Source organism: Kitasatospora sp. NBC_00458, from assembly GCF_036013975.1.
GTDB lineage: Bacteria > Actinomycetota > Actinomycetes > Streptomycetales > Streptomycetaceae > Kitasatospora.
The window spans coordinates 7,411,414-7,468,625 of sequence record NZ_CP107904.1; the positions used below are offsets into that span (position 1 = coordinate 7,411,414).

Annotated in this window: 50 protein-coding genes and 1 pseudogene (2 of these 51 only partly in view); 28 read left to right on the top strand and 23 right to left on the bottom strand. The window is 76.0% G+C overall.

The features are described 5' to 3' along the window. The 3 genes from ggt to OG550_RS30260 all read left to right on the top strand — a co-directional run. A protein-coding gene (ggt, locus tag OG550_RS30250) for a gamma-glutamyltransferase (protein ID WP_327682885.1) crosses the window boundary here: on the top strand, positions 1-750 show its 3' end. Its footprint begins 1,056 nt before the window's first position; the window shows 750 of its 1,806 coding nt (coding positions 1,057-1,806); its start codon lies beyond the left edge, outside the window; the stop codon is at positions 748-750. 129 nt (positions 751-879) lie between these two features. Further along, positions 880-1,683: an exodeoxyribonuclease III gene (locus OG550_RS30255; RefSeq protein ID WP_327682887.1), complete on the top strand. Its 804-nt coding sequence runs from the start codon at positions 880-882 to the stop codon at positions 1,681-1,683. A gap of 153 nt (positions 1,684-1,836) precedes the next feature. Then, entirely contained in the window at positions 1,837-2,451 is a 615-nt protein-coding gene (locus OG550_RS30260; RefSeq protein ID WP_327682889.1) for a hypothetical protein, read from the top strand. A gap of 101 nt (positions 2,452-2,552) precedes the next feature. Here OG550_RS30260 and OG550_RS30265 read toward each other — a convergent pair whose 3' ends face one another. Continuing rightward, complete coding sequence (locus tag OG550_RS30265) at positions 2,553-3,332, bottom strand: lysoplasmalogenase (RefSeq protein ID WP_327682891.1); 780 nt, start codon at positions 3,330-3,332, stop codon at positions 2,553-2,555. Positions 3,333-3,627: 295 nt separating this feature from the next. Here OG550_RS30265 and OG550_RS30270 point away from each other — a divergent pair, with 295 nt between their 5' ends. Continuing rightward, positions 3,628-5,607 carry a DUF2398 family protein gene (locus tag OG550_RS30270; protein ID WP_327682893.1) on the top strand — a complete coding sequence of 660 codons (1,980 nt, stop codon included), beginning with the start codon at positions 3,628-3,630 and terminating at the stop codon, positions 5,605-5,607. A gap of 3 nt (positions 5,608-5,610) precedes the next feature. On the opposite strand, the gene OG550_RS30275 is transcribed toward OG550_RS30270, so the two are convergent. The 8 genes from OG550_RS30275 to OG550_RS30310 all read right to left on the bottom strand — a co-directional run bounded on the left by OG550_RS30275 (position 5,611) and on the right by OG550_RS30310 (position 11,696). Further along, entirely contained in the window at positions 5,611-6,003 is a 393-nt protein-coding gene (locus OG550_RS30275; protein ID WP_327682894.1) for a PIN domain-containing protein, read from the bottom strand. Next, on the bottom strand, positions 6,003-6,281 hold the full coding sequence (locus tag OG550_RS30280; protein ID WP_327682896.1) for a hypothetical protein: 279 nt from the start codon (positions 6,279-6,281) through the stop codon (positions 6,003-6,005). The genes OG550_RS30275 and OG550_RS30280 overlap by 1 nt, the downstream gene beginning before the upstream one ends. 40 nt (positions 6,282-6,321) lie before the next feature. Further along, positions 6,322-6,501, bottom strand: coding sequence for a hypothetical protein (locus tag OG550_RS30285; RefSeq protein ID WP_327682898.1), 180 nt, complete (start codon positions 6,499-6,501; stop codon positions 6,322-6,324). 139 nt (positions 6,502-6,640) lie between these two features. After that, a complete protein-coding gene (locus OG550_RS30290) occupies positions 6,641-8,284 on the bottom strand; it encodes a BCCT family transporter (RefSeq protein ID WP_327682900.1) in 1,644 nt (547 codons plus the stop codon). 143 nt (positions 8,285-8,427) lie between these two features. Then, entirely contained in the window at positions 8,428-8,802 is a 375-nt protein-coding gene (locus tag OG550_RS30295; RefSeq protein WP_327682902.1) for a MerR family transcriptional regulator, read from the bottom strand. A gap of 94 nt (positions 8,803-8,896) precedes the next feature. Continuing rightward, on the bottom strand, positions 8,897-9,745 hold the full coding sequence (locus OG550_RS30300; protein WP_327682904.1) for an alpha/beta fold hydrolase: 849 nt from the start codon (positions 9,743-9,745) through the stop codon (positions 8,897-8,899). Between the two features lie 243 nt (positions 9,746-9,988). Beyond that, complete coding sequence (locus OG550_RS30305) at positions 9,989-10,639, bottom strand: TetR/AcrR family transcriptional regulator (protein WP_327682906.1); 651 nt, start codon at positions 10,637-10,639, stop codon at positions 9,989-9,991. Between the two features lie 148 nt (positions 10,640-10,787). Next, on the bottom strand, positions 10,788-11,696 hold the full coding sequence (locus OG550_RS30310; RefSeq protein ID WP_327682908.1) for an acyl-CoA thioesterase: 909 nt from the start codon (positions 11,694-11,696) through the stop codon (positions 10,788-10,790). Positions 11,697-11,854: 158 nt separating this feature from the next. On the opposite strand from OG550_RS30310, the gene OG550_RS30315 reads away from it, so the two are divergent. The 5 genes from OG550_RS30315 (at position 11,855) to OG550_RS30335 (ending at position 18,315) form a co-directional block, all read left to right on the top strand. Beyond that, positions 11,855-13,333 (top strand): SWIM zinc finger family protein, encoded by a 1,479-nt coding sequence (locus tag OG550_RS30315; protein ID WP_327682910.1) that lies wholly within the window; start codon positions 11,855-11,857, stop codon positions 13,331-13,333. Between the two features lie 83 nt (positions 13,334-13,416). Next, positions 13,417-16,110, top strand: coding sequence for a DUF7824 domain-containing protein (locus tag OG550_RS30320; protein WP_327682912.1), 2,694 nt, complete (start codon positions 13,417-13,419; stop codon positions 16,108-16,110). Positions 16,111-16,238: 128 nt separating this feature from the next. Next, positions 16,239-16,802, top strand: coding sequence for a TetR/AcrR family transcriptional regulator (locus tag OG550_RS30325; RefSeq protein WP_327682913.1), 564 nt, complete (start codon positions 16,239-16,241; stop codon positions 16,800-16,802). 60 nt (positions 16,803-16,862) lie between these two features. Beyond that, positions 16,863-17,234: a hypothetical protein gene (locus OG550_RS30330; RefSeq protein ID WP_327682915.1), complete on the top strand. Its 372-nt coding sequence runs from the start codon at positions 16,863-16,865 to the stop codon at positions 17,232-17,234. A gap of 127 nt (positions 17,235-17,361) precedes the next feature. Further along, positions 17,362-18,315 (top strand): DUF389 domain-containing protein, encoded by a 954-nt coding sequence (locus OG550_RS30335; protein WP_327682916.1) that lies wholly within the window; start codon positions 17,362-17,364, stop codon positions 18,313-18,315. 138 nt (positions 18,316-18,453) lie between these two features. On the opposite strand, the gene OG550_RS30340 is transcribed toward OG550_RS30335, so the two are convergent. The 3 genes from OG550_RS30340 to OG550_RS30350 form a co-directional block, all read right to left on the bottom strand. Continuing rightward, positions 18,454-19,818 (bottom strand): MBL fold metallo-hydrolase, encoded by a 1,365-nt coding sequence (locus tag OG550_RS30340; protein WP_327684256.1) that lies wholly within the window; start codon positions 19,816-19,818, stop codon positions 18,454-18,456. A 435-nt stretch (positions 19,819-20,253) separates the two neighbouring features. After that, entirely contained in the window at positions 20,254-20,706 is a 453-nt protein-coding gene (locus tag OG550_RS30345) for a MaoC family dehydratase (RefSeq protein WP_327682918.1), read from the bottom strand. Between the two features lie 151 nt (positions 20,707-20,857). Beyond that, positions 20,858-21,289, bottom strand: coding sequence for a pyridoxamine 5'-phosphate oxidase family protein (locus OG550_RS30350; protein WP_327682920.1), 432 nt, complete (start codon positions 21,287-21,289; stop codon positions 20,858-20,860). A gap of 249 nt (positions 21,290-21,538) precedes the next feature. On the opposite strand from OG550_RS30350, the gene OG550_RS30355 reads away from it, so the two are divergent. From OG550_RS30355 to OG550_RS30430, 16 genes are all read left to right on the top strand, one after another. Further along, positions 21,539-22,513 (top strand): hypothetical protein, encoded by a 975-nt coding sequence (locus OG550_RS30355; RefSeq protein ID WP_327682922.1) that lies wholly within the window; start codon positions 21,539-21,541, stop codon positions 22,511-22,513. A gap of 138 nt (positions 22,514-22,651) precedes the next feature. Next, positions 22,652-23,275, top strand: a complete 624-nt coding sequence (locus tag OG550_RS30360) for a hypothetical protein (protein WP_327682924.1) — start codon at positions 22,652-22,654, stop codon at positions 23,273-23,275. Between the two features lie 44 nt (positions 23,276-23,319). Beyond that, entirely contained in the window at positions 23,320-24,210 is an 891-nt protein-coding gene (locus OG550_RS30365; protein ID WP_327682926.1) for a hypothetical protein, read from the top strand. Between the two features lie 58 nt (positions 24,211-24,268). Next, on the top strand, positions 24,269-25,204 hold the full coding sequence (locus OG550_RS30370) for an SAF domain-containing protein (RefSeq protein ID WP_327682928.1): 936 nt from the start codon (positions 24,269-24,271) through the stop codon (positions 25,202-25,204). 1 nt (position 25,205) lies between these two features. Further along, positions 25,206-26,621 carry a hypothetical protein gene (locus OG550_RS30375; protein WP_327682929.1) on the top strand — a complete coding sequence of 472 codons (1,416 nt, stop codon included), beginning with the start codon at positions 25,206-25,208 and terminating at the stop codon, positions 26,619-26,621. Next, a complete protein-coding gene (locus OG550_RS30380; protein WP_327682931.1) occupies positions 26,611-28,251 on the top strand; it encodes a CpaF family protein in 1,641 nt (546 codons plus the stop codon). The genes OG550_RS30375 and OG550_RS30380 overlap by 11 nt, the downstream gene beginning before the upstream one ends. After that, entirely contained in the window at positions 28,248-29,273 is a 1,026-nt protein-coding gene (locus OG550_RS30385; protein WP_327682933.1) for a type II secretion system F family protein, read from the top strand. Before OG550_RS30380 ends, OG550_RS30385 begins: the two co-directional genes overlap by 4 nt. Continuing rightward, entirely contained in the window at positions 29,270-30,148 is an 879-nt protein-coding gene (locus OG550_RS30390; RefSeq protein WP_327682935.1) for a type II secretion system F family protein, read from the top strand. The genes OG550_RS30385 and OG550_RS30390 overlap by 4 nt, the downstream gene beginning before the upstream one ends. Before the next feature lie 63 nt (positions 30,149-30,211). Beyond that, the gene (locus tag OG550_RS30395) at positions 30,212-30,493 is read left to right on the top strand and encodes a hypothetical protein (RefSeq protein WP_327682937.1); all 282 of its coding nucleotides are present in this window, start codon (positions 30,212-30,214) and stop codon (positions 30,491-30,493) included. A gap of 38 nt (positions 30,494-30,531) precedes the next feature. After that, positions 30,532-30,909 carry a TadE family protein gene (locus OG550_RS30400; protein WP_327682938.1) on the top strand — a complete coding sequence of 126 codons (378 nt, stop codon included), beginning with the start codon at positions 30,532-30,534 and terminating at the stop codon, positions 30,907-30,909. After that, positions 30,906-31,493 carry a TadE/TadG family type IV pilus assembly protein gene (locus OG550_RS30405; RefSeq protein WP_327682940.1) on the top strand — a complete coding sequence of 196 codons (588 nt, stop codon included), beginning with the start codon at positions 30,906-30,908 and terminating at the stop codon, positions 31,491-31,493. The genes OG550_RS30400 and OG550_RS30405 overlap by 4 nt, the downstream gene beginning before the upstream one ends. Positions 31,494-31,719: 226 nt before the next feature. Next, positions 31,720-32,169, top strand: coding sequence for a hypothetical protein (locus OG550_RS30410; RefSeq protein ID WP_327682942.1), 450 nt, complete (start codon positions 31,720-31,722; stop codon positions 32,167-32,169). Further along, positions 32,169-36,242 carry a BTAD domain-containing putative transcriptional regulator gene (locus OG550_RS30415; RefSeq protein WP_327682943.1) on the top strand — a complete coding sequence of 1,358 codons (4,074 nt, stop codon included), beginning with the start codon at positions 32,169-32,171 and terminating at the stop codon, positions 36,240-36,242. The genes OG550_RS30410 and OG550_RS30415 overlap by 1 nt, the downstream gene beginning before the upstream one ends. Positions 36,243-36,560: 318 nt before the next feature. Continuing rightward, positions 36,561-38,828, top strand: a complete 2,268-nt coding sequence (locus OG550_RS30420) for a hypothetical protein (protein ID WP_327682945.1) — start codon at positions 36,561-36,563, stop codon at positions 38,826-38,828. Beyond that, a complete protein-coding gene (locus OG550_RS30425; protein WP_327682947.1) occupies positions 38,828-39,901 on the top strand; it encodes a hypothetical protein in 1,074 nt (357 codons plus the stop codon). Before OG550_RS30420 ends, OG550_RS30425 begins: the two co-directional genes overlap by 1 nt. 59 nt (positions 39,902-39,960) lie before the next feature. Beyond that, positions 39,961-40,569, top strand: coding sequence for a hypothetical protein (locus OG550_RS30430; protein WP_327682949.1), 609 nt, complete (start codon positions 39,961-39,963; stop codon positions 40,567-40,569). Positions 40,570-40,709: 140 nt separating this feature from the next. Here the strand turns inward: OG550_RS30430 and OG550_RS30435 are convergent, their stop codons facing one another. From OG550_RS30435 to OG550_RS30450, 4 genes are all read right to left on the bottom strand, one after another. Continuing rightward, a complete protein-coding gene (locus tag OG550_RS30435; RefSeq protein WP_327682951.1) occupies positions 40,710-42,083 on the bottom strand; it encodes a S53 family peptidase in 1,374 nt (457 codons plus the stop codon). A 205-nt stretch (positions 42,084-42,288) separates the two neighbouring features. Then, positions 42,289-43,047 (bottom strand): 3-oxoacyl-ACP reductase FabG, encoded by a 759-nt coding sequence (fabG, locus tag OG550_RS30440; protein ID WP_327682953.1) that lies wholly within the window; start codon positions 43,045-43,047, stop codon positions 42,289-42,291. A 179-nt stretch (positions 43,048-43,226) separates the two neighbouring features. Further along, the gene (locus tag OG550_RS30445; protein ID WP_327682955.1) at positions 43,227-44,414 is read right to left on the bottom strand and encodes a thiolase family protein; all 1,188 of its coding nucleotides are present in this window, start codon (positions 44,412-44,414) and stop codon (positions 43,227-43,229) included. A gap of 77 nt (positions 44,415-44,491) precedes the next feature. Then, positions 44,492-45,655 (bottom strand): acyl-CoA dehydrogenase family protein, encoded by a 1,164-nt coding sequence (locus OG550_RS30450; protein ID WP_327684258.1) that lies wholly within the window; start codon positions 45,653-45,655, stop codon positions 44,492-44,494. 122 nt (positions 45,656-45,777) lie between these two features. On the opposite strand from OG550_RS30450, the pseudogene OG550_RS30455 reads away from it, so the two are divergent. Further along, positions 45,778-46,422 (top strand): annotated as a pseudogene (locus OG550_RS30455) (TetR/AcrR family transcriptional regulator); the annotation flags it as partial. 95 nt (positions 46,423-46,517) lie between these two features. Here the strand turns inward: OG550_RS30455 and OG550_RS30460 are convergent. The 7 genes from OG550_RS30460 to OG550_RS30490 all read right to left on the bottom strand — a co-directional run bounded on the left by OG550_RS30460 (position 46,518) and on the right by OG550_RS30490 (position 55,166). Next, positions 46,518-47,879, bottom strand: coding sequence for a nitric oxide synthase oxygenase (locus tag OG550_RS30460; protein ID WP_442906099.1), 1,362 nt, complete (start codon positions 47,877-47,879; stop codon positions 46,518-46,520). Between the two features lie 149 nt (positions 47,880-48,028). Next, on the bottom strand, positions 48,029-49,462 hold the full coding sequence (locus OG550_RS30465) for a sugar porter family MFS transporter (protein WP_327682956.1): 1,434 nt from the start codon (positions 49,460-49,462) through the stop codon (positions 48,029-48,031). A 253-nt stretch (positions 49,463-49,715) separates the two neighbouring features. Further along, positions 49,716-50,684, bottom strand: a complete 969-nt coding sequence (gene egtD / locus OG550_RS30470; protein WP_327682958.1) for an L-histidine N(alpha)-methyltransferase — start codon at positions 50,682-50,684, stop codon at positions 49,716-49,718. Positions 50,685-50,770: 86 nt separating this feature from the next. Further along, positions 50,771-51,508, bottom strand: coding sequence for an ergothioneine biosynthesis protein EgtC (gene egtC / locus OG550_RS30475; protein WP_327682960.1), 738 nt, complete (start codon positions 51,506-51,508; stop codon positions 50,771-50,773). Beyond that, complete coding sequence (gene egtB / locus OG550_RS30480) at positions 51,508-53,004, bottom strand: ergothioneine biosynthesis protein EgtB (protein ID WP_327682962.1); 1,497 nt, start codon at positions 53,002-53,004, stop codon at positions 51,508-51,510. The genes egtC and egtB overlap by 1 nt, the downstream gene beginning before the upstream one ends. Continuing rightward, positions 53,001-54,398, bottom strand: a complete 1,398-nt coding sequence (gene egtA, locus OG550_RS30485; RefSeq protein WP_327682964.1) for an ergothioneine biosynthesis glutamate--cysteine ligase EgtA — start codon at positions 54,396-54,398, stop codon at positions 53,001-53,003. Before egtA ends, egtB begins: the two co-directional genes overlap by 4 nt. A 285-nt stretch (positions 54,399-54,683) precedes the next feature. Further along, a complete protein-coding gene (locus tag OG550_RS30490; protein WP_327682966.1) occupies positions 54,684-55,166 on the bottom strand; it encodes an SRPBCC family protein in 483 nt (160 codons plus the stop codon). A gap of 479 nt (positions 55,167-55,645) precedes the next feature. On the opposite strand from OG550_RS30490, the gene OG550_RS30495 reads away from it, so the two are divergent. Beyond that, on the top strand, positions 55,646-56,452 hold the full coding sequence (locus OG550_RS30495) for an SAM-dependent methyltransferase (RefSeq protein ID WP_327682968.1): 807 nt from the start codon (positions 55,646-55,648) through the stop codon (positions 56,450-56,452). Next, positions 56,449-57,212: the beginning of a putative bifunctional diguanylate cyclase/phosphodiesterase gene (locus OG550_RS30500; protein WP_327682970.1), read on the top strand. 1,357 nt of this gene lie beyond the right edge of the window; 764 of the gene's 2,121 nt are visible here — the first part of the coding sequence; its start codon is at positions 56,449-56,451; its stop codon lies off the right edge, out of view. The genes OG550_RS30495 and OG550_RS30500 overlap by 4 nt, the downstream gene beginning before the upstream one ends.

Consider the following 57,212-nt stretch of genomic DNA (forward strand, 5'->3'; position numbering starts at 1 on the left):
TTCAACGACGTCCCGGTGCGGGAGCTGCTCTCGGCGCGCTACGCCGCCTCCCGCGCCTGCCTGATCAGCCCCGACCGGGCCCTCACCAGCCCGCTCCCGCCCGGCGACCCGCGCCACCCCGCCGACTGCGCGAGCGACGGCGTGGCACCCGCCGCCGAGCCGTACGAGGGCCTGAGCACCAGCCACCTCACCGTGGCCGACCGCTGGGGCAACGTGGTCTCCTACACCCTGACCCTGGAGCAGACCGGCGGCAGCGGCATCACCGTCCCCGGCCGCGGCTTCCTGCTGAACAACGAGCTGACCGACTTCAACTTCACCCCGCTCGTGCCCGGGGTTCCCGACCCCAACCTGCCCGGCCCCGGCAAGCGGCCGCGCTCCTCGCTCTCGCCCACGATCGTGCTGCGGGACGGCGAGCCCGTGCTGGCGGCCGGTTCGCCCGGCGGCGCGACCATCATCACCACCACCCTCCAGGTGCTGCTCGGCCGCCTCGACCGGGGGCTGAGCCTGGAGCAGGCGATCGCCGCGCCGCGCGCCAGCCAGCGCAACACGGCCGCCACCCAGGCGGAGCCGGCCTTCCTGTCGCTGCCCGAACGGGCCCGGCTGGAGGCGCTCGGCCACGTGTTCGCGAGCACGCCCGAGATCGGTGCCGCGACCGGCGTCGAGCGGCTGCCGGACGGCCGCTGGGTCGCGGCCGCGGAACCGGTGCGCCGCGGCGGCGGCTCGGCGGCGGTGGTCCGGCCCGCCCCCTGACGCCCCTGGCCGGGGCCGTGGCCGGTCCGTGGCCGGGCCGGTCTGTCGGTGCCGTTCGGTAGATTCGGGGTGGACGCCTGCCAGGGCGTCCACCCCTCGTCCGCACCGCCATCGGGAAGGCCGCCCGCCGTGACCGTCCGCATCGCCACCTGGAACATCAACTCCGTCACCGCGCGGCTGCCCAAGCTCCTCGAATGGCTGGAGAGCGCCAAGCCCGACGTGCTCTGCCTCCAGGAGCTCAAGTGCGCGGCCGACGCGTTCCCGTACGAGCAGGTCCGCGAGCTGGGCTACGAGACCGCCGCCCACGGCACCGGCCGGTGGAACGGCGTGGCGATCGTCTCCCGGCTCGGCCTGGAGGACGTCGTCCGCGACCTCCCCGGCCAGCCCGGCTACCTCGCCGACGACGCCCTGCTGCCCGACGTCGAGCCGCGCGCCATCGCCGCCACCTGCGGACCGGTCCGGGTCTGGTCCGTCTACGTGCCCAACGGCCGCGAGGTCGACCACGCCCACTACCGCTACAAGCTGGAGTGGCTGGAGGCGCTGCGGCTGGCCTCGCTGGAGGACGCGGCCGGCTCCCGCCCGTTCGCCGTCCTCGGCGACTTCAACATCGCCCCGAGCGACGAGGACGTCTTCGACGTCGCCGCCTTCGAGGGCCTGACCCACGTCACCCCCGCCGAGCGGGCCGCGCTGGCGGCCTTGGACGACGCCGGCCTGCACGACGTGGTGCCCCGCCCGCTCAAGTACGACCGCCCCTACACCTACTGGGACTACCGCCAGCTGGCCTTCCCGAAGAACCGGGGCATGCGGATCGACCTGACCTACGCCAACAAGCCCTTCGCCGACGCCGTCACCGACAGCTACGTCGACCGCGAGGCCCGGAAGGGCAAGGGCACCTCGGACCACGCCCCGGTCGTCGTCGACCTCGATCTCTGAGTCACGGTGGGTGACGGCCCCTCCCCCGAACGGCCCCGAGCGGTGGCCGGGCGGGGGAGGGGTGCCTACCGTCGGTGAGTAACCGGGTGTAGTTGTTCGATCACGAGGACATCCGAGTCCCCGGCTGCGCCCGAGAATCCCGGAGGTTCCGGCATGCGCCCCACGCGTACGGCCGCCGCCGCCCTGATCGGCGCAGCGGTGCTGACCGGCCTGACGGCTCCCACCGCGCTGGCCAAGGACGGTGCCGCCACGGTCAGCCCGTCCCAGGCCGCACCGGGCCAGACCGTGACGGTCACGGTCTCCTGCGAGAAGTCCGACAAGCCCGAGGCCAAGACCATCAAGGCCAACTCCCAGGCCTTCGAGGGCGGCCCGGCCACCCTCACCCTCGGCTCGGACGGCAAGCACACCGGTTCCGCCCGGCTGGCGGGCAAGTACGGCGGTGACAACAAGGTCGACGGCACCTGCCCGGACGGCGGCTCCTTCGCCACGACCGTCACCGTGACGACGGTGACGGTCTCGTCCTCCGGGGCCGGTTCCACGCCGTCCGGGCTGGGCGGGTGGAGCGAGGCGGCCGGTGAGTGGGCCGGGTCGCTCGGGCAGTCCGGCGCGGGCAGCCAGCAGGTCGCCCCGCACGGCGCGGTGAAGACCGGCCTCGGCGGCTCGGTGGCGGCCGACCCGATGGAGCTCGCGGGCGGCGTACTGCTGGTGGCCGGCGGTGTGGGCGGCTTCTGGCTGCTGCGCCGGCGGGCCGGCGACGGGTCCGCCTGAAGGGGAGCCGCACCGGAGCGGTTCGCTCGGGGGTGCCGCCGGACGGACCGTCCGGCGGCACCCCTGTCGGCCGTCCGCCCGGCGGTCGGGGCGCCGGGTCGTCAGGCCGTCGCCGGGCCTCCGGCGTAGCGCGTGACCGGCGCGCCCCAAGCACCCGGCGCACCCGCCGCGTCCTCGGCGCTCTCGGCGTCCGCGGCGTCGGCGGCGGCCCTGAGCGCGCCGGTGGCCAGCAGGTACTGCGCCAGGATGTACGTCGCCATGATCCAGAACTGGTGCCCCGGCAGCTCCCGCCACTTGGCCAGCTTGGTGGCGATCAGCGTGTCGGAGAGCAGGAACAGCGCCCCGCCCAGCCCGGTCCGCAGGCCAAGCCCGGCCGAGGCGACGGCCGTCGAGGCGAGCAGCAGGCTGTACCCGGCCACCGGCACCTGGAGGTCCCCGAGGTCCGGCCAGAGCCGGCCGACCATCGTCGCCCAGGCCGCCGCGTACGCCGCCGCCACCAGCAGCGCCCGGCGCCGCTCGGTGAGCGCCCCCTGGCCGACGAACATCGTCACGTAGCAGACGTGCGCCGCCGCGAACGAGCCCATGCCGGCCAGGAACGCGGTGTCGTCGCCGAGCTGGAGCAGCACGTCCCCGCCCGCGCTCAGCAGCAGTGCGGGCGCCAGCAGCTTCGGCGCCCGCCGGCCCGCCGCCTCGGCGTCGGCCACGCTGTGCGCGGCCAGCAGCGGCATCAGTGCCGGTTTGGTGGCGTGCCGGAGCGCCGGGGTGTCGCTCAGGATCGCGCCGAGATGGGCCGCCGAGGTGGCGGCGAAGCCGGTGAGCAGTCCGGTGGCCGAACGCAGGCGGCCGCCGAGAACGGCGCGGGTGGTCGTACGGATGCTCATGCGGTGGTGTCCTCCGGGTGGGCGGGGAGCGGGGAGCGGGGAGCGGGGAGCGGGTGGAGCGGGGGTCCGGCGGGGGCGGGTCGGCCCGTGCCGGGCACGATAGGCGACCGGCGCAGGGCATGGAAGAGATTGTTACCCGTGCGTAGGTTCCGGTCGCGAGGGGGGTGGGGCACCGGGCCGGACCGCCGCGCGGGCGGCGCACCGGCGCCGGGTGCGAGGTGACACACGGTTCGGCCGCCCGGGGACCCGGTAGCTGCCACGGCGGCAGCCCCCACCGTCTACTCTGGTCCACGACATGGAGCAGCAGGAGTACGCGACCGGCACCGCGCGGGTGACCGGTGGCACGGCGGACGGGCGCGCGGGCGGAGCGGGGCGAGGCGCCACCGACGCCGTCGTCGTCGTACGCGCCCCCGCCCCCGCCACCACGCCCCCGCCGCTGTCCGCGCCCGCGTCCGATGCCTTGGCGGCGAACGGAGCTGACGCCCCGCAAGGGGGCGCCGAGGCCGCTCCCGGCGGCTCCGCTCCGGTATCCGACCCGATGTCCGTTCCCCGGCTCGTGCTCTCGCCCGACCCGGGGCTGCTCCGGCTCGCCGAGTGGTTCGCCCGGGCCGACCGGGCCGCCGCCGACGACCTCTGCGCCGCCGCCTTCGGCCTCTACCCGGCCCGTCACTTCGGCGCGCCCGCGGCACCGGTACCCGCGGCGGGCGTCGCACCTGCCGCACCCGTCATACCCGCACCCGTCGCACCCGGGCCCGCCGGGCCGGTGCCGGCCGAACCCGCCCCCGCCGGGCCGGAGTCCACCCCCGCCGCGCTCGCCCCGGGCGCCCCCGCCGGGCCCGAGCCGGCGGCGGACGTCAGCTGGTGGCACGGCCCCACCGCCCACACCCCCGTGCCGCTGCGCACCCGCGAGGCCCGGCCGGCCCGCGGTCTGCGCCGCGCCCGCCGGGACGCCGGCGCGCTCCCCGTCGTCCTCTCGGGCGCCAAGCCGGGCAGGCCCGGCAAGCACCGCAAGCCCGAACGCACCCGGGGCGCGGCCGCCGCGACGCAGGACCGCTCCGCCGCCACCACGGCCGCCGAACGACGGATCGCCGCCCGGCTGTTGCTCGCCCACCCGCTGGTGACCGCCTCCGGGCCGCACGCCGACGGCTTCCCGCTGATCCGCCGTCACCGCGACTGGCTCACCGAGCGGTTCGACACCCTGCTCGGCTACCGCCTGGTCGTCGGCCCCTGGCACGCCCGTCTGCACAAGGCGGGCCTCGGCTCCGGGTGCACCCGCCGCCTCGAACACCCGGTCACCGGTGCGCCGTTCACCCCCGGCGGGTACGCCCAGCTGGCGCTCGCGCTGGCCCTGCTGGTCGACGCGCCCGAGCGGCTGCCGCTCGGGGTGCTGCTGGCCGCGATGCGCGCCGCGGGCCCGGACGCCGCGTCCGCGCCGGACGCCGCGCGCGCCGACCTCGGCATGGCGCTCGCCGCGCTGGCCGACTGGCAGGTGCTGGCCGACCTTCCGGCGGACCCGGGCCGCCCGGCCGGTCCGGCCGACGGCGAGGCCGTCCTGACGGTCGACCGGGAGCTCGCCCGCGCCGTCCCGGCCGGCCCGCCCGCGCTCGCCGCCGACGCCGCCGAGCTGGTCCGCCGCGCCGCCGAGGCCGAACCCGGCACCGCCGTCCGCCGCCGGCTCGCCGAGACCCCGGTCGTGCTCGCCACCGACCTGCCCGAGGACCAGCGCGCCTGGCTGTGCGACCACCGCCACTCCGGCCCGGCCGCGCTCGCCGAGTTCCTCGGCCTGGAGGCCGAGCACCGTGCCGAGGGCGTCGCCCTGCTCGACCCCGCCGAGGAGCTCACCGACCTCGCGCCGCCCGGCGCCGGCACCCTCGCCCAGGCGGCCCTGCTGCTGGTCGAACGCCTGGTGGAGGAGGTCCGGCCGCTCCCCGGGGAGGCCGCCGACACCGACGTGTCCGTCCCGGACGCGCTGATAGACGGGGTCCTCGGCGACATCGCCGACGAGTACGGGCTCCCGGCCGGCTGGCGCCGCGACTACCTGGCGGACCGCACGGCGCTGCGCCGCGACGCGCTGGACCTGCTCCACCGGATGGGCCTGATCACCCCCGCCCCCCGCGGCACCCGCCCCCCGGGCTGGCTCCTGCGGGCCCCCGCCGCCCGCTACGCCCCGGCCCCCGACCTCCTGCCGGCCCCCGGCACCGGCCGCCACTCCCGCCGCGACCCCGAGGTCACCATCCCCGCCCCGGCGTCCCCGAGGGCCGAACAGCACGCGTGAGGGTCAGACGCGGACGATCTCGATCCGGCTGCCGCAGAGCATGGTCATGTCGTCGGGGTCGGACGTGAAGATCGTCACCGCACCGTGTTGCCGCACCGCGATGGCGGCGAGGGCGGCGTCAATGGCGTACTTGTGGCCATGGAGGCCCGCATCGGCGAGCAGCGCGATCGCCTCGCCCGCGATCTCCTCGGTGACCGGTTCGACGGTGATGCGTGACAGCATCCACTGCCAGAGCGGGCGGTTGACCTTCTTGTGGTAGCTCTCCACCAGGGTCATCGAACTCGTGACGACCCGGATTCCCTGCTGACTCGCGGCCTTGATCCGGGCGCCCATGAGGGGATCGCCGTTCACCGCCCGGGAGAGCGCCTCGCAGTCGAGTACATGAGTGAAGTTCATCAGCTGGCCCGCTGCATCGGCTGGGGCGGGTTGGCGCGCTCGGCATGACGGCGGTGGAGCTCGCGAAGCTCCTCCTCGGCCCGGGTCAGGGCGTCGTCCGGTACCGGGCCGTACTCCGTCTCCCAGCGGTCGACGAACTCCGCGAGCCGGTCCTGTTCGTGCTTGAGCCTTATGGCCTGCGTGACGTAGCGACTGAACTCGCCGGGGCCGACGAGGGAGCGGATCTCCTCCGCGAGCTCCTCGGGCAGGGTCACGGTGTACTTCTTGGTGGTGGCCATACCGGTGACCATACCACGCCTCCGCGTGACCCCGGTCACATCACCGGCTGGCCGTGGCCGTCGCCACCGTGTCGTGCCGGACGGTCTCCACGGTGGCGCCGACACTGAGGGTGCCGAGGGCGAGCGAGGCGAGGACGGCGGCGCAGGCCAGGAATCGGCGGTGGCGCTTGGGCAGGGGGAAGCGCGGATCCTGGAGGGTCGCCGGAGGGTTGGCGTTCATGACAGGGAGCGTTCCAGGGTGGCATGAACGGTCGCTACGTGCGGGTGAAGTCCGGGTGGGGGGCGGGCGTCGGCTTGGGCGACACGGGCGAAGCCGCAGGTCACGCCCCGCCCCCGGGGTGGGGGCGGGGCGTGATGGTTCACCCGGACGGGGGACGCCGGCCGCCGTTCCGGGCGTCCGCGAGGGCCTCGCCGACGGCCACCCGGACGGCGTCCCGCAGGCCGTGCGCGGCGTGGAGCCGGGAGGGTCCGGCGGCCGGGTCCTCCCGCAGCTCCTTCACCAGGGCGACACAGAGCAGCAGCATCACCACGACGAACGGCAGCGCGACCAGGATGGTGGCGTTCTGCAGCGCGGTGAGTCCGCCGGCCAGCAGCAGCGCGGCGGCGACCCCGCCCATCAGGACGCCCCAGGCCACCACCAGCCAGGTGCGCGGGTGCAGCGACCCGCGGCTGGAGAGCGAGCCGAGGACGAGCGAGGCGGAGTCGGCGCTGGTGATGAAGAAGGTCATCACCAGCAGCACCGCGACCACGCTGGTCACCGAGCCGAGCGGCAGTGAGCGCAGCATCTCGAACAGCGAGGCCTCCGCACCCTGCGGGATGGTCGCGACGAGGTCGGCGGCGCCGGTGCTGTCCAGTCGGATGGCCGTGCCGCCCATCACGCAGAACCAGAAGACGGTGGCCCCGCTGGGTACCAGCAGCACGCCCACCAGGAACTGGCGGACGGTGCGGCCGCGGGAGATCCGGGCGATGAAGGTGCCGACGAACGGCGCCCAGGAGAGCCACCACGCCCAGTAGAAGATGGTCCAGGTGCCGAGCCAGCTCTCGTCGGTGAAGGCCCCGGTCTGGGTGGACATGGCGAGCAGGTCGGAGAGGTAGCCGCCGACGGTGGAGGGGATCGAGTCCAGGACGAAGACGGACGGGCCGAAGACGAAGACGAAGAGCATGATCAGCGAGGCCAGCACGACGTTCGCGGTGGAGAGCCACTTGACGCCCTTGTGCACGCCGGAGAAGGCGGAGACGACGAAGGCCGCGCTCAGCGAGCCGATGACGATCAGCTGGGTGCGCTCGGTGTTCTCGACCGAGGAGACGTAGCCGAGGCCGTCGGCCACCTGGAGGGCGCCGAGGCCGAGGCTGGTGGCCGAGCCGAAGACGGTGGCGAAGACGGCGAGCATGTCGATGGCCCGGCCCGGCCAGCCGTCGGCGCCGCGCCGGCCGATCAGCGGGACGAAGGCGGAGGAGATCCGGTTGCCCCGGCCCTTGCGGAAGGTGGTGTAGGCGAGCGCGAGGCCGCAGACCGCGTAGATCGCCCAGGGGTGCAGGGTCCAGTGGAAGAGCGAGAACTCCAGCGCCTGCTGGGCGGCGGCCGCGGACTGCGGCTCCAGGCCGGAGCCGGGCTGCGGGCTGGCCCACAGCTGGAGCGGCTCGCCGACGCCGTAGAACATCAGGCCGATGCCCATGCCGGCGCTGAACATCATGGCGATCCAGGCGAGGGTGGAGAACTCCGGTTCGTCGTCGTCGCGGCCGAGCCGGATCCGGCCGAAGCGGCTGAAGGCGAGCAGGACGGCGAGGGCGAGGAAGACGTCGGCGGCGACGATGAAGAGCCAGCCGAAGTTGTGCAGGACCCAGCCGAGGGCGCTGCTGGAGGTCCGGCCGAGCGAGTCCTCGGCGAAGACGCCCCAGGCGACGACCGCCAGTACCAGGACGGCGCTGATCCCGAACACCGCCCGGTCGACGGGGAGGGTGGCGGCGGGTTCGTCCGGCGGCTCGGGCGGCTGACTGGTCATGGGGGTACCTCTCGCGGCGTACTGGCTGGTCGACGGCATGATCGGAAAAGGGATACATGTCGTACTATGTCCAGTTCCCGCGGGGAGGCGGGGGAGGGCACGCCGGGGAGGACGAGGTGACGGGGCGTCGGGCGGGCGGTCCGTCAGGCGGCCGCGTACTCGTGCACCGGGGGCAGGGCGGCGTCCAGGTACCCGGCGAGGGCCGTCCGGCTGCGGGTCAGCTCGCCGATCCGGGCGTCGAGTTCGGTCAGCTCGCCGCGGAGGGTGTCGAGCAGTTCGGGGCAGGCCTCCAGGGCCGGGACCGGGCCGTGGGCGCACGGGAGGATGCTCGCGATCACCCGGGTCGACAGGCCCGCTGCCAGCAGGCTGCGGATCTGCCGCACCCGGATCGCGTCCTCCTCGGCGTACTCGCGGTAGCCGGCGGCGGAGCGGGCCGGTCGGAGCAGGCCCTGCTCCCCGTAGTACCGCAGCAGGCGGGTGGACACCCCGGTCAGGCGGGCGAGTTCTCCGATGCGCATGACGGGGCGAACGCCGTGCCCCGCCGGGGTGTTCCCCTACGGGCGCGGGCGCGGGCGGGCCGGGCGGGGCCGCCCCGGCGTCCGGCGGTGGGCGCTACCCGGCGGCCGGGCCGGTGTCCGAGGACCGGGCGGTGCGGACGGCCTGACCGGTTCCGGCGGCCGGGCCGGTGAGGAAGTCCAGCACCAGCTGCCGCAGCCCGGGCAGCTGCTCGACCATCGGCAGGTGGCCGGCCGTCAGCTCGGCCCAGCGGGCGCCGGGGATGCCCTCGGCCAGCGCGCGGTGCTGCTCCGGCGCCACCAGGCCGTCCTCGGTGGTCGAGATCACCAGGGTCGGTACGGCGACGGCGGCGAGCTCGGCGCGGACGTCGGCCCGGGCGGCCAGGTCGAACTGCCAGCGGAACCCGGCCGGCACCGGGGCCGCCGCCAGGGCGGCCCGGAGGGCGGCGAACTCCTCGGCCGGGAGGGCGTCGAGCCAGGTGCGGCCGAACCCCGCCGTCAGGGTCTGGACGGCCAGCAGCGCCGGCTGCCCGGCCAGGGCGACCGCCTGGTCGGCCAGCAGCCGGAACCGCCGGGATCCGCCGGCCACCCCGGCGAGCAGCAGGAGCGAGCGGACCCGCCCGGGGTGGCGGGTGACGGCCCGCACGGCGACGGCGGCGCCGAGCGAGTAGCCGGCCAGGTCGAACTCGGCCAGGCCCTCGGCGTCGGCGGCGGCCACCAGGCGGTCCGCCAGTTCGTCGAGCGAGCGCTCGCCCGGTTCGTCGGGGCTGTCGCCGGAGCCGGGGTAGTCGGGGGCGACGACGGTGCGGTGGGCGGCCAGGTCGTCGAGCAGCGGGCCCCAGTTGTCCCGGGCGCTGCCGCCCGCCCCGTGGGCGAGCAGCAGGCCCGGGCCGGAGCCCCGGACGATCCGGGCGAGCGGGGCGGGGGCGGCCTTCGGGGTGGTCATGGCGGTGCTCCTGTGCGGGTGGTCGGGCCGGCCGGGTGGCCGGCCCGCTCCGCACGCTAGGAGTTGACACCGGTGTGAAGGTCAAGGAGCCGCCCGGTTCGCCGCCGCGGGCCGTCCGCGGCCGCCCGGAGCGGGGGCCGCGGGGGCGCGGCGCCCTCCGGCGGCGGTCGGCGCCGACGACGGGGCGCGCCGGAGCCCCGGCCGGCGCCCGGAGCGGCCCGACCCCCCCCGGCTCCGCCGGCCTCAGGCGCTGGACTGGACCTCGTACGGGGCCGGGTACGGCGTCTCGTACGGGGTCAGCACCAGCCGCACCACGTCCTCCAGCCGCCGCCGGGCGTCGCCGAGCGTGGTCCGGCCGGTCACCCAGGCGGTCAGCTCGCCCTGCCAGGCGTGGCCGACGATGTGCCGCACGAGGTCGCTCGCGGCGGCCGGGACCTCGGCCATCACCGCCTGGAGCGCGGCACTGTCGGCCCGGGCCATGCCCTGGAGGGCCTCGCTGGCGAACGGGTCGGTGGAGGAGGCGACGGCCACCCGGAGCCGGGCGAGTTCGGGCTGGCGCTGGTAGGCGCGCATCCCGCCGCGGACGAACCGCACCACCCGGTCGGTGGTGCCCAGGCCGGCGCGCGGTCCGCGTAGCTCCACCACCAGGTCGGCCAGCAGCAGCCGGTGCCATTCGGCGATGGCGGCGGCCAGCAGGTGGTCCTTGGAGGAGAAGTAGCGGTACGCCGTCCCCAGGGCGACTCCGGACCGCTCGCAGACCTGCTTCATCTGCAGCCGCTCGACGCCGATCTCGTTCACCAGGGCGAGCGCGGCCGCGATCAGACTCTCGCGGCGTTCGAGTTGACGCGGAGACATCGCCTCCACCGGCCGTGGTGACAGGTCAACCTTGGTCACCCGCACCATGATACGGGCCGGGGCCGCTCAGGAATATGACGCCGACCGGCCGCCCGCCGTTCTCCCCCCGGTCATCCGGCCCCGGACGGCCCGACCCGGCCCGCGGCGGCCCGTCCGGTGCGGGGCCCGGTGCGGGCCCGGCCCGTGGTCAGCGCGGCGCGACCAGGCGCTCGCGGATCAGCGCCTCCTGCACGGCGGAGGCCACCAGGCGCCCCTCCCGGTCGTAGAACTCTCCCAGCGACAGCCCGCGGCCGTCCGAGGAGGACGGGCTGCGCTGGGCGAACAGCAGCCACTCGTCGGCCCGGAACGGCCGGTGGAACCACATCGCGTGGTCCAGCGAGGCCATCAGCAGCCGCGGCGGCCCGCTGCGCTGGAAGAAGTTCGGCTGGAGGTGCAGCCCGGCCGTCGAGGCGAGCGTGAGGTCCGAGAGGTAGGTGAGCGCGCAGACGTGCAGCAGGGGGTCGTCGGCGGGCAGCGGGGAGCCGGCGCGCAGCCAGACGAACTGCTGCGGCATGCCCGGGACGGCGGGCGGCACGCCCGGTGCGTCCGGCGGGACGAACCGCAGTTCCAGCGCGCCGAACCCGCTGCGGGCGAGCGCCGCGCGGGCCGCGTCGTCCCAGGACGCGAAGGCGTCCGGCAGCTCCTCCGGGCCGGGGAGGGCGGGTGTCTCGCGGTGCCGGTCGGCGGCCCGCTCGGGGCGCTTGAAGGACGCGGAGAGGGTGAAGACCGCCTCGCCGTGCTGCATCGCGGTCACCCGGCGGGTGGCGTAGGAGGAGCCCTGGCGGACCTCGTCGACCCGGTAGTCGATCGGGTGGGACGGGTCGCCGGCCACCAGGAAGTAGCCGTGCAGCGAGTGCACCGCGCGGTCGGCCCCGACCGTCCGCCCGGCCGCCACGAGTGCCTGCGCGGCGACCTGGCCGCCGAACGCGCGCATCGGCGCCCCGGCGTGGCAGTGTCCGCGGAACGTGTTCTCGTCGAGCCGCTCGATCAGCAGCAGCTCGGCGAACGGGCCGGCGGTGTCGGTCGCCGGTCTCTCCTGTTCGGTCAGCTCGGTCACGGGCCCATAGTGACAGACGGCGCCCGTCCGCCGGTGTGACCTGGGTAACCCTTTCGGGGGAACCTTGTCCGTAGAACCTGTTTCAGTTCGAGGCGTCCGGGGCGGGTGGGGAGCAGCGCGAAGGCCGACTGTCAGTGCCCTGACCTAACGTGTTCGGCATGTCGCAATCCGCACACGCGTACGCCTATCTGCGCCCGTCCGCCGTCCTCGACGGCACGGCCGGCCGGCGCCTCGCCCTGGAGACCTCCGGCGGCGCCACCCCGCTCGGGGCGGCCGCGCACCCCCGCTTCTTCGCGGGCTTCCTGGCCGAGCCCGAGCCGGCCGCCGCCGCGCTGCTCGCCGTCGCCGACGTCGCCGCCGCCCGCTACTACCAGCCGCAGCTGCGGGCCTCGCTCGACCCGGTGGTCACCGCCAACGGCGACCGGCTCCGGTTCGAGTCCTTCTCCGGGTGCTGCGGCGTCTACGCCCGCCTCGACGTGCTCGCCGCCGGCCTGGACGGCGACGAGATCGGCCACGGCACCACCAACGTCGACGTCAACAACCCGCTGCGCGAGGCGCTCTCCCGGATAGGCCGGGCCGAGCCGCTGCACCTCGCCGTCGGACCGGACGCGCTGGAGGTCACCACCTTCGACGGGCCGGTCGTCGAGAAGAAGGTCCCGCTGCCGGAGCGCTGGCTGCGCGGCTTCGCCGAGACCCAGGTCACCGCCGCCGGCTTCGACCTGCGGGCCGAGCTGCCCGCCGCCGAGGCGGTCCGCTTCCTGCGCTCGCTGCCGCGCGGCGGCGGCGGCGGTCGGGCCGGGGCCCGGGTCAGCCAGTGGGTGGTGCCGGCCGGGCGGACGCTGCGCCCGACCACCCGGCCGGTGCCCGGCGCGGTCTGCCTGCCCGGCCCCGAGCGGCTGGCCGCGCTCCAGCGGGTGCTGCGGCACGCGCTGGCGCTGCGGGTGTACGGCCCGGTCGCGGGCGACGGCCCGGCCGCCTCCGCCTGGGAGGTGGTGCTCCCGGGGATGCGCCTGACGCTCACCCTGTCGCCGGACGCCTCCCGGGGCTTCTCCGGCGAGGGCGGGGTGCTCGGGGCGCTGGCCACCGACACCGCCGAGCCGGACGCCGAACTGGTCGCGGCGCTGCTCGCCTGGGAGCCGCGGATCGAGGTCGCCGAGCTGGCCGAGCAGGCCGGGCTCACCCCGGCCCGGGTGCGGGCCGCGCTCACCCGGCTCGGCACCGGTGGGCAGATCGGCTACGACGCCGCCGAGGCCGCGTACTTCCACCGTCAGCTGCCGTACGACGCCGGGCGGGCCGAGGACCGCAACCCGCGGCTGCGGGCCGCGCGCGCCCTGGTGGCGGCCGGCGCGGTCCGGCTGGAGGAGGGCGGCGGGCTCGCCACCGTCACGGTGGACGACCACATCCAGCGGGTGCGGTCGGACGCGGCGGGCGCGGTCGGCTGCACCTGCCTCTGGTGGGCCAAGTACCGCGGCGGGCGCGGGCCCTGCAAGCACGTCCTGGCGGTCGGGATGGTCCGGGAGGAGGCCCTCCGGGGCGGGCCGGCCGGGGACGGTGCGGTTCGGCGCGGTGCGGTTCGGGACGGTGCGGGTCAGGACGGTTCGGGTCAGGACGGGATGCTTCCGGAGGGGGCGCGATGAGCGGGACGGGCACGATCGGCGGGGAGCGCACCGAGGGCGTCGCGGGCGCTGGGGCGGGCGCTGCACAGGGGGGCGCGGAAGGTATGTCGGGCGCGGTCGAGGCGCTGCTGGCGGCGGTCCGCGAGGGGCGGGTGCCGCAGGTGCCGGGGCTGGTCGCCGTGCTCGGGCCGGCCGAGCGGCGGGCCTGCGTCCCGGTGCTCAGGGAGCTGCGCAAGGAGGCCCGCGGCGACTGGTCCAAGGCGGCAGGGCAGCGGATGGGCGCGCTGCTGGTCGCCGGGGCCGGCTGCCACTCCGGCGCGGCCGGCGCCGCCACTTGGATCGGGGGGCGGGACTTCGCCGGCCGCTCCTGGGCCCGGCACCCCGCGCTCGGCCAGGTGGTCGAGGCCCAGCCGGAGGAGTGGCAGATCGACGTGGTCGGCCGACTCGCCGCCAAGCGCGGGTCGGGCTGGAGCTGGGACCTCTACCCGCTGATCGAGCGGGTGGTGCGGCGGACGGGCTGCCCGGTGCCGGCCTCCGACGACTTCACCGCCGAGTGGCTGCGCTCGGCCGCCGGCGCCGATCGCGGTCCGCGGGGTGCCGCCGACACCCTGCTGGAGCGCCTGCGGGCGGACACCTTCACCCCCGTGCTGCTGCCGCGGGTGTTCGAGCTCGACGAGGTCGGCTGGCCGCTCGACGCCCGGTACAGCACCCGGCCGGGCGACTCCTGGCCGGAGGCGATCGCGGGGCTGGCGGGCAGCCCGGAGTTCGACCGCGCCGATCTGGTCGACCTCTGCGTGGCCAGGCTGGTCCGCGGCGGCCGGCCGGCGGACCAGAAGGCCTTCCTCGCCGTGCTGGCCGCCCTCGCGCCCGCCCCGGCGGAGTACGCCGCCCGGGTCCGCGACCTGCTCGCGATGCTGGACGGGCTCTCGACCGTGGCCGCCCACGCCCAGCAGGCGCTCGCCGGACTGGACGAGGCCGGGCTGGTGGAGCCCGAGGTGCTGACCGAGGCTTCGGCGGTGGTGCTGTTCCGCAGCGAGAAGAAGCTGGTCCGCGCCCAGCTGGCGTGGCTGGAGCAGGCCGCCCGGCGCTCGCCCGAACGCTCCGGTCCGGTGGTGCTGGCCGCCGCCGAGGCCTTCGGCCACCCCGACACGGTGCTCCAGGAGCGCGCGCTCAACGTGGTGGCCCGCCGGCTCAAGGCGGCCGGCGAGGGCGTCCTGCCGGAGCTGCGGCTCGCCGCCCGGTCGCTCGACCCCGCCCACCACGCCCGCGCCGGTGAACTGTTCGGCGCGCCGGTGGGCGGCGGCGAGGACGACGACACCGCGTGGAGCGAGCTGCTCCCGCCGGTCCCGGTGCCGGCCCCGCTCGGCGACCCGCTCGCCACCCCGGCGGAGGTCGCCGAGGAGCTGGCCGTGCTGCTGGCCTCGGGCCGGTCGGACGTGGCCCTCTTCGAACGCGTCCTGGACGGCCTGGTCCGGCACGCCCACCAGGACCGGGCGGCGCTCGCCGGCGCCCTGGAGCCGGTGCTGCGGACGAACCCGTGGCACGACGTCGGCCGCTGGCAGGACTGCGGCCCCGGCGAGGTGCTGTACGTCGCGGCGGCGGTCGCCGGGCTGGTCGACCCGCACCGGCGCGGCTCCGGCTTCCGGAACAGGGGCGAGCACCCGCTGGGCGGCGACCACCACACCGTGTACGGCGCCGTGTTCGCCGCCCGGCTCTTCGAGGCGGCCGAGCGGGTCACCACCGACCGCCCGCCGCTGCTGCTCGCCACCCCGACCGATGCGACCGGCGCGGTCGAGGCGGCCGCGCTGGTGGAGCGCCTGGCCGCCTACGAGGCGGTCGGCGCCGCGGTCGGGAAGGCCGACCTGAGCGCCGCGCTGCTGCGGGTCGCGCCGACGACCGGGGCGGCCGTCCTGGCGGCGGCCGACCGGCTGGCCTCGCCCGCCGGCCGCTGGGCCGCCCGGTGGCTGCGCGAGGGAGGCCTGCCGGCGCAGTCGTCGGCCAGGGTGCTCTTCGCGCCGGGGCCGGAGGCCCGGCCCGCGCAGCGCTACTGGGACCGCTGGTGGGAGGTGGTGAAGCGGGTCGCGGTCACCCAGACCGGCAGCGGGGGCGGTCCGGCCGGCCCGGCGGGCGAGCGGCTGGAGCCCGGGTTCTGGGCGCTGCTGGACGGCACCGCGCCCACGGTGGACCGGGCCCGGAAGCAGAACGAGTGGCTCTGGGAGCCCAGCCCGCACTGGGCGGCGATGCTCCCGCACCACCGCGAGGAGCAGGCGGCCCGCTGGCTCGACTGGTTCGCCGACTCGGCGGACCGGGACCGGCGCGGGGTGGGCCGGATGATCGTGGTGCTCGCCGAGGGCGGCGGCCCGGCCGGGCTCTCGCTCCACCTCGCCCTCGCCTACGGGCTCGGGGCGAGGTTCCCCGAGGACCGCACGGCGGCCGTGGACGCGCTGCTGGTCCTCGCCGCCCGGGGCGACCTGGACGGCGCGCTGCTCGGCCGTGAGCTGGGTGAGCTGGTCGCCCTCGGCACCGTGAAGCCCAACCGGCTCGCCCACTCCCTGGCCACCACGGCCGACACCGGCGCCTACGGCACCGTCTGGTCGGTGCTGGCCACGGCCCTGCCCGCCCTCCTCGGCGGTGAGGTGCCGCGCGGCACGGTCGACGTGCTGGCGGTGGCGGCGGACGCCGCGCGCCGCTGCGGTGCCCGCGGCGAGGTCGCGGGTGTGGCGGAGGTGGCGGGCCGACCGGGGTCGAGCCGGCTGGTGAAGCAGGCCCGGGTCCTGCGCGAGGTGCTGGCCGGCTGAGCCGGCGCGGTGCCGTGGAGCCGGGGCGGGGCGGTGGGCGGGGTGAGGCGGTGGGTGGGAGGTCGGGTCGACGGGTTTGAGAACAATCGTTCTTGACTGAGCGTTCTTCAACTCCTAGGGTCGTCGTCATGGGAAGACCACGCGCCTTCGACGAGGACCAGGCCGTGCAGGCGGCGGCCGAACTGTTCGCCCTCCGGGGCTACGAGGGGACCTCGGTGGACGACCTGGTCACCGGCCTCGGAGTCCACCGGGGCAGCCTCTACAAGGTGTTCGGCAGCAAACGCGGCCTCTACCTGGCCGCGCTGCGCCGCCACCTCGACCACGAGGTGCTGCCCCTCACGGCGGCGCTCGGGGCGGCCGGGGGCCTCCCCGGGCTGCTGACGCGGGCGGCCGCCGCGTTCGACGGCGGCCCGGCCGGCGGACTGCTGCTGTCGGCCGCCGTCGAACGGGCCGGGAGCGACCCGGAGGTCGGCGCGCTCGTCGCCGAAGGCCTGGCCGCCCTCGACACCGCCATCGCCCGGGCGACCGGTAGCGGCACCGGCACGGGTGACGGGGACGGTGAAGGCGGCGGGGCCGCCGGGCTGCTCGCGGCGACGGTGCTCGGCCTGCGGCTGCGGGCCCGGGCGGGCGTCGGCGCACCGGCGGCCGCGGACGTCGTGGCCTTCGCCGACCGAGTCGGTCCGACCGGCTGAGCACGTCCCCACCCGGGGCCCGCAGGACATCGTTCGACCACCAGCAGGAGGAACCGTTCCATGGCTCACGTCAGCGTCACCGACCACACCCTCGTCGTCGAGATCGAGGGCCTCGACCGGCTCTGGGCGATCAGGAGCCGGATCGAGATCCCGCTCGGCAACGTCCGGGGCGCCACCGTCGACCCCGGGATCTTCCGCGAACCCAAGGGCATCCGGGTCGGCGGTACGCACTTCCCGGGGCTGATCACCGCCGGGACCTTCCGCTCGGGCGGCGAGTGGGTGTTCTGGGACGTCAAGAACCCGGAGAAGGCGGTGGTGATCGAGCTCGTCGACGAGCGGTACAGCCGACTGGTGATCGAGGTCGCCGACCCGCGCGCCACCGTCGACCTCGTCGAGCTGGCCAAGCGGCCCGCGGACGACCGGACCAGGTGACCGCCCGCCCCGCCTGACGGCCCGCCCCGTCCGATCGCCTGCCCCGCCTGACGGCCGGGCAGGCCCCGGGCGGGGCGGCCGTCTAGGGTGAGCGGGTCTCCCGCCGCCGCACCCGCCCGGAGCATCCGTGCTGCACCTTCGCCTGATCGTCCCCGTCGACCTGCGCGACACCGTACTGAAGCGCCTGGACGGCTGCGTGGGGGTGACCCACGTGGTGCTGCTCCCCGACGCCGCCGTCCGCCCGCCCGGGGACGTGGTGCTCTGCGACGTGGCGCGCGAGTCCGCGGACGAGGTGCTGGGCGAGCTGCGCGCGACGGGCCTCACCGCGCGCGGGGCGATCGACGTCCAGCAGGTCGAGCTGACCCTCTCGGCGGCGGCCGACGAGGCGGAGCGGCTCGCGCCCGGCGAGGGCGCGGACGCGCTGGTCTGGGAGGCGGTCTCCGAGATCACCCACGAGGAGTCCACGCTCACCGGCGTCTACCTGGCCTTCCTCACCGTGGCGACGATGCTGGCGGCCTGCGGCGCGGTGCTGGACAGCGCGATCCTGGTGGTCGGCGCGATGGCGGTCGGGCCGGAGTTCGGCCCGCTGGCCGGACTCTGCGTGGCACTGGTGCAGCGGCGGGCGCGTCCGGCCCTGCGCTCGCTGAACGCGCTGGTGGCGGGGTTCGCGGTGGCGATGGCGCTGACCGTCGGCTTCTCGCTGCTGATGGACGCCGGCGGGCTGTTCAGCCAGGCGCGGTTCGACGGGGCGCGGCCCAACACCTCGTTCATCTGGCAGCCGGACGCGACCTCGTTCGTGGTGGCCTTCCTGGCGGGCGTCGCCGGGCTGCTCTCGCTGACCTCGGCCAAGGCCGGGATGCTGGTCGGCGTGGCCATCTCGGTGACCACCGTGCCGGCCGCCGCCAACGCGGCGGTCGCGCTCGGGTACGGCGACTTCCGGCAGTTCTGGGGCTCCAGCCTGCAACTGCTGCTGAACATGCTCGGGATCGTGGTGGCGGGGGTGCTGACGCTGTTGGTGCAGCAGGGTGCCTGGCGGTGGATCCGCCGCCGGGCGGCGGAGGAGGAGCCGGCGGCCGCCTGAGCGCCACGGCCGCCGGTCGGGACCCGGACCCGGACCCTCAGGCCCGGACCCGGCGACCCGGCGCTCATGCCGCCGCCGGGCTCCGGCTCCGTCCGTACTGCCCGCACTCCCCGCGGAGGGGGCTCGGAGCCGGAGGGCTCAGACCGGGACGCCGTCGTCCTCCGCCGCCTTCGGCCGTCCGCCGGACCCGTCCGTCTTCCCGACGGCCGTCCCTCCGACGGCCCTCCGCTCGCCGTCCGCCGCCGCGCCGGCGGCCGGTCCGGCGCCCGTCGCCCCGGAACCCGCCGCCCCGCCGTTCGCCGGCCCGCTCCCCGATCCGTTCGCCGCCGCCCCGTTCGCCGCCGCCCCGGCGCCGGTCGTCGCGACGGTGCCCGCTGCCGCGCGGGCCGCGTCGTCCGGCACCAGCAGCGACGCGCCGTCCTGCGGCAGCGCGGCCACCGCCCGCCACCAGAGCCGCAGGGTGGGCGGGTCGACCGGTTCGAAGGGCTTGCCGGGGCGCGGCACGGCCAGCCGGGCGCCGAGCGCCCGGGCGGCGGCCACCACCCGTTCCGCGGGCTCCTCCCAGGGGTGCGGGGCGAGGTTGAAGGTGCACCAGTGGATCGGCAGCAGCAGGTCGCCGCCGAGGTCGAGGTGCGCCCGGACGCCCTCCTCGGGCGTCATGTGCACCTCGGGCCAGAAGTCGCTGTACGCGCCGACCTGCATCATCGTCGCGTCGAACGGTCCGAGCCGGCGGCCGATCTCCGCGAAGCCGGGGAAGTAGCCGGTGTCCCCGCTGTGGAAGACCCGGTGGCCGCCGCCGGACACCACCCAGGACGCCCAGAGGAAGAGCGCGCTGGTGCGCGGTCCGCGGCTGCAGTAGTGCCGGGCGGGTGTGGCGGTCAGGGTGAGGCCGGCCACCTCGGCCGACTCCCACCAGTCCAGCTCGACGATCCGCTCGGCGGGCACCCCCCAGTGCTCCAGGTGGGCGCCGACCCCGAGCGGGACGGCGAAGGCCGCGCCGGTGCCGATCAGCGCCCGGACGGTGCCCATGTCGAGGTGGTCGTAGTGGTCGTGGGAGACGACCACCACGTCGACCGGGCCGAGTTCGTCGAGCGGCAGCGGTACCGGGTGGAGCCGCTTGGGCCCGGTCCAGGCGAACGGTGAGCAGCGGTCGCCCCAGACCGGGTCGAACAGGACGCGGCGGCCGTCCAGCTCGGCCAGCACGGTGGCGTGGCCGAGCCAGGTGAGCCGGAGGCCGGAGGCGGGCGGCGCGGCCAGGTCGACGGGGAGCAGCCGGTGCAGCGGCACGGCGGCGGCCGGGACCCGGCGGGCGCGGTCCGCGGCGAGCTGGGCGCGGGTGATCTCCAGCGGGCTCCGCTCGTACACCAGCCGGCGGGTGGGGACCGGATTGCGGAAGGCGCCGTCGGAGAACTGCGGCGAACGGTGGACGCGGGTCAGCCGCTCGCCGCGCGGCTCGGCTCCGAAGGCGTCCGTCCGGATCCGGTGCCAGGCCGCTCGGGGCAGTCCGGTGAGGCGGCCCGGGGGAGCGGTGAGGGCCGAGGTCAGGCCGGGGACACGGGTGTACCAGGGGGCGGCTGGGCGGGGCACGGCACCTCCAAGGACGGCTATGGATACCGGGCATGCCGGGGCTCGCACCGCCGGCGGGGGGACCGATGCGGTACGACAACCATCTCGTCGGAGGTTACTCGTCGTCGGCTGTTCGGACCCGGCGAGCGGCCCGGCGCGCGCCGTTCGGCGTACCCGCCGGAAGCGTGCGGCGGTCCGCCCGCCGGGTCGTCCTCCGCTTCGTCCGCGGGCCCGTCCACCGCTCCTCCGGTTCGTCCGCCGCTCCGCCCACCGATCCGATCGCCGGAATGCCTGCCCGCCGGGACGCCTGCCCGGCGGGACCGGTCGCGGGCAGGATCGTGTACGGCCCGCGGACCGGGGTTTCCCCGCGGATCAGGCGTAGAAACGCGTGATCGTCTCCGCGACGCAGTGCGGCTTGGCGCTCTCCGCGCTGGTGATGGTGAACCGGACCACCGCCTGGACGCCCCCGGCCACCTCGGTGGCGGAGACCAGCTCGGCCGTCGCCCGGATCGCCGTGCCGACCGGCAGCGGGGCCGGGAAGCGGACCTTCTCCGAGCCGTAGTTCAGTGCCATCCGGACGCCCTCGACGCCGTAGCACTCCTTGGCCAGCACCGGGATCATCGACATCGTGAGGTACCCGTGCGCGATGGTCGAGCCGAACCGGCTCTCCTTGGCACGCTCCGGGTCGACGTGGATCCACTGGTGGTCGCCGGTCGCCTCGGCGAACAGGTCGATCCTGGCCTGGTCGACGGTGTGCCACCGGCTGGTGCCCAGTTCGGTGCCGACGGCGGCGGTCAGTTCGGCGAGGGAGGCGAAGGTCGTCACGGAGCGCTCCTGAGGGGCGGGCGGTGAGGGCGGGATCGATGGCCGCGGAGCGGGATCGAACTCCGCAGAGTATGCCTACCCGCGGGTCACCTGTCAGCGGCCCCGCCCCCGGCCCCGCCCGGCCCGGGGCGGCTCCCGGGCCCGCCGGGCCTCAGGAGCGCTGCACCGAGCGGCCGGCCGGCAGCAGCCGGCGCCCGCTGACCAGCTCGGGCACCAGGGAGACGAACAGCGGGTCCGGGTCGCCGACCCACGGCCGGAGTCCGGAGCGCAGCGCCCGGCGGACCTGCTCCGGTTCGCGCACCAGGTCGGCCCGGCCGTGCACCAGTACGCTCCAGCCGGTCCGGGTGACCGGGTCCAGCTGGTCGGCCTGGAAGGCGACGACCGTGCCGTCGAGGCAGCGCGCGGTGGCACTGTCCCGGCGCACCGCGAGCAGCAGGCGCCCGTCCCGGGTGACCTCGAAGGAGACCGGCAGCACGGCCGGCAGCGCGTGCTCGGTGTACACCACGCGTCCGACGGGCACGGTGCTGAGCAGCCGCAGGCACGCGGCCTCGCTCAGCGCCTCCAACTGGTCGTCACGGTCCATGGGTCCGATCGTCCCCCTGCTGCGGGCGGGCCGATAGGGCCCATGGTCCCGGAGCGACAGGGCCGGGAGCCCCGTCGGGGGGCGCACGGACGGTAGCCTGCCCGGCGGACGGCACCCGAGCGCGCGGAGCGTGCCGAAGTGGGCGGGTGCCGGGAACATCGGCGAGCGGCGCGCCGCCGGGCAGCGGCGGACGGTGCCGCGGCGGGCGGTCCCGGGACGACCGGGGACGGGCAGGAGGGGGCGGTGCGGATGGCAAGCGGAGTCGATCTCGTGGTGATCGGGGCGGACGGCGGGCCGGACCGCGGCTTCGGCGGGTCGGCGCAGGCGGCGGAGGGCGCCCGGCTGCTGGCCGGCGTCCTGCCCGGGATGTGCTTCGACGCGGGTGCGGCCGGCAGCCGGGTCACCGTGGTCGAGCCCGGTGCGGACGCCAACGGCATGCTGACCGCCGTCCGGGAGGCGGCCGCCCGTCCGGGCCGGTGGCTGCTGGTCTGCCTGGTCGGCCAGCTGGTGGCGGACCCGCGCGGGCGGCGGCTCGCCCTGGTGACCGGCGGCTCCACCGCCGACAACGCCTACCGGCGCGGACTGGCCTGGGACTGGGTGGTCAGCGCGATGGTGCACGGCGACCAGGAGGAGGCGCTGCTGCTGGTCGACGCCGTCGTCGACAAGGACACCTGGACCGCGCTGGAGCGCAGCGGCGGCGAGGACGGCCTCGGAGAGCTGCTCACCTACTCGCGGGTCCCGCTCTGGGGCCGGATCGGGCGCTACGCCCCCGGCCGCTACACCCCCGGCAGACGCGGGAGGGACGCCGTGCTGCCGGGTGGCCCGGGCTCGTTCAGCCGGGCGCTCACCACCGTGCTCCAGCAGGGCGTGCCGGGTGCGCCGGCCGCCGTCGGTCCGCTCGACCTCCAGCCGGCCGTCGGAGCGCTGCTCGACGGCGGCGGGCAGACCGGCGGGCACGGCGGGGGAGCGGGGGCCGGTGCCAGCGGTGGTGCCCCCGGTGCGGCTGGTGCCCCTGGTGCTCCCGGTGCGGCTGGTGCGCCCGGTGCGCCCGCGAATCACGTCGACGCGCCGGGTGTGCGCCTGCTCGTACCGCCCGAGGGCGGGCGCCTGCTGATGCGCAATCGGGCCGCGGTGCGGGGCGCATTGGCCGGATTGTCGCTTTCCGAAGAACTGTTGGCCCTTCTGTGGCGGGAAAGTGCTCCGACGGATCCGCCTTCCGCGTAAGGTCAGGGGGCCCTGGGTGTTGCCGTGAAGGCCCGGTTTGGCGAAGAATCGATGCCCACGGGGGCAACACCGGCGGGACGGCGGAATTCTTTGGCGGCCACGGACCACACACGTGGTCGGCTGCGACGAGGTGGGGCGATGCGGCAGCGCGGAATTGTGTTGCGCCCTGGGGCGGTTGGGGTCGGCGGGCTGGTGCTGGCGTTGTCGCTGAGCGCTTGTGCGGCGGGCGGTGGCGGCGGTTCCGTGGAGCGTTTGGGATCCGGCGCGCCCACCGTCGCGGCGGTGACCCCGGTAACCCCTTCGGGTGGTTCGTCAAACGTCGCTAACGCGCCGACCGACGGACCCGAAGGAGCGGCCGCCCAGGACGTCCTGAGTGCCTATCAGAACTGGTGGCAGGCCCAGGTGGAGGCGTACGGGCGGACGGATTCGGACGGTTCCCGACTGGAGACCTTCTCCTCGGGGAAGGCGCTCACCGATGCCCTGGTCAATCTCAAACAGCTCCACGACGCCAAACTGGTGATGATCGGCGGACCACGGAATTCCCCGGTGGTGAAGGCCGTCGATCTGACCACCGATCCGAACACGGCCGTGATCGAGGACTGCCTCGACGTGTCGGGCTGGCACCAGGCGGACCCCGCCACACGCGCGGTGAAGGACCCGCCCGACCGGCTCGCCCGGTACGTCGCGACCGTTTCCCTACGACAGTTCGAAACGCGCTGGCTGATCCACGAGTTCAAGCGGGAGGTGCAACGGACATGCTGAAACCGGTACGGCGATTGATGGTCGGCACACCCTTGTTCGCCGGATTGCTGTTATCCCCTGCGGTGCCCGCGGCGGCGGAGCCGACCCCCACCGGGGGCGCCACCCGCTGCGAGGTGAACGTGATCTGCACGGGGACGGAGGACCCGGGCACCAAGCCCACCCCCGGCGGTGGGGGGACGGGGGGCACCGGGGGGAGTTCGAGCGGGCCGCAGGTGTGCACCTGGAACGGCCAGCCCCTCGCGTGCAGCGACCCGGTGCTGGGCTGGTTCAGCGCCTCGACGGGCTGCTACTACCGGATCCTCAGCCCGCAGCCCGCGGAGGGCGATCCCGCCTGGGAGGGGCACAAGCCCTCCGACGGGGCGGTCTACAACGCGACCTGCCGCTACCCCGACAACAGCGGGCAGAGCCCCACGCTGCCGAGGTTCTTCGCCCAGGCGCCCGCCGGCCCCCCGCCGGACAACCCGGCCCAGCTGGCCCGGCAGGCCAGGGACCGGATCGCCTTCCCGAAGCCCAAGCCGGGCACCGCCCCCAAGGGCGACTCCGTGGTGGGCGCCCCGCTCTGGCTCTGGCTGGAGAACGCGCAGGCCCCGGCCCCGGTGTCGGTCTCCGGCAACACCCTCACCGTGACGGTCACCCCGCGCCTGGACTGGGTGGAGTGGAAGTTCGGCGACGGGACGAAGGAGCGCTGCGCGGGCAAGGCCGCCGCCGGCACCCCGTACGACCCGAAGTACGGCAACAGCCCCTCGCCCACCTGCGGCCACGTCTTCACGTCCGGTTCGGGCACCAAGAAGGACGGCCTGTTCCACGGGACCGTCACGGCCCAGTGGGTCGGCGTGGTCACGGTGACCGGGGGCACCCAGCGGGTCGACCCGATCGAACTGCCGCTGACCGAGACCCTCCAGTTCCGGGTGGCCGAGGTGCAGGTCCTCAACTAGCCGCCCCGGCACGCACACCCAGCAACCCGACGAACGACGCGAGAGAGGCCCAAGCCCGGTGGAGAACCGTACCTTTGCCACGCCGGGGTCCGGCACGTCCGCCACGGCGACCGCGACCGCCGGGTCCGCGCCCGTGGCCGTCCCGGAGCAGGGGCGCGGCGGGCCGCGCACCCCCGGGCGGGCGCTCGGCGCGCGCCGCCGGCGGCCCGCCGTGCTGGCGATGGCGGTGGCCCTGATAGCCGCGGGCGGGCTGGGCGGTGCCGTGCTCTACAACAGCACCGGCCAGCGGGTCGCGGTGCTGGCGCTCGCCCGTGACGTGCCGTGGGGGCAGACGCTGACCGCCGCCGACCTGGTGGTGGTGCGGATCGCCGGAGACCCGGCGCTCACCCCGCTGTCCGCGGCCGACCGGGACAAGGCGGTCGGGATGCGGGCCACCACCGACCTGCACCGCGGCGGACTGCTCACCAAGAAGGACCTGGCGCAGTCGCTCGTCCTCCAGCCGGGCCAGCTCCTGGTCGGCGTCTCGGCCAAGCGCACCCAGCTGCCCGCCACCAGGCTCCAGTCCGGCACGCCGGTCCTCGTGGTGTACACCGCCGACAGCAACCGGGCCGAGTCGCTCGCCGCCACCGTGTACACGGTCGGCCGGGTGGAGAGCGACGGCAGCCAGGTCTTCGACGCCGTGGTCGCCGAGGCGGACGCCAACCGGCTGGCCGCCTGGGTGGCCAGCGGTCGGATCCAGGTGATCGTGGCTCCGCGGCCCGCGGCCGGAGCGGCCCCGTCCGGTTCCGCGGCCTCCGGGGCGCCGGTCGCGGGGTCACCGGCGGCCGGAGCACCGACGACCGGGGCACCGGCCGGCGGAGCACCCGCGGCGACCCCCTCGGCGGCGGCACCGTCCGGAGCGCGCCCCGCGACGGGCGCGCCGACCGGCGCGGCCCCCGCCGGGACCCCCGCCGGAACCCCGGGCGGCGCACCGGCCGGGGCGGGTGGGGCCTGAGATGGCCGTCATCGCGGTGGTCGGCGGCCCGGGGGCGCCGGGCGCCACCACGACGGCGCTGGCGCTGCTGCTGGCCTGGCCGCTGCAGCCCGGCCGCCGGGTCCTGCTCGTCGAGTGCGACCCGGACGGCGGCGCGGTGCTGGCCGGGGCCCTGGAGGGCCGGGTCGAGGCGGTGTACGGGCTGCGCAACCTCGCCATCGCCGACCGGCGCGGGCTGCTCGCCCAGGCGCTCTGGGAGCAGCTGATCGACCTCTCGCCCGAGGGCAACGCCGAGCGCCTCCTGCTGCCCGGCCTCACCGACCCCGTCCAGGCGCCCGGGCTCGCCTACACCTGGGAGCCGCTGATGGAGGTGCTGCACGGGCTGGAGCCGCAGGGCTACGACGTCCTCCTCGACCTCGGCCGCTCCGGCGCCACCGGCACCAGCGCGGTGCTGGCCCGCCGGGCCGACGTGGTGGCGGCCACCGTGCGCACCACCCTGCGCGGGCTGAGCGCCGCCCGGCCCCGGCTGGCCGCGCTCGCCGAGGACCTGGGCACGGCCGGTACCGGCACGGACTCGCTGGGCCTGCTGCTGGTCGCCGAGGGTCCGTACTCGGGGGCCGAGGTGTCCCGGGAGTTCGGGCTGCCGGTGCTCGGGCTGCTGCCGCACGCGCAGCGCACCGCCCGGGTGCTCTCGGACGGCGGGGACGTCACGGACCGCCGGTTCGTCCGCTCCGAGCTGATGCGCACCGCCCGTTCGGCCGCGGACGAGCTGCAGCAGGCGGTCCGCCGGCGGCGCCAGCGGCTGGCGCCCGGTGCCGCGGCGGCCCGGCCCGCCCAGCTCGCCCCGGGCACGGGCGCGGGCACCGGCCCGGGTCCGGCGCCGGACCGCGGGCAGGCCGCCGCGGGACCGTCGGGTGGCGCGGCCCCGGCGCCGGAGCGCGCCGACGGGCCCGGGCACGCGTACGCGCCGCCGCAGGTGCCGCAGCCCGCCCAGCCGTACGGTCCGGTGGCGCCGGTGATCACCACCGGGCCGGTCGCGCCGCTCGCCGGGCTGGCGCCGCAGCCGGCCGCGCCCGCGCCGTTCCCCGGGCACGGCGGGCCGCCCGGGGAACAGCCGCAGCAGGCCCAGCAGGCCCAGCAGTACGGCGGCCGGCCGTACCCCGCGCAGCAGTACCAGGAACACCCGGCGCAGCCGTACGCGGCCCAGCCGTACCCGGGGCAGCAGTACGGCGCCCAGCAGTACCCGACCCCGTACGCGGCCCCGCAGCCCGGCCAGTACCCCGCCCAGCCCCAGCCCCACCCCGCCCAGCCCCGTCCGGGCGCCGGTCCCGGCCCGGCCGCGGGCGCGCCGGAGCAGCCGCACGGGCCCGCCCACCAGGCGTACGCCGCCCCGCCCCGGGACCATCTCGCCCAGACGGAGGTGCTCCGTGCGCGGTAGCCCCCTGCACCAGAAGCCGGCCGCCGACCCCGCCGCGCTGCCCTGGTCGACCCCCCTGCCCGGCCCCGTCACGCCCAACCCCGTCACGCCCAACCCCGTCACACCGGGCCCCGTCGCCCCGGCCGGCCCGCAGCCCGTGCAGCCCGGCGCCCACCAGCCCGGCGTCCACCAGGGCGGCGCGGCGAACGCCACCGCCGTCCCCTCCCAGCTGCCCTCGCTCGACCGGCGCGGCGCCGGCACCCGCCCGGCCGTCGACCCCCAGGTGGCGCGCGAGCTCAAGCGCCAGGTCGCCGCCGAACTCCACCAGCAGATCACCCGGCTGACCGCGGGCTCCGGCACCGAGCCGGACCGCGCCACCCGCCGCCAGCGCGGCCGCGCCCTGATCGAGGAGGCCGTCGCCCGCTGGTCCGACGCCTACGCGCAGACCCACGGCATCCCGCCCACCCGCGACCAGGACCGCGCCCTCGCCGAGGCCGTCTTCGACCTGCTCTTCCGGGCCGGCCGGCTCCAGCCCTACCTCGACGACCCGGAGATCGAGAACATCCTGATCAACGGCTGCGACGACGTCTGGGTCTCCCGGGTCCACCAGCCGCTGCGCCAGGTCCCGCCGGTCGCCGACAGCGACGCCGAACTCGTCGAACTGCTCCAGGACCTGGCCCGCCAGCACGGCGGCGGCGAACGCTCCCTCTCCACCGCCAGCCCCACCCTCGCGCTGCGCCTGGAGGGCGGCATGCGCCTCCAGGCGCTGACCGAGGTCACCCCGCGCCCGTACGTGGCGATCCGCCGCCACCGGGTGGCCTCCGCGACGCTGCCCGAGATGGTCCGGCTCGGCACCCTGGACACCACGCTGGCCGCCTTCCTGGCCTCCGCCATCCGGGCCCGGAAGAACGTCATGATCACCGGCACCCAGGGCGTCGGCAAGACCAGCCTGCTGCGCGCGATGGCCGCCGAGATCCCGCCGGACGAGCGGATCGGCACCCTGGAGTCGGAGTTCGAGCTCTGGCTGCACACCCTCGGCCACCTGCGCCAGGTCGTGCCGATGGAGGCCCGCGAGGGCAATGGCGAACGCGTCGACGGCCGTTCGGCGGGCGAACTGACCATCGGCGACCTGATCCCGGCCGCGCTGCGGATGACCCTCTCCCGGATCATCGTCGGCGAGGTCCGCTCCGGCGAGGTCGTCCCGATGCTGCGGGTCATGACCAACGGCGAGGGCGGCTCGATGTGCACCCTGCACGCCCGCGGCCCGCACATGGTCGTCGACCGCATCGCCGAACTCTGCCTGGAGTACGGCTCGCACATGACCGACGCGCTCGCCTACCGGCTCACCGCCAACGCGGTCGACCTCATCGTGCACGTGGCGATGGTCGACGAGACGCCCGTCGGCGGCCGCCGGCACCGCTTCGTCTCGCACGTCCTGGAGGTGACCGGCCTCGGCGAGAGCGGCCGGCCCGCGCTGAACACCGTGTTCGGCCCGCGCCCCGAGCTCGGCGAGCCGCGCGCCGTCCCGCACACCCCGCCGCAGTGCCTGGACGACCTGCGCCGGGCCGGCTTCGACGCGGCGCTGCTCGGCTCCCGGTACGGCAGTTGGGCCGCACCGCTCCAGCTCCGGATCGGCGGTGGCGCCCGATGATGCCGCTCTTCGTGCTCTGCGGCCTGCTCCTCACGGGCGGCCTGGTCACCCTGGTGGTCTGGGCCCGCGGCAGCGACCCGGCCGCCCCGCAGGAGGAGCGGGGGACCGGCAACCCGCTGGGCGGCCGGCTGCACGTGTGGTGGTACGGCGCGCCCGGCACCGCCACGGGCCGGATCGTCCGGCTGCGCCGGATCCAGCTGCCGCTCGCGCTGGCCGGCGCGCCGCTCGGCTGGCTGTTCACCGGGATCCCGCTGGTCGCCCTGCTGGTGCCGCTGGCCGTCTTCGGCCTGCCCTGGCTGTTCGACACCACCCGCTCGGACACCGACCGGATCGAGCGCCTGGAGGCGCTCTCCGAGTGGACCCAGCGGATCGCCGACGTCCTGCTGCTCGGGGTCGGCCTCAACCAGGCCATCGTCACCAGCCGCCGCACCGCGCCCGCCGCGATCGAGGACGAGGTCGGCGAGCTGGCCGCCCGGCTGCAGGCCCGCTGGCGGCCGGAGGAGGCGCTGCGCGCCTTCGCCGACAGCATGGCCGACGCCACCGCCGACAAGGTGCTCGCCGCGTTGCTGCTGCGCTCCGGCGACAGCGGGCCCGGCCTGGCCCGGGCGCTCTCCGACATGGCCGAGTCGGTGCGCGAGGAGGTCCGCCAGCGACGCACCATCGAGGCCGACCGGGCCAAGCACCGCACCACCATCCGCTGGCTGGTCGGCATCATCGTGCTGGTCGTCACGCTCGGCTCGTTCAACACCGAGTACACCCGCCCGTACAGCACCGTGCTCGGCCAGAGCGTGCTCGCCGTGGTCGCCGCGCTGTTCGTGGCGGTGATCGCCTGGATGCGGGCGCTGGCCGCGCACCCGCCGGTGCCGCGGCTGCTGGAGCTGGACCGGCGCAGCCGGACCGGCCGGGCGATGCGGGGCGGGAACGCCCCCGAGGACGGCGCGGACGGCTCCGCTCCCACCGGCACCGCTGCTCCCGCCGGTGCCGCCGACGGCGGGGCCCGGCCGCTCGGGGAGGCGCGATGATCTCCCCGTGGTCCGTCCTGGCCGGCGCCGCCGCGGCCGGCGGCATCGCCCTGCTGATCGCCGAACTCCGCCCCGCCCCGCCCGACCTGGGCCAGGCGCTGGACCGGCTGCACCGCACCCCCGCGGACCGGACCCCCGATCCGGAGGAGCGGCCGCGCTGGTACGACCGGATCGGCGAGCGCTCGGTCAACCTGCGGGGGGTGCGGATCCCGGAGCGCGACCTGGCGCTGATCGGCCGCACCCCGGCCCGGTTCATGGCGCACAAGCTGATGTTCGCCCTGGTCGGCCTCGTGCTGCCGCCCTACCTGGTGGTGGCGGCGCTGCTGCTGGACATGAGCCTGCCGTTCGCGCTGCCGCTGCTGGTCGGGCCGCTGCTGGCCGGGCTGTTCTGGTTCGTCCCGGACGCCATCGTGCGCGGCGAGGCCAAGGAGGCCCGCGTCGAGTACCTGCACGGCGTCGCCGCCTACCTGGAGCTGGTGGCGATGGAACGGGCCGCCGACCTCGGTCCGGCCGAAGCGCTGCGCCGGGCTGCGACGGTCGGCCGGGGCGCGGTGTTCCGGCGGATCAGGGACGCGCTGGACCGCGCCGCCACCGACCGGCTGCCGCCCTGGGCCGGACTGGACGCGCTGGCGGTCGAGTTGGGGCTCACCCCACTGCAGGACGTGGCCGACATCATGCGGCTCTCCGGTACCGACGGCGCCGCCGTCTACGACACGCTGCGCGCCCGGGCCAAGGGCCTGCGCGGTGAACTGCTCGCCGAGGACCTCGCCCGGGCCAACTCCGACAGCGAGCGGATGGTCGCGCCGGGGGCCGCACTGACGCTGCTGATGACCGTGCTGATCATCTACCCCGCGCTGCACAAGATGCTCAACTGACCAGCCCGCCACGGAGGTCAGCAACCTCCGTCACCACCACCACACACCCCTTGGGAGTGCCTGATGAACACTCGCCTCACGTACCTGTCGGCCAGACTGCTGGGACCCGTCCTGCTACCGGTCCGCTTCGCCGTGCTGATGTTCCACTTCCGGATGGGCCGGGTGCGGGCCGCCCGCGCGCGCGGCGACCGGGGCGCCATCAGCATCGAACTCGCGCTCGCCGTCATCGCGCTGGTGTTCGTCGCCGGCCTGGTCGCGACGGCGCTGTACGCCCTGAACAAGAAGGTCGTCGACAAGGTCAACGAGGACCCGAACCTGCCCGGGGCCGGTGGACCGACCCCGTGACCAGAGGCCGTCGTCTCCGCCGCACCGACCGGGGGTCGATGAGCCTGGGTATGGCCATCGTCTTCCCGGTCGTGCTGATCCTGATCCTGACCGTCGCCCAGACGGGTCTGTGGTGGTACTACCGCCAACTCGCCCTCACCGCCGCCCGGGAGGGCGTCGACGCGGGCCGGGTGCAGGGCAACCGGAGCGACGAGCTGAAGAACGAGGCGGCACGGAAGCAGGCGGAGACGTTCCTCGCCCGCCAGGGCAGCAAGGAGCACGTGATCAGCACCGACGGCAGCACGGCGGTGCTGATCCGGGTCACCGTGGAGGTGACGGCGCCGGTGGTGATCCCCTTCGTCACGCGGCCGACCGTCACCCAGCGGGTCGAGGCACCGCGCGAACGGTTCCTCCCGCCGCAGGTGGTGGGACCGTGAGCGGACGGTTCCGGCGGCGGACCGGAGGACCGGCGGGGACGCCGGCGGCGGGACCGACCGGGACGCTGACCGGGACGCCGGCCGGGAGTCCCGCCGGTCCGCCGGCCCGGTGGGCGCGCGCGTTCGCCGCGCGCCGGGTGGCCCGGTCGGCGCACGGGCGGGACGGCGGCGGGCTCGCCGTCGAGGCCGCCATCGTCGCGCCCGCCGTGGTGGGACTGATCCTGGTCGCCGTCGCGGCCGGCCGCGTGCAGACCGCCGCCGGCACCGTGGAGGCGGCCGCCCGGTCGGCCGCCCGGACCGCCTCGCTGGAGCGCGACGCCACCGCGATGGAGGCCGCGGCGGAGAAGTCCGCCGAGGACTCCATGGCGCAGCAGGGCATGCACTGCGTGGGCGGCGGAAAGACCGCCACCCTGACCCACGGCGAACTCGTCAGCCACGGGATCACCATGGCGACGGTCACGGTGTCGGTCCGGTGCGAGGTCGCGCTCGCCGACCTGCTCGGCGGTCCGGGCAGGGGCGGTCCCCTGTCGAAGACGCTCACCGGCAGCTTCGTCTCGGTCGTGGACCGGTACCGGGGCGGGTGACGCGGTGGCGGAGCGGTGCGGGCTGGGCGGCCGAGGGGGCGTGCACCGGCGCGGGCGGGGCGGGCCGGAACCCGCCCCTGACAGGGATGTGACGGGCCGTGGGGCGGGCGGTGGTGAGGTCGTGAGGACGAGGTGCCCGGACGGGGATTGGAGACGCTCCGGGCGGGGGAGACGCAAGCGGAGAGCGCCCGGGGGAGGGTGGACGGGCATGTCGGGAGGGGGCGCCATGGCGCGCGGACGCGGGGCACCGGGCTTCCGGGCCCGTTCGGACCGTGGCGCGCTCTCGGTGTTCGTCGCCATCTGCGCGGCCTTCGTCGTCCTGGTCGTCGTCGTCATCATCGACGCCGGCGGCAAGCTGCGCGCCGCGGAGAACACCGACGCCTACGCCCAGGAGGCCGCCCGGGTGGCCGGCCAGCAGCTCGACGAGGCCGCGCTGCTCCGCGGGGAGGGGTACCGGGTGCAGCACCAGTACGCCGAGGAGGCCGCCAACAGCTACCTCGCGCTGTACGGCCTGCGCGCGAAGTCCGTGGGGTTCTCGCCCGACGGGGCGAGCGTCGACATCACGGTGGAGACCGAGTACCGGCCCGTCCTGCTGACCGGCCTCGCCAACTGGAAGATCACGGGCAAGGGAAGCGCAGCCCTCGTCCACGGAGTCAAGGAAGCGGAGACCGACTGATGGCCGCGCCACGCGCCAAGGACCAGACCCGCGCCGGGCGTCCGGCCCGGGGCGTGCCCGCCACTCCCGCGCCCGGCCGCCGGCCGTCGTCGCGGCCGTCGCACCGCGGCGGCAGCGGCGGCCGCAGGGGCCGGGGCGGCGCCGTGATCGGAGCGATCGCGGCCCTGATCACCCTGCTCGGACTGCTGCTCGGCGTCCCGGCACTGCTCCTGTACGGCACCCGCGCGGTGGCCGACATGGGCGCGCTCGCCCCGGACGGCATCGGCGCGCTGCTGACCAGCCCCGACGACGGACGGCTCTTCCTCTGGCTGCTGGTCGTGATCGGCTGGCTCGGCTGGGCGTGCTTCGCGTTCTCCGTCCTGCTGGAGATCCCGGCCCAGCTCCGCGGACGCGTGGCCCGGCGGATCCCGGCGTTCGGCTGGAGCCAGCGCGCCGCGGCCGGGCTGGTGGGTGCGGTGATCGCGCTGGTGCCGGTGGCCGGTTCGGCCTTCGCCGCCACTCCCGAGCGGCCCCAGGTGGCCACCGCGTCCGCCCAGGCGGGCGCCGGCGTGCAGCGGGCCGCGCTGCACGCCGCGCAGGCCGCGCCGGCCCTCACCCCCGCCGCCGACCAGCAGGCCGGCTACACCGTGCGCGACAGCCGGCCCGCCGACAGCCTCTGGTCCATCGCCGAGCGCCAGCTCGGTTCGGGCGAGCGCTGGACGGAGATCGCCAAGCTCAACGACGGCCGGGTGATGGACGATTCGGGCAACCGGTTCGACGCCGACCGGCCGATCCAGCCCGGCTGGAAGCTGCTGATGCCGGCCGACGCCAAGCCGGACGGGGCCGTGACCCCGGCGCCCGCCCCGGCCCCCGCGCCCGCCACCGGGACCTCGGGCACGTCCGCCACCGGCACGCCGGGGAGCGGTGCGCAGGGCACCGGGACCGTCACGGTGAAGGCCGGGGAGAGCCTGTCGGTGATCGCCGAGCGGGAGCTGGGCGACGCCGAGGCCTGGCCGAAGCTGTTCGACGCCAACAAGGGCGTGCAGGCGCCGGACGGCGAGCGGCTCACCGATCCGGACGTGGTGGTGCCCGGGATGGTGCTCAGCCTCCCGGGCGCGGCGCCCCCCGCACCCGCGCCCGCCCCCGCGCCGGAGCCGGCGCCCGCCCCGGCCCCCGCGCCCCCGGCGGAACCCGCCCCCGCCCCGGCCCCGCCGCCACCGGCGCCGAGCACCCAGGTGCCCGCGCCCGCCCCGGCACCCGCGCAGACCCCCGCACCCGCCCCCCAGACCCCCGCACCCGCCCAGACCCCGGCCCAGACGCCCGCCGCGCACGCCGCGGAGACCCCGAGCGACGACTACGGCGTCGCCCTCGCGGCCTCCACCGTCGGCGTCCTGCTGGCCGCGGTCATGGTCGGCGCCGTCGCCCGCAAGCGCGGCACCCAGCTCCGCGCCCGGCGCCCCCGGCACCGCATCGCCCTGCCCACCGCCCCCGCCGCCGCCTTCGAGGCCGAACTGAAGGCCCGCCAGGACGACGCCGGACTCGACCTGCTGGACCGCGCCCTGCGCAGCATGGCCCGCAACACCGTCCGCGGCGGCAAGCGGCTGCCCGCCGTCGTCGCCGCCCGGATCACCCCCGGCCGGACGATCGAGCTGTACCTCTCCGGCCCGGCGGCCCCGATCGCCCCGTTCCGCGCCGCCCACACCCCCGACATCTGGTGGTGCGAGGCCGACTCCGACGGGCTGCTCTCGCCCGCCCAGGCCCGCAAGACCGCCGCCCCCTACCCGGCGCTGGTCACCCTGGGCTCCTCGCCCGACGGCTCGGTGATCCTCGCCGACCTGGAGACCGTCCGGCTGCTCCACCTCTCCGGCCACCCGGACGACGCCCGCGACGTGCTGCGCACCCTCGCCCTGGAACTCGCCCACAGCCCGCTGGCCGACCGGCTCCACCTGCACCTGGTCGACCTCGCCGAGGAGGTGCCGATCAGCGGCCCCGCCGCCGAACGGATCCACCGCCACCCCACTCTGGAGGCCGCGCTCGCCGCCCTCGGCCCGCGCACCGCCAAGGCCCGGGCCACCCTGGTCGCCGCCGAGGCCAACAGCCCCCGGGAGGCCCGCAGCCGGGGCCAGGCCGACGAGTCCTGGGTCCCCGAGATCGTGCTCTGCGCCCACCAGCCGGGCGGCGACGTCCCGGCCGAACTCGGCCGCCTGCTCGACGCCCGCCCGCGGACCTGCGTCGCCGTGGTCACCCGGGCACCCGAGCGCGGCACCGGACCGGTCGCCCGCTGGACCCTGCCGGCCACCGGCCAGGCCACCATCCCCGGCCTGCACCTCACCCTGGAGCTGCAGCGCCTGACCACCGGCCAGTACGAGCAGGTCGCCGAACTGCTCCGGGCCGCCGACGACACCACCCAGCACCCCGCCCCCGCCTGGACCCTGGACGGACCCGGTCTCGACGACCTCGAACCGGCCGAACTGCCGCCCGTACCGGTGCTGGTGGGAGCAGGGGTGTCGGGCGGCGGTCCGACCGGCGGGTTCCTGATGGGCTCGCCCGACGAGCCGGACCTCGGGGACGGTACGGACGGCGACGCCCCCGAGGCCGCCGGTCCGCGCCTGCTCGCCAGGGTGATCGGCACCGGCGTGAGCCCGTTCGCCGGCACCGACCCGGCGGCGCCCGCGATCTCCACCGGGTCGGTCGTGCCCGCGGTCGCCGTGGTGCCCGTGGTGCCCGTGGTGCCCGTCGCCCCGGTCGGTCCGGCCGCGCCCGCGACGCCGCTGCCGCCCGGGACGCCCCTGCCGCCCGGCGCCCGGCACCTCGTCAACGGTCTCGGCCGGCAGGCCGTCACCCCCACCGGCCCGACCACGCCGAGCAGCCCCAGCACTCCCACCGGCCCGGCCGCCGGCTACCCCACCGGAACGGACCCGGACGGCGGGGCGGCCTCCAGCGCCGAGGACACCACCCGGAACCTCCGGCTGCCCGACGAGACCGGAACGCCGAACGGCACGGCCGTGCCCGTCCCGCCCGTCCAGGCGGTGGCGCCCGTCGCACCGGTGCCCGGCCCGGCCGCCGAGCCGGCGCCCGCCCCCGAGCCGGTCCCGACGCACGACCCGGCGCCCGCACCCACCGGCACCGACCCGCGCCACCCCGGTCGGCCGGAACCGGTCCCCGGGCCGTCCGCCCAGCCCGCCCCCCGGCCGACCCGGCAGCCGGCGCTCCCCGGTGCGGCCGTCGAACCCGGACCGGCCGCCACCGCCCCGGTGGCCCGCACCACCCCCGGCCGCAGCGACAGCGACGACCTGCTCGCCATCCTCCGCTCCCCGGAGGCCCACGCCACCCGCACCGCCCCCCGGATCCGCCTGCTCGGCCCGGTGGACGTGGCCGGCACCAGCGGCACGGCCGACCCCGCCACCGTCCTGCGGCTCACCGAACTCGCCGTCTACCTGGCCCTGCGCCCCGGCGCCGACCACAACGCCCTCGACCACGACCTGCACCCCGGCGCGGCCCACCTCGACCCGCACCCCACCGCCGCCGACGCCAGGAGCCCGCTGCCCGACAAACTCGCCGACCTGGCCGCCTGGTTCGGCGCCTCCTCGGACGGCCGGACCTTCCTGGCCACCGACTCCGCCGACGGCTACGCCTTCGCCCCCGCCGTCACCTGCGACTGGGACGAGTTCCGCGGCCTCTACCGGCGCGGCATGCGCAGCACCAGCGCCACCGCCGACGCGGCCCTCGCCCACGCCCTCGCGCTGGTCCGGGGCGCCCCGTTCGCGGAGGCCCCGCCCGCCTCGTACGGGTGGGCCGAGTCCGAGCGGCAGGACATGATCGCCGCGATCGTCGACACCGCCCACGAACTCGCCGCCCGCCGCCTCCAGTACGGCGACCACCGCAGCGCCGAGGCCGCCGTCTTCCGCGGCCTCGCCGTCGCCCCGGACGTCGAACTCCTGCACCGCGACCTGTTCTACGCCTACGCCTCGGCCGGCGCCCGCGACCAGCTCCTGCGGGCCGTCAACCGCCTGGACGCGCTCAGCCGCCGCACCGGTCGCGACCTCGACGCCGACACGGTGGCCCTGCTGCGGGACCTCCTCGCCGGCTCCTGAACCGGTGCGGCGGAGCGGGGCACCGGCTGGTCCGGTGCCCCGCTCCGCCGTGTCCGCGGGCCGGTGGCCGTGGCGGATCCGTGCCCGTCGGGTGTGGACCGCGTGCCGGGGGAGTGGCGGCCGCGGGCCGATCGCGGGCCGGCCGCGCACCGGTGGCGTACTGGCGGCGTGTCGCCTCCGTACCGATCACCCACCCGGCCTGGCTCGGGCATGCCGAGATCTCGTAGGGTGGCGCAAACGGGTGTGGTGGCCGACACCACGCGGGGCAAGGCAGTAGAGGACGCCGCTGAGCGGCGGGGCGGGGCTGGTGACCAGGAGATGGCGGAGACGACGGCGGTCCCCGGAGATCCCGACCCGGCGACGGACCCCGGCCCCCAGGACGCCGTACCGCCGTGGCACCCGCGCAACGCGTACGACGAGCACCCGCCCGGTCCCGCCGCCCTGTACGAACCGCCGGTCCCGGTGACCGCACCCGCCCCGGCCCCGGTACCCGACCCGGCGCCCGCGCCGGTGCCCGAGTCCGTCCCGGACGCGCAGGTGCCGCCCCTGCCGCCGGTCCCCTCCACCGGATGGACCGTCACCGGTATGCCCGCCATGGGAGGCCCGGCCGCCCAGGCCGCGGCACCGGCCCCGGCACCGCAGCCGCCGTTCGGCGGCCCCGGTGCCACCCCGGCGCACGGCGTCCCCGCGGCGCAGGGCATCCCGGCACAGGGCGTCCCGGCACCCGTCGCCCCGCCCGTCACCAACGGCCTGGGCACCGCGCCGCGCGGGCGGATCCTCGTCGTCGAGGGCGGCTACGGCGGCTCCGGCCGCCGCACCTGGGGACGCGGCGGATCCGCGCAGGCCCCGGTGCTCTCCGCGATGCTCGCCGCCGTGTCGCCCCAGGTGCTGCTCGCCGCCGACGCCGTCGACGCCGTCCACCTCCCCGGCGCCAGCGACCCGCACACCGTCATCGCCCACCTGCGCGCCGCGGCCCGCCACCCCGGACCGCTCCTCGTCCACCTCGGCGGACACCTGCTCGCCGACAAGCGCAGCGGCCAGCTCCACCTCACCCTGCGTGACTCCAAGCCCGGCAGCGTCCGGCAGGACGGCCTCGCCTGGCAGCTGGTCGCGGCCGAGCTGCGCCACCGCCCGGCCGACTGGCAGACCCTGGTCATCGCCGACCTGAGCGCCGATCAGAGCGCCTGGCCCCTCCTCCAGGGCGCCGCCGCACCGCTCACCGACGGCCTGCCGCTCTGGGCGGTCGTCAGCCCCGACCCCGAGCAGATCGGCACCTTCACCCGTGCGCTGATCGAGGCGCTGCACGGCGGGCGCCCCGGGGGCGAGGCCGTCCTCGCCCCCGAGCAACTGCGCCAGCAGGTGTACTCGGTGCTCCGTCCGGACGTCGTCGTGCTGGCCACGCACGCGCCCGACCGCCCGTTCTTCCGCAACACCGCGCGTCGCGGCGACGGCTCCGTCGCCGACCCCGCCCCGTACGAGGGCCAGGCCGCCGTGCCGCCCCGGCCGGCCGCCCCGGAGGAGGCGCCCTGGGGCGACCTGCCGCCGCAGGACGCCGTGCCGCACGAGGCCGTGCCGCGGCCCAGGACCGCCGTCACCCTGGACAAGCCGGGCGCGGCCGTCGACCCGTCGGGTCCCGCGCCGGAGGACGGCCCCGCCGCCGGTACCGGCGCCGAGGACTTCGCCGACCCGTCCGGCGCGGCGCCGGCCGACGACCGGGTGGACCTGCTCAAGGCCGGGGTCCCGCCCACCCCGCCGCCCGCACCGCGGCCCGTGGACCTGCTCAAGTCCTACGCCTGGCAGGCCCCGGCCGACGCCGCCGCGGACGCCGAGGCGACGTCGGAGCCCCCGGTGCAGGACGCGCGCGTCGACGAGCCCCCGGCGGAGGCCCCCGAAGTGCAAGCCGGGGCGGACGCCGAGGAGGACACCGGCGGGGAGGAGGCCCGCGAAGCCGCAGGCCTCCCCGTCCCCGCGGACGCCGTCCCCGGCCCCGGGTCCGTCCCGGACGCCGCCCCCGAGGCCGTGGTCGAGCCCGGGGCCGCCGGGGCCGGATCCGCCGAGCCCACCGAGCCCACCGAGCCCGCCCGCGAGCCGGAGGCCGTGCCCGTGCCCGTGCCCGTGCCCGCGCCCGAACCCCTCCAGCCGCGCGCCGACTACCGCGAGGTGATCGGGCGGATCGTCCGCAGCGCCGAGGCCGGGGACCACGCGGCCGCCACCGACCTGGCCTTCGCCCTCGAACTGGAGGCGATCGGCGAACACGGCTCCGTCTCCGCGCCGGTCCTCCAGGTCCGTCAGGTCCGTGCCCACGTCTGCCGCCTCGCCGGGCGGACCGCCGAGGCCGCGGACATCTACCGCGAGGTGGCCCTGACCCTGCTCCGCGCCCAGGGCCCGGAACACCCCGAGACCCAGCAGGCCGCGACCAACGCCGAGGCCTGCTGGCGGGCGATCCCGGACCGGGCCGAGGCCCTCCGGATCGCCCCCGAGATCATCGAACTGCGCGCCTACCTCCCCGGTCCCGACGGCCGCAAGCTCCGCGCCGCCGAACGCCACCTCGCCCATCTGGCGGCCGCCCAGCCCGACCACGCCTGATGGGTGTGCTGTCCGCGCTGTCCCGGGTCTGGACCGGGCGTGCGGAGGAGCGGGAGTCCGACCGGCGGGCCCGCCGGTCGGGCGAGCCCTGGCCGACGGTGGAGGCGGCGGGGTTCGTCGCCGAGGCCGGGGCCTCGGGGCTCTTCGAGTCGGTGGAGGCGGTGGAGGTGGAGGCGGGCGACGGGGGCCGGTCGCCCCGGCTCGTCGACGTCCACCTGGACGCGGCGGGGCGGTCGTTCATCGTCATGCTGGTGGACGGCGGCGACCACAGCCGGATCGTCTGTGACGGGTACGTCTTCGACTGGGTCCCCTCGTGCCTCGCCATGGAGTTCCTGACGACCGTCGTCTCCGGGCAGGCGGAGGTCGCCTTCTCCCGGTCCGGCCGGCACGTGCGGCTGGGCGTCCCGCTCGCCGACGAGGGGACCTGGCGCGAGTCCCGGAGCTTCCGCGGCGATCTCGAACCGTGGGAGCTCGACGCGATGGGCCGCACCTGGAACCGGACGCTCGAACGGTCGGCCGCGGACCTGCGCGAACGGCTGCAGCGCCACCCGACCGAAGGCCACTGGACGCAGTTGGCGTACTGGGACCCGCTGCCCACCGCCCGCGCCCTCACCGCCACGATGGGGAACGGCCGTTGGGAGGAGCGCAGTCGGCTCAACGTGCCCGGCCCGTTCTACGCGGGGGAGACCGACGGCGGGCTGAACGGCCCCCACCGCCTGCCGGAGCACGTCCTCTCCGGCGACGAGCACCACGGGTTCGTCCACCGGCAGCCGGTCAACCCCCGTGAGCTGGCGGGCCTGGTGCGGATCGCCGAGGACGAACCGGCGGGCGGCTACGCCTGGGACGGCGACGAGCACTGGACCCCGGAAGCGGTGCGGGAGTGGTGGGCCGGCCGCGACGCGGTCCGCGCCTGGATCGCCGGGGAGCTCGGAGGCGACCGGAACGAGCCGGCGGCGCTCCGCCGGTACGCCGCCCACCTGGACGACGGACTGGAGGACTACCTGCGCGGCTACCTGTTCTGGCTGATCGAGCGCCGGGAGCCGCGCCTGGGCGAGGAACTCCCGGAGCTCTGACCGCCCGGGGCGCCCGCCCGGGGGTCTCGTTGTCCGTGGCCGCCGCTACGGTCTCCGGCATGGAACAGCAATCAGCCGAGCGCATCCACCCCCTGCCCGGACGGGTCGGCCACGTGGCCGGGATCGAGTCGCTCACACTCGACGGGCAGCGCTACCACTTCGGTTTCGACTACACGAGCGACCTGATCGTCTCACCGCTCGTCGGTGACCCGGCCGCGATGGCGGCCTTCGCGGCCGAGCACCTGAGGCAGTCGGACGGCCGGCACGACGAGGCCTACTGGGCGGAGCTCGTCGCCGACTCGGTCCGGGAGTCGGCACTCGTCCGGGAGGACGCCGACCGGGAGTTCACCACGGCGGGCCTGCGCGCCGGGCTGCCGCGCCCGGGGAGCCACCTCTTCTACCTGCTGGACGCGGCCGGCGAGGGGGACGACCCGTCCGCCCTGCCGCCGGAGGCCCGGGAGGCCTGCGCACGTCTGGGCTTCGACGAGGACGACGTCGCCGAGTGCGTCGACGCGTGCCTGCGGGCGGTCCGCGAGGACGGAGCGGCCGCCCGGCCCGACGAGTCGACGGTCGTCCGCGGCTACCTCACGTCCGCGGTGGAGAACCTGCCCGGCAACTGGGCGCTGCTGTTCGCCCCGCTCGTCGAAGCCGTCGCCGGTCGAGGATGAGCGGCCGGCCACGCCGCGGGGCAGCGGTCGGGCGGGTGCGGCGGTCGGGTCCGCGGTGAGCCGCCGACAGGTCCCGTGAAGCCGCGGTGGACGGCCCGCACCGGCGGAGCCGTCCACCGCGACCGTGTGCCGGACGGGAGTCAGCGACCGGCGAGGGCGTGCACGAAGCGCGCGCCGTCGATGGTGCCGAGACCGCTGGCGAGGTCGTAGCCCTTGGCGGCCTGGTAGCCGGTGACGGTGTCCCAGGAGTTGTCGCCGGTGGTCACGTCGACCAGGCCGCTCCACTGCCGCGGGAGCAGGTCGAGTCCGTAGAGGCGCCAGTTGAGCTGGCCGAGGCGGTGGCCGGCGAGCTGGTCGGCGAGGGCGACCACGCCGGAGAAGATCGGGGCCGCCTCGCTGGTGCCGCCGGTGAGGTGCCAGCCGGCCCGGGCGGGGTCGTAGGACTCGTAGGTCCAGGCGCCGCCGTCGACGGCGGCGCTCATGCTGATGTCGGGCGTGCCGCGGTGGTCGCCGGTGACCCGGGCGACGCCGGCCTGGTACCAGGGCCGTTCGAAGACGCCGGAGACCCCGCCACCGCCCGCGCCGTACGCGTCGTGCCAGACCTTGTCGGGCGCGGTCCGCCGGCCGGCGTTGTCGAGGCTGAGCTGCGTGCCGCCGACGGAGGTGACCAGCGGGTCGGAGGAGGGCCAGGAGTTGACCCGGTAGGGGTAGAGGTCGGTGCCGTTCTCCTGGGCGTCGGTGGCGCCGTTGTCGCCGGAGGAGGCGAGCACGGTGACGTCGTGCGCGGCGGCCTCCTTGAAGGCGTAGCGCAGACCGGTGAGCGAGCTGAAGTCGCCCTTGTCGTAGCCGGGGAAGGTGTTCTCGGTGGCGCCGAAGCTCTGCGAGATGACGTCGGCGCGGCCGGACCGGATGAGGGCGCGTTCGGCGTCCATCATCTCGGGCAGGCCGGTGGTGCCCTCGGTCTCGGCGACCCCGGTCTCGACCAGGATGATGTGGGCGTCGGGCGCGACGGCGTGCGCGTACTCGACGTCGAGGGTGGCCTCGCCGGCCCACCCGGTGTGGTCGGGGTCGGTGGGGTCGAAGGGCGGGACGTCGCCCCACTTGACCACCTCGACCTGGGTGTCGGGGATGCCCCACTGCTTGTCGAAGACCTCCAGGTCGTGCTGGATGGTCGGCGAACCGAAGGAGTCGACGATGACGATGGTGCGGCCCTTGCCGGTGACGCCCTCCTGGTAGAGGGGGTTCAGGTGGTAGGCCTCGCGGTACTGGACCGGCGAGTAGCAGCGGATGCCGATCTCGGTGACGCACTGGGAGGTGGGCAGCGGCGCGGTCCGGCCGACGGCGGTGATGTGGCCGGCCGAGGCGGGCCGGACGTGGACGCCGGTGAGGCCGGTGGAGGGGTGGGCGTCGGCGGCGGCCGGTACGGAGACGGCGGAGACGGTGCCGGCCGCGAGGACGGTGGCTCCGACGGCGAGCACGGCGAGGGCGCGGCGGAGGGCGAGGGGGTGGCCCATGGGACTCCTTGGGGCGCGGGGCCCGGCCGGGATCGGTCGGGTCGGTCCGGCCATCCCATCGACTGCCGCATGATCATGCCATAGTCATTTCATACTGTCGGCATGGTCGTCTCCGGCCACCGGAAAAGGTCAAGACCGGCCCAGGTGAAGGTAACCCCTCACCGGGGACGGTGAACTGATCGACCGTCAGATTTCGTCGGGCGTGTCAGCGCGCCCCGCCGTTGACGTACAGGGTCTGTCCGCTGACGTAGGAGGCGTCCTCGCTCGCCAGGAAGGCGACCACCGAGGCGATCTCCTCCGGCTGCCCGACCCGCCGGAGCGGCGTCCGCGCGGCCACCTCCGTCTGGTGGTCCTCGGCCGTCGCGCCGACCCGTTCGGCGGTGGCGGCCGTCATCGCGGTCGCGACGTAGCCGGGGGCGACCGCGTTGACGTTGATGCCGAACGGGCCCAGCTCGATCGCCAGCGTCGCGGTGAGGCCCTGGATGCCGGCCTTGGCGGCGGCGTAGTTGGCCTGGCCGCGGTTGCCCAGGGCGGAGCGCGAGCTGAGCGAGACGATCTTGCCGTGCTTCTGCGCCACCATGTACTTCTGGGCGACGTGGCAGCAGTTGTAGGCGCTGGTCAGGTTGACCGTCAGCACCGCGTCCCAGTCGGCCCTGGGCATCTTGAAGAAGAGGTTGTCCCGGGTGATCCCGGCGTTGTTGACCAGGACGTGCAGACCGCCGAGGTCCTGCACCACCTGGGCGAAGACCGCCTCCACGGCGTCGTAGTCGGCCACGTCGCAGCCGTAGGCCCGGGCGGTGCCGCCCTTGGCGGTGATCTCCTCGACCGTCCCGGCCGCCCGCCCGGCGTCGAGGTCGACCACGGCCACCGCCGCGCCCTCCTCGGCCAGTCGCCGCGCGGTGGCCGCGCCGATGCCCTGGGCCGCGCCGGTGACGACGGCGACCTTGCCTGCAAAACGAGTCACAGCAGCTCCTTCGGTGGCTCTTCGGAAGAGGGGGCGGCGGACGGGGGCCGACGGATGCCCGTCGGCCCCCGTCCGTCAGCCGTCATGCGTCAGCCGTCATGCGTCATGCGTCGCGCGATGAGCGTCGTCATCGTGCGTCGTGCGTCATTCGTTGTCCGCCGTTCGCCGGGCTGCGCCCGTCAGGCCGACTCCACCAGGACCGCGGTCCCCTGGCCGACACCCACGCACATGGTCGCCAGCCCGCGGCGGGCGCCCGTGCGGCGCATGCGGTGCAGCAGGGTGGTGAGGATGCGGGCGCCGGAGCCGCCGAGCGGGTGGCCCAGGGCGATGGCGCCGCCGGTCGGGTTGACCAGCTCCGGGTCGATGCCCAGCTCGTCGACGGAGGCCAGGACCTGGGCCGCGAAGGCCTCGTTCAGCTCGGCCTCCTCGACCTCGCCGAGCGACCAGCCGGCCCGGGCGAGCGCCTTGCGGGTGGCCGGCACCGGGCCGATCCCCATCACGTCCGGGTGCACACCGGCCGAGGCCCCGGCCACGTACCGGCCGAGCGGCCGGAGACCGTACTCGTGCAGCGCCTCCTCGCTGACCAGCACGAGCCCGGCCGCGCCGTCGTTCATCGGCGAGGCGTTGCCGGCCGTCACCGTGCCGTCCGGGCGGAAGGCGGGCTTGAGCCGGGCGAGCTTCTCCAGGCTGGTGTCCTCGCGGATCGACTCGTCCGCGTCGACCGTCACCCCGTCCGGCCGCTCCACCGGGATCAGCTCGGCGTCGAAGTGCCCGTCCTTGCGGGCGGCGGCGGCCCGCTGGTGGCTGCGGAGCGCGAAGGCGTCCTGGCGCTCGCGGCCGATGCCGTAGCGGGTGGCGACCTCCTCGGCGGTCTCGCCCATCGAGAGCACGCCGTGCAGCTCGGGCATCCGGGGGTTGGTGAGCCGCCAGCCGAGCCGGGTGTCGTGGGTCTCGATCCGGTGCGGGAGCGCCTCGTCGGGGCGGGGGAGGATGAACGGGGCGCGGGTCATCGACTCGCACCCGCCGGCCAGCACCACGTCCGCCTCGCCGGAGCCGATCGCCCGGGCGCCCATGGTGACCGCCTCCAGGCCGGAGGCGCAGAGCCGGTTGACGGTGGCGCCGGGGACGCTGTCGGGCAGGCCGGCGAGCAGCACGGCCATCCGGGCGGCGTTGCGGTTGTCCTCGCCGGCCTGGTTGGCGGCGCCCCAGTAGACGTCGTCGATCCGGGCGGGGTCGAGGGCGGGCAGGTCGGCGAGCAGGGTGCGCAGCACGGTGGCCGAGAGGTCGTCCGGGCGGACCGTGGCGAGGGCTCCGCGCAGCCGGCCGATGGGTGTGCGGCGGGCGGCGGCGAAGTAGACAGGACGCACGACGTCGGGCTCCTTGTCGGGAGGGAGGGGGCGAGGAGGGGCGAGTGGGAGGGGAGGGGAGGGGGCCGGGCGGGCGGTCAGAAGGCGTTGACGCCGGTGAGCGCGCGGCCGATCAGCAGCTGGTGGATCTGGCTGGTGCCCTCGTAGAGGGTCATCACCCGGGCGTCCCGCAGGTACTTGCCGACGGGGTACTCGTCGATGTACCCGTAGCCGCCGAAGACCTGGAGCGCGTTGTTCGCGGCCCGCACGGCGGCCTCGCCGGCGAAGAGCTTGGCGACGGAGGACTCGGTGGCGAACGGCAGGCCGCGTTCGATGTGGTCGGCGACCTTCCAGGTGAGCAGCCGCGCGGCCTCGACGTCCACCGCGATGCCGGCGAGCAGCTGTTGGACGAGCTGGTGGGAGGCGATCGGCGCGCCGAACTGCTCGCGCTCGCCCGCGTACCGGACGGCGGCGTCCAGGCAGGCCCGGGCGATGCCGACGCAGCCGGCGGCGACCGACATGCGGCCCTTGGCGAGGGCGGCCATGGCGACGGTGAAGCCCTTGCCGGTCTCGCCGAGCCGGGCGCTGTCGGGCACCCGGACGGCGTCGAAGGCCAGCTCCGCGGTGGCCTGGCCGCGCAGGCCGAGCTTGCCGTGGATCTCGGTGCGGGTGAAGCCCGGCAGGTCGGTGGGGACGAGGAAGGCGGTGACGCCGCGGTGGCCCCGCTGGTCGGGGTCGTCGCCGCCGGTGCGGGCGAAGACGAGGGCGACGTCGGCCCAGGTCCCGTTGGTGATGAACATCTTGGCGCCGCTGATCAGCCACTCGTCGCCGTCGCGCACGGCGCGGGTGGTGAGGTTGGCGGCGTCCGAGCCGGTGCCGGGTTCGGTGAGCGCGAAGCAGCCGAGCGCCTCGCCGGAGGTGAGCCGGGGCAGCCAGTGCCGCTTCTGCTCCTCGGTCCCGTAGGAGTTCACCGACTTGGCGACCAGGCCGAGCGAGACCGAGACGATGCCGCGGACGGCCGAGTCGCCCCGGCCGAGCTCCTCCAGGACCAGGCAGTAGGCGAGGTGGTCGCCGCCGCTGCCGCCGTACTCCTCGGGGATGGTCAGGCCGAGGAAGCCGAGCTCGCCGAGTCTGCCGATGATCGCGCGGTCGACGGATTCGGCGCGGTCCCACGCGGCGGCGTGCGGGACGATCTCGCGGTCGGTGAAGGAGGCCGCGAGGTCGCGGACGGCGGTCTGCTCCTCGGTGAGCTCCAGGTCCATGGCCACCCCGATAAACTAGCGCTGCAAGTTTTACGAGGGACTGTAGCCCCGACCGGCCGCGCAGGGAAGGGGCGCCTGCCAGAATCGGTCCCCACGCCCACCCGACCGGAGGAACCGCGCCGATGGCACGCCCGCGCACCCCCCTGCTCAGCCGCGAGCGCATCGTCGCCGCCGCCCTGCGGCTGGTCGACGAGGAGGGGCTGGCCGCCCTCTCCACCCGCCGCCTGGCCACCGAGCTGTCCGTGAGCGGGCCTTCCCTCTACAACCACTTCGCCACCAAGGACGACCTGCTGGACGCGGTGGTGGACGGGGTCATCGGCGAGGTCGACCTGTCGATGTTCACCGCCGGGGCGCCCTGGCCGGAGGCGCTGCGGGAGTGGGCCCGGTCCTACCGCGCCGCGCTGGCCGCCCACCCCAACATCGTCCCGGTGCTCGCCCAGGGCCCGGGCCGCCGCCCGAACGCGCTGCGGCTGGCCGACGCCGTCTTCGGCTGCCTGGTCGAGGCGGGCTGGCCGCGCGGGCAGGCCACCCGGATCGGCGCGCTGATGCGGTACTTCGTCACCGGTTCGGCGCTGGCCTCCTTCGCGGCCGGCTTCCCTGAGGACGCCGGGCTCTACGACGCCGCCGACTACCCCCACCTCGGCGACGCCCACCGGCTGGCCGAGCACCGGGCGGCGGTCGACGAGGGGGCCTTCGAGACCGGGCTGGAGGCGCTCCTCGACGGGCTGGCCCTGCGCTACGAGCGAGGCCAGGGCGCCCCGTCCGGCCCCGGTGCCCCGTCCGCCCCCGCTGCGCCCGCCACCCCCGCTGCGCCCGCTGCGCCCGCTGCGCCCGCCACCCCCGCTGCGCCCGCAGCCCCGGGTCACCAGGGCTCGCGGGCCACGAACGCGGGCCGGAGCGAAGGGTCCACCGGGTCGTAGTACCGGTGGTAGACGGGGGTCAGCCCGCCCGAGACCGGCGGCACGATCCAGCTCCAGTCGGCGGGGGTGGGCCGGCCCAGCCGCCGCTCCTGCGCGATGTGCTTGAGGAACCGCTCCGACTCGGTGTGGTGGTCGGCGATGGTGACCCCGGCCTCCTGGAAGGAGTGCAGCACCGCGACGTTGAGCTCGACCAGCGCGCGGTCCCGCCAGAGCGTGCGGTCGCTGGAGGTGTCGAGGCCCAGCCGTCCGGCGACGGTCGCCAGCATGTCGTACCGGTCGGCGTCGGCGAGGTTGCGGGCGCCGATCTCGGTGCCCATGTACCAGCCGTTGAACGGCGCGGTGGGGTAGCGGACGCCGCCGATCTCCAGCGTCATGTCGCTGATCGCCGGGACGGCGTACCAGCGCAGGCCGAGGGCGGCGAACCACGGGTGGTCGGGGTGGACGAGTTCGACCTCCAGCGTGGTGTCGTCCGGCAGTTCGTACCACTCGGGCCGTTCGCCGGGCCGCTCCTGGACCAGCAGCGGCAGCACCTCGAAGCGCTCCTCGCCGCACTTCCAGCCGAGGTCCCGGGCCCGGGCGGCGAGCTGTGCACCCGCCGGGTCGCCGGTCCACCCGCCGTCCGGCGCCGGGTGGCCGGCGTAGCGGACGAGCTGCTGGTTGACGATGCGGGCCGCCGGCCGGCCGGGCCGGTCGGGGGCGAACACCGAGACCACGGGGCGGATCCGGCCGCCGTTGGCGGCGGTGCGCAGGTGCTCGAAGGACTCGGCGGCGATGTCGTCCGCGGAGCTCAGGTGCCGCAGGTCGCGCACCACGAGACTGCGCCAGTACAGCCGCCCGATGCAGCGGGCCGCGTTGCGCCAGGCGAGCCGGGCGCCGTGGGCCAGCTCGGCGGGGGTGTGCTCGTAGGTGCCGGTCCGGTCGATCTCGTCGAGGACGGCGCGGATCCGCTGCTCCTGGTCCCCGGCGGCGGGCTGCTCGCGGTGGAACTGCCGGATGAAGTCGGCGGCCTGCCGGGGGTCGGTGAACCGGTCGGCCGCCGCGGGGTCGGCCGGGGGGCCGGCGGCGGGGTCGACCGGGTGGGCACCGGCAGGCTCCGCGGCCCGGTCGGAGCCGTCGGAGCCCTCGGAGCCGTCGGCGGTGCCGGGGCTCTCGCCGGACGCCGCCGGAGGGAGCCCCGGGGCGGTCGGCTCCTCCGGCACCAGGTGGCCGTGGACGTGGGCGTGCGAGTACGGGCAGCTCCCGCCGGGTGCGGCGGCGGGCCTGCGGGCGCTGCGGGTGCGAAGCCGGTCGAAGATCAAGGACATCCCTCCTGCCGCCCAGGGATACCGGAGGTGTCCGGGCCGCCGCAGGGAGTGAACGATTCGGCCCCCGCGCCCGCGCTCTTCGCGCTAGGGTGCGGGGGCCGAAGGCCTGGGCGGACGCCGTCCGGGCCGGGCCGTCCCGGGGCGGGGGCTCAGCCCATGTCCTCCAGGCGGACGCCCTTGGTCTCCTTCATGAACCTCGCCACGAAGACGACGGACAGCGCGGCGAAGACCGCGTAGGCGAGGTAGGTCGCGGAGAGGTTCCAGCGCGAGAGCGCCGGGAACGAGACGGTGATCGCCCAGTTGGCGATCCACTGCGCGGAGGCGGCCACCGAGAGCGCGGCGGCGCGGATCCGGTTGGGGAACATCTCGCCGAGCATCACCCAGACCACCACGCCCCAGGAGAGCGCGAAGAACAGCACGAAGGCGTTGGCGGCGATCAGCGCGACGGTGCCCTGGAGGTCGGGCAGCGTGACGTCGTCGCCTGTGCCGGTGGCGGAGGAGAACGCCCAGGCGCAGGCCCCCAGTGCGACGGCCATGCCCGCCGAGCCGATCAGCGCCAGCGGCTTGCGGCCGATCCGGTCGACCAGCAGGATCGCCACCACGGTGCCGAGGATGTTGATGACCGATCCGATGAAGCTGATCAGCAGCGAGTTGGACTGCTCGATGCCGACCGACTGCCAGAGGATCGACGAGTAGTAGAAGATCACGTTGATGCCGACGAGCTGCTGGAAGACCGAGAGGCCGATGCCGACCCAGACGATCGGGAGCAGGCCGAAGCGTCCGCCGAGCAGGTCGCCGAAGCGCGGGCGGTGGTCGGAGTCGATGAGCCCCTGGATCTCGGCGATCCGGGCGTCGGTGTCGGAGTCCCGGCCCTCGACGTCGGCGAGCACCGCGCGGGCCTCGTCCAGGCGGCCGGCCGAGATCAGGAAGCGCGGGGACTCGGGGATGGTCGAGGAGAGCACGAAGTAGACCGCGGCCGGCACGACGCAGATCCCGAGCATCCACTGCCAGGCCTCCAGGCCGAGCAGGTGTCCGCGGGTGTCGCCGCCGGCGGCGTCCGCCAGCACCCAGTTGACCAGCTGGGAGATGGCGATGCCGAGGACGATCGCCGCCTGCTGGAACGAGGCCAGCCGGCCGCGGTACTTCGTCGGCGCCACCTCGGCGATGTAGGTCGGGGCGATCACCGAGGCGATGCCGATGGCCGCCCCGCCGAGGACCCGCCAGAAGGCGAGGTCCCAGGCGGAGAACGGCAGCATCGAGCCGATCGCGCTGACCGCGAAGAGCAGCGCCCCCGCCTTCATCACGGTGATCCGGCCGTACCGGTCGGCGAACCGGCCGGCCAGCGCGGCGCCGACCGCCGAGCCCAGCAGCGCGGAGGAGACGATCAGCCCGGTCACGCCGTCCCCGACGCCGAACTTCTCCTGGATCCCGGAGACGGCTCCGTTGATCACGGAGCTGTCGTAGCCGAACAGGAAGCCGCCGAGGGCCGCGGCGGCGGTGATGAAGACGACGAAGCCGAGCCGGCCGGACGACGGGCCGGTCTCGGCCGCCGAGGGCCCCGCAGGCTGCTGGGTGACGCTCACGATCTTGACTCCTGGTACTCAACGCTGAGCTTGGTAGCCGAGATCGTAACCCCTCAATGTTCAAGTGTTGTACATGGGATGCCCTTCAAGTCCCTTGGCCGATTAGTAAGGTGAACAATCAAATAAGTCCCGCTCTCGGCCCGGGCCTCGCGCCCGGGTCGGGCCCGGGTCGGGCCCCGGTCCCGGGACGCGGGCGGGCGCCCATGTCACGGCCGGGCGCCCGCCCCCCCCGGGGTCGCGCCCGCCCCCGGGGTCAGGCGGGCCGGGCCAGCGAGAGCCCGAACCGGCCCTGGTCGTCGGTCCACCACTCGGCGAGCCGCAGGCCCGCCGCCGCGAGCTCCTCGGCCACCCGCTCGCGGCGGAACTTGGCCGACACCTCGGTGCGCAGCTCCTCGCCCTCGTCGAAGTGGACCGGCAGGTCCAGCTCCGGGATCTTCACGGTCTGCGCCCGTAGCGACCGCAGCCGCATCTCGATCCACTCCCGCTCCGCGTCCCAGAGCGCCACGTGCTCGAAGGCCTCCGAGTCGAAGTCGGCGGACAGCTCCCGGTTGAGGACGTTCAGCACGTTCCGGTTGAACTCCGCGGTCACCCCGGCCGCGTCGTCGTAGGCGGCGACCAGCACCGCCGGGTCCTTGACCAGGTCGGTGCCGAGCAGCAGCGAGTCGCCCGGGTCCAGGGCCGAGCGCAGCCCGCGCAGGAAGGCGGCGCGCTCGGCCGGCAGCAGGTTGCCGAGGGTGCCGCCGAGGAAGGCGACCAGGCGCGGGCCGCCCGGCGGCAGGTCGAGCCGGGCGGTGAAGTCGGCGAGTACGCCGTGCACGGTCAGGCCCGGGTACTCGGTGGCGAGCGCCCCGCCGGCCGCGGTGAGCGCGCTCTCGCTCACGTCGACCGGCACGTACGCGTCCAGCGTGCCCAGGTCGCGCAGCGCGTCCAGCAGCAGCCTGGTCTTCTCGGAGGAGCCCGAGCCCAGCTCGACCAGGGTGCGGGCCCGGGTGGCGGCGGCGATCTCGCCCGCCCGGGCGGTCAGGATGGCCCGCTCGGCGCGGGTCGGGTAGTACTCGGGCAGCCGGGTGATCTCCTCGAACAGCTCACTGCCCCGGGCGTCGTAGAACCACTTGGGCGGCAGCGACTTCGGCTCGGAGGTCAGGCCGTGCTGCACGTCGTACCGCAGGGCGGTGCTGAAGTGGTCGGCGGGCAGCAGTCGGGTGAGATCGAAGGTGCTCATGGCAGATGGATCCTCTGTTCAGGAAGTGAAGAAAGGAAGGCGACGTCGAAGGGGCCCGCCTGGGGTGGCGGCGGACCCGGCCGGTCTCAGAGCGGCTTGACGGTGACCCCGTCCGGCCCGGCCAGCAGCAGCGACCGGTCCGGGACGGCCGTCCAGTCCGGGTGGTCGTCGGACGGTTCGGAGGCCACCAGCACGCCGAGTCCGGGAACCGTCCGGTGGTGCAGGGTGTCGCCCCAGGCGGTCGCGGCGATCGCCCGGCCGTCGGTGAGCAGCAGGTTGAGCCGCCCGTCCGTGTGCGCGGCCACGTCCGCGACGGTGCCGGTCAGCGCCTCGCCCAGGCCGGCGCCCGCGCGCAGCCGGTGCAGCGCCAGCGCCCAGAGCAGCGCCGAGTCGGTGCGTGCCGCCAGCCCCAGCAGCTCGGCGGGCGGCAGCAGCGCGGCGACCGGCCCCAGCCGCTCCGGCCAGCCGGCCACCGCGCCGTTGTGGCTGAACAGCCAGCGCCCGGCGGCGAACGGCGCGGCCGCCTCCTCGCCGGCGGCGCAGCCCTCGGTGGCCGAGCGGACGGCCGCCAGCAGCGCCCGGGTGCGCAGGACCCGGGCGAGGTCGGCGAAGGAGGCGTCCGCCCAGACCGGCCCGGCCCGCCGGTAGCGGGCCGGGACCTCGTCGCCGTCGGCGTACCAGCCGAGGCCGAAGCCGTCCGCGTTGACCGTGCCGTACTGCTGTGCGCGCGGCGCCCAGGACTGCCGGTAGAGCCCGAACGGCGGCTCCACCAGCAGCTCCCGGGGCGCGACCGGCTCGCCCAGGTAGGCGAGGTGGCGGCACATCAGCCGGCCGCCGCGTCGGTCGCGGTGCGGAACCCGGCGAAGATCTGGCGCCGGACCGGGTAGTCCCAGTTGCGGAAGGTGCCGCGGCAGGCGACCGGCGCCACCGCGAAGCAGCCGCCGCGCAGCACCTTGTACTCCGGCCCGAAGAAGACCTCCGAGTACTCCCGGTACGGCCAGGCGCGGAACCCCGGGTACGGGCGGAGGTCGCTGGCCGTCCACTCCCACACGTCGCCCATCAACTGCCGTACCCCGTAGGCGGATTGTCCCTCCGGGTAGCTGCCCGCCGGGGCCGGGCGCAGGTGGCGCTGGCCCAGGTTGGCGTGCTGCGGGGCCGGTGACGCGTCGCCCCAGGGGAACCGGCGCGAGCGGCCGGTGGCCGGGTCGTGCCGCGCGGCCTTCTCCCACTCGGCCTCGGTCGGCAGCCGCCGCCCGGCCCACCGGGCGTAGGCGTCCGCCTCGTACCAGCTGACGTGCAGCACCGGCTCGTCGAGCGGGACGGGCTCCAGCACGCCGAACCGCCGCCGCAGCCACTGGCCGCCGTCCTGCCGCCAGAACAGCGGGGCGGTCAGGCCGGCCTGCCGGCGGTGCGCCCAGCCCTCGGACGTCCACCAGCGCGGCTCGTCGTAGCCGCCGTCGGCCAGGAACCGCAGGTAGGCGCCGTTGGTGACCGGGGTGGTGTCCAGCCGGAAGGCGGGCAGGTCGACCCGGTGGGAGGGGCGCTCGTTGTCCAGCGCCCACGGCTCGGTGTCGGTGCCCATGGTGAACGGGCCGGCCGGGATCAGCACGTCGGCGGGCAGCGCGGCCGCGTCCGCCGGGGCGGGCGGCGGCGGGGGAGCGGCCAGCACCGGCTCGCCCCTGCGGAGCTGGTGGGTGATCAGCATCGTCTCGTCGTGCTGCTGTTCGTGCTGGGCGATCATGCCGAAGGCGAACCCGGAGTCCAGCAGCGGGGCGCCCTCCAGCGGGCTGGCGGCGAGCAGGTCGAGCACCCGGCCGCGGACGTCGTGCGCGTACGCGCGGGCCTCCCCGGGCGGCAGCAGCGGCAGGCTGGGCCGCTCGGCGCGCGGGTGCTCGAAGGCGTCGTAGAGCGGGTCGATCTCGGGGTGCATCGGCTCCCGGCCGCCGATGTTGCGCAGCAGCCAGAGCTCCTCCTGGTTCCCGATGTGGGCGAGGTCCCAGACCAGCGGGGACATCAGGGGGGAGTGCTGGGCGGTGAGGTCGGGGTCGTCGACGCAGTCGGTCAGTGCGGCGGTGCGGGCGCGGGCGGCGAGCAGTTCGGCGGCGATCGTCTCGCGCAGGACCTCCGGCGGCAGGGTGTCCAGCGGCCGGGCGTCCGGGGTGTGCAGGGCGTCCGGGGTGTGCAGGGTGCGGGTGTCCGGGGTGCGGGCTTCCCGGACCGGCGGGCCCGGCTGCGTCCCCGTGCCCGGGGCGGGTGCGCCGGCCGGGCGGGTGTCGCGTGCGGAGCGTGCGGCGTGCGCGTCGCGGGAGTCGTCGATCATGGTGCGGCCCCCTCCGGGGGAGTGCGTAGGGTGCCGGAGCGCAGGGCGTCCAGCTGGTCGTCGGCCGGGCAGCGGCCGCGCGCCGGGTAGCGCTCGGCGAACTCGGCGACGGTGGCGCGCAGCCGCTCGGCGCCGGGCATCCGGCCCAGCGCGGCGTCGGCGGCGGCGAAGCAGGTCAGGGTGGCGCGGCGCAGCTCCGGATCGGACACCGCGAGGGTGGCGGCGCGGCGCCAGACGTCGCTGCGCGGCGGGCGCGGACCGTCGGGGCACTCCAGCGGCTCCAGCGCGGCGAGCGCGGCGTCGGCGGCGAGCGGGTCGTCCAGGAGGGCGGTGGCCAGGGCGGCGGGGACGATCCAGCCGTCGCCCGGCTGGGCGTCGATCATCCGCAGTTCCAGGTAGCCGTGCGGGCGGACCGGCGGGAAGAGCGTGGTGCGGTGGTAGTCGAGGTCGGCCAGGGTGGGCGGGCGCTCGCCGCGGCCGCGCAGCCAGTCGGCGAAGGTCAGCCCGGCCGGCGCGGTCCACGGCAGGCCGTCCCGGCGGCGGACGCAGAGCACCTCGGCGTCCAGCACGTAGCGGGTCCAGGCCTCGCGCGGGTCGCCGTGGTCCGGCGAGGGGGCGAGGGTGCGGCTGGGGTCCATCCGGGACCAGACGGTCTGCCGGGTGGACCGGTGGCCGGTCGGCCTGCCGTCCAGCAGCGGCGAGTTGGCGAAGGCGGCGACCAGGACCGGGCCGAGGCGGTGGGCGAGGAGCCAGCGCCGGTCCAGCCCGTGCGGACCGGTCTCCGCGCCGGAGTCCAGGCAGACCTGGAGGGAGGCGGTGCCGGTCATCATGATGCGGCCCCACGGGCCGGCCGAATTGAAGAATCGTTCCATCGCCAGGTAGCGCGGGTGGTCCAGCACCATCTGCCGGGGTCGTGCCAGGGGGTCGGTGCCGGTGCCGGTGAGCCGCAGGCCCTGTGCCGCGAAGGCGGCCCGCAGGGCGGCGAGGTCGCGCCGGGTGTCGGCGACGCAGGCGGTGAGGCCGTCGGCGGGCGGGGAGCTGAGCTCTACCTGACCGCCGGGTTCGAGGGTGAGGCGGGAACCGGACGGGAGCGAGGTCCCGTCGGGGCCGCCGAGCGGCAGTGCGTCCAGTGCGGCGTGCAGCCGTTCCGGGGGTACGGGTTGGGTCGGACATCGGTCGTCGTGGACGAACCACTCAAGCTCGACGCCGACCAGGCGGGGCGGTCCGATCTTGAAGCAGACGCCGGCCATGTGGCGGCGCGCCTCGGACTCGGTCAGCGGGGTCACGGTGGCGGGCCGGCCGGCCGGGTGGGCCTGGGTGCTCCGGGGAGGTCCGGCGGCGGGCGGGCCGGCGCTCTGCCGGTCGGGCGGGCTGGTCGGTCGAACGGGTATCACCGGACTCACCATCCTCGGGATCACGATTGCGGCCCGGTCTACCCTGCCCAGTCTGCTACGGACCATGCGGCGGCGCTTCGCAAACATCTGGTTAAGAGGATTCGCCGCAGGTCAGGATGGGTACGGCCGGGTGAATCGGCTCTTCCGGCGGTGGTGCCGCCCGCCCTCCGCGGGCACCGCAGGTGGCCGTGTGCGGGCCGCCGGTGGCGGTCGGTGGGCGGTCGGTGGCGGACCGTGGGCGGTGCCGGTCCGGTGCCCGTCGGCCGACCGGTGCCCGTCGGCCGGTCAGTGTCCGTCGGCCGGCCGGTGCCCGTCCGCCGGCCGCGCCGCGAGGTGGGCCGCCAGTCCGCGCCGGCCCCGGTGCATCATCACGGCGTGGTTGGCCCGGAACAGCGGGCGCGCGGGGAGGGCGAGGCGGCGCAGCAGCGGAGCGGCCGGGCGGGCGTCCTCCTCGAAGAGCACGCGGCAGCCCCCGTCACCGTCCGCGGTGACCGTCCAGCGCGACCAGCCGACGAGGTCCCCGTCCATGGCCGCCTCCAGCACACCGGCGGCCCGGTCCCGCCGCATCGTCGCGAGCCGGATCACCAGCCGGTAGGGGAGCAGCGCGCGGACCAGCACCTCGCCGGTGTCCGGACCGGTCTGCCGGACGTCGCGGATGTCGGGCCACCAGCGCGGGTAGCCCGCCACGTGCTCCAGGGCCGCGTACGCGGCGTCCGGCGGGGCGGCCAGCCGCCACACCCCGCGGAACCGGTAGTGGTTGGGATCCACGCCCGCACTCTAGTCCGGACGGCCCACGGACCGGTGCGGCTCCGGTGCACCCGGTGTCCGCCGCGCCCCTGGCGCCCCGCGCACCCCGACGGCCCTGCACCCCGACGGCCCTGCACCCCGACGGCCCCGCGCCCCGACGGCCCCGCGGCCGCGGCGTGCGTACGGGCCCTTCCGGAACCCGCGGTTGTGACGCTCCGTGATGTCGTGACAGTCCGTGACCTCCGTCGCCCCGGTGTCCGGAGGCCGGGCGTCCGCCGCCGCGAGCCCGCCACCAGGGCGTTCGGTGCGGCTGCTCCGCGCCCCGGTGGCGCCACCGGGGTCCTCGGGGGGAGGGTGGGATTCCACCGGGAGGACGGTGGGACTCCGCTTGCACGCATTCGGCGTGCGGAGGAGGATCTTTTGTGCTTGTAGTCTCATCAGTCACAGCCGCCCCTTCAGGCGGCCGGTCCACCGGAAGACGAATCGAAGGAGTCCCGAGGATGCGGCGACCGAACTGGGTACCGGAGGGTACGGACCTGGACAAACCGAACGCCGCGCGGGTCTACGACTACTACCTCGGAGGCTCGCACAACTTCGAGGTGGACCGGGAGATGGCCCGCAAGGCGATCGCCCTCTGGCCCGAGCTGCCGCAGATCATGCGCTCCAACCGCGCCTTCCTGCGCCGCGCCGTCCAGTTCACCGCCGAACGCGGCATCTCCCGCTTCCTGGACATCGGCTCCGGCATCCCCACCTTCGGCGCGGTCCACGAGATCGCCCGCGCCATCCGCCCCGAGTCCCAGGTCGTCTACGTGGACCGCGACCCGGTCGCCGTCGCGCACAGCCGGCTCCTGCTGGAGGGCGACGAGGGCTGCTCGGCCGTCCAGGCCGACGTCCGGGACGTCGACGACCTGATGTCCCGTCCCGAGGTGACCGAGCTGCTGGCGGCCGGCGAACCGGTGGCCGTGCTGCTGGTCGCGGTCATGCACTTCGTCGAGGACCAGGACGACCCGTGGAAGCTGATCGAGGTGATCCGCGACGCCCTCCCGCCGGGCAGCGCCCTCGTCCTCTCCCACGCCTCCCTGGAGGGCCGCCCCGACCAGGCCGAGGACCACCAGCGGCTGTACAAGATGACGCCCACTCCGCTCACCATGCGCACCCACGAGCAGATCACCGCCATGTTCGCCGGCTTCGACCTCGTCGAGCCGGGCGTGGTCTACCTGCCGCAGTGGCGCCCCGAGCAGCCGGAGGCGGTCGGCCGCAACCCCGAGCGGATGACCGGGGTGGCGGGCGTGGGGTTCCGCCCGTGATCGAAGCGCCGGAGCCGAGCAGCAGCGCCGAACGGTTCCACGCGGACTGGGCGCGGCTGCTCTCCGGTGACCACGGCACGGCGGTCCACCCCGGCCTGGTCGGCCGGCTCGTCTCCCGGACCGCCGGGCTTCTCCACCGTGCCCAGTTGGAGCACCCGTTCCAGCCTCAGCTGGCCGCTGAGGCCGGCGCCCACCTGGTCGAGGCGCACTTCACCGACCCGGTGGTGCTCGCCAGGGCGGTGGAACTGCTCCAGCAGCAGCCGGCCCCCGACGGTCGCGGGCCCGCCCTCAGCGGCGCGTTCGCGGCCGGCTGGGCCGCCGCCCTGCGCGAGCGCACGCTCCGCGAGCAGGAGGCCATCCGCACGGCCGCCGACGTGGCGCGCAAGGAGGCCGAGCGGGCGCTGCGGGCCTCCGAGGCCCGGTTCCGGGCGCTGTTCGAGAGCGCCGCGATCGGCATCGGCATCGGCGACACCGACGGCAACATCCTGGCCGTCAACAAGGCGCTCCAGGAACTGTTCGGCGCCGGCCCCGAGGACATGACCGGCCGCCGGGTCGGCGACCTCGTGCACCCCGAGGACGCCCCCGGCGTCTGGGAGGCCTACGAGGACCTGATCAGCGGCAAGCGCGAGTACTTCCAGTTCGACAAGCCGTACTACCGGCAGGACGGCGAGGTGGTCTGGACCCACCTGACCGTCTCGCTGATCCGCGACGACGACGGCGTCCCGCAGTACCAGGTGGCGATGCTGGAGGACGTCACCGA

Coding starts and splice junctions, on each gene's coding strand:
- OG550_RS30260 (WP_327682889.1), top strand. CDS start 1,837: ATGCGCCCCACGCGTACGGCCGCCGCCGCCCTGATCGGCGCAGCGGTG.
- OG550_RS30265 (WP_327682891.1), bottom strand. CDS start 3,332: ATGAGCATCCGTACGACCACCCGCGCCGTTCTCGGCGGCCGCCTGCGT.
- OG550_RS30270 (WP_327682893.1), top strand. CDS start 3,628: ATGGAGCAGCAGGAGTACGCGACCGGCACCGCGCGGGTGACCGGTGGC.
- OG550_RS30275 (WP_327682894.1), bottom strand. CDS start 6,003: ATGAACTTCACTCATGTACTCGACTGCGAGGCGCTCTCCCGGGCGGTG.
- OG550_RS30280 (WP_327682896.1), bottom strand. CDS start 6,281: ATGGCCACCACCAAGAAGTACACCGTGACCCTGCCCGAGGAGCTCGCG.
- OG550_RS30285 (WP_327682898.1), bottom strand. CDS start 6,501: ATGAACGCCAACCCTCCGGCGACCCTCCAGGATCCGCGCTTCCCCCTG.
- OG550_RS30290 (WP_327682900.1), bottom strand. CDS start 8,284: ATGACCAGTCAGCCGCCCGAGCCGCCGGACGAACCCGCCGCCACCCTC.
- OG550_RS30295 (WP_327682902.1), bottom strand. CDS start 8,802: ATGCGCATCGGAGAACTCGCCCGCCTGACCGGGGTGTCCACCCGCCTG.
- OG550_RS30300 (WP_327682904.1), bottom strand. CDS start 9,745: ATGACCACCCCGAAGGCCGCCCCCGCCCCGCTCGCCCGGATCGTCCGG.
- OG550_RS30315 (WP_327682910.1), top strand. CDS start 11,855: ATGTCGCAATCCGCACACGCGTACGCCTATCTGCGCCCGTCCGCCGTC.
- OG550_RS30320 (WP_327682912.1), top strand. CDS start 13,417: ATGTCGGGCGCGGTCGAGGCGCTGCTGGCGGCGGTCCGCGAGGGGCGG.
- OG550_RS30325 (WP_327682913.1), top strand. CDS start 16,239: ATGGGAAGACCACGCGCCTTCGACGAGGACCAGGCCGTGCAGGCGGCG.
- OG550_RS30330 (WP_327682915.1), top strand. CDS start 16,863: ATGGCTCACGTCAGCGTCACCGACCACACCCTCGTCGTCGAGATCGAG.
- OG550_RS30350 (WP_327682920.1), bottom strand. CDS start 21,289: ATGGACCGTGACGACCAGTTGGAGGCGCTGAGCGAGGCCGCGTGCCTG.
- OG550_RS30355 (WP_327682922.1), top strand. CDS start 21,539: ATGGCAAGCGGAGTCGATCTCGTGGTGATCGGGGCGGACGGCGGGCCG.
- OG550_RS30360 (WP_327682924.1), top strand. CDS start 22,652: ATGCGGCAGCGCGGAATTGTGTTGCGCCCTGGGGCGGTTGGGGTCGGC.
- OG550_RS30375 (WP_327682929.1), top strand. CDS start 25,206: ATGGCCGTCATCGCGGTGGTCGGCGGCCCGGGGGCGCCGGGCGCCACC.
- OG550_RS30385 (WP_327682933.1), top strand. CDS start 28,248: ATGATGCCGCTCTTCGTGCTCTGCGGCCTGCTCCTCACGGGCGGCCTG.
- OG550_RS30390 (WP_327682935.1), top strand. CDS start 29,270: ATGATCTCCCCGTGGTCCGTCCTGGCCGGCGCCGCCGCGGCCGGCGGC.
- OG550_RS30395 (WP_327682937.1), top strand. CDS start 30,212: ATGAACACTCGCCTCACGTACCTGTCGGCCAGACTGCTGGGACCCGTC.
- OG550_RS30400 (WP_327682938.1), top strand. CDS start 30,532: ATGAGCCTGGGTATGGCCATCGTCTTCCCGGTCGTGCTGATCCTGATC.
- OG550_RS30410 (WP_327682942.1), top strand. CDS start 31,720: ATGGCGCGCGGACGCGGGGCACCGGGCTTCCGGGCCCGTTCGGACCGT.
- OG550_RS30415 (WP_327682943.1), top strand. CDS start 32,169: ATGGCCGCGCCACGCGCCAAGGACCAGACCCGCGCCGGGCGTCCGGCC.
- OG550_RS30420 (WP_327682945.1), top strand. CDS start 36,561: ATGGCGGAGACGACGGCGGTCCCCGGAGATCCCGACCCGGCGACGGAC.
- OG550_RS30425 (WP_327682947.1), top strand. CDS start 38,828: ATGGGTGTGCTGTCCGCGCTGTCCCGGGTCTGGACCGGGCGTGCGGAG.
- OG550_RS30430 (WP_327682949.1), top strand. CDS start 39,961: ATGGAACAGCAATCAGCCGAGCGCATCCACCCCCTGCCCGGACGGGTC.
- OG550_RS30435 (WP_327682951.1), bottom strand. CDS start 42,083: ATGGGCCACCCCCTCGCCCTCCGCCGCGCCCTCGCCGTGCTCGCCGTC.
- OG550_RS30450 (WP_327684258.1), bottom strand. CDS start 45,655: ATGGACCTGGAGCTCACCGAGGAGCAGACCGCCGTCCGCGACCTCGCG.
- OG550_RS30460 (WP_442906099.1), bottom strand. CDS start 47,879: ATGTCCTTGATCTTCGACCGGCTTCGCACCCGCAGCGCCCGCAGGCCC.
- egtD (WP_327682958.1), bottom strand. CDS start 50,684: ATGAGCACCTTCGATCTCACCCGACTGCTGCCCGCCGACCACTTCAGC.
- egtC (WP_327682960.1), bottom strand. CDS start 51,508: ATGTGCCGCCACCTCGCCTACCTGGGCGAGCCGGTCGCGCCCCGGGAG.
- egtB (WP_327682962.1), bottom strand. CDS start 53,004: ATGATCGACGACTCCCGCGACGCGCACGCCGCACGCTCCGCACGCGAC.
- OG550_RS30495 (WP_327682968.1), top strand. CDS start 55,646: ATGCGGCGACCGAACTGGGTACCGGAGGGTACGGACCTGGACAAACCG.